Below are 56,792 nucleotides of genomic sequence, written 5' to 3' on the forward strand. Positions count from 1 at the left end.
TCCCCATGTGAGAGTAGGTCATCGTCAAGATTAAATTCCGAAACCCCTGATTGCTAACGCAATCAGGGGTTTTGTTTTGGGCGGTCGAAAACAACAACTCACTTCGCGTGCAGCCTCTGACGGGGCGCCGTATCAAGAACCGTCTGGTTGCTCCAAATCAACAGTGTTGCGGTTAATCCGGACATAGTAATCAGCCTGAGCTGTCGCGAACGCTTTTGTGCGACCAGCAGTGCTAAATCCCGTCCTTTCTATGCAATGACCTTGCGCATGGCTATCATGCGTGCCTCATTGTGAGGCGATGCTTGCATGCTGACGTTGTTAACACTTCTCAAAGATGGTCGATTCCACTCCGGAGAGGCGCTGGGTGCTGCCCTGGGTGTCAGCCGCAGTGCTGTTTGGAAGCAGCTCCAGCATCTGGAGTCCGAATTGAACCTGCCCATCCATAAAGTTCGTGGCAGGGGGTATCAGCTGGCATCTCCATTGGTGTTCTTGAATGATGAAGAAATTCAAGGGCATGCTCCGGCTTTGACGTGGCCTGTTTACATCTCAGATTCCATAGACTCCACCAATGCCGAGGCCTTGCGCCTCGTCGACGCCGGTTGCGCGGCGCCATTTCTGGTGCTTGCGGAGCAGCAAACAGCAGGAAGGGGTAGGCGGGGTCGTAAGTGGGTCAGTCCGTTCGCTCAAAACCTGTATTACAGCCTCGTATTGCGCATTGACGGGGGGTTAAGGCAATTGGAGGGGCTTAGTCTTGTCGTGGGATTGGCGGTCATGCAGGCCCTGCGTGAGCTGGGCGTCCAGGCTGCTGCATTGAAATGGCCGAACGACGTTCTGGTTGGGCAGAAAAAAATTGCCGGCATCTTGCTGGAATTGGTTGGGGATCCCGCTGATGTTTGTCACGTTGTCCTCGGTGTAGGGATCAACGTAAATATGCAGAAGACCGCAGAGGTCGATCAGCAGTGGACGTCGGCGCAGTTGGAGACAGGTTCCCCTGTCGACCGTAATCACTTGGTCGCACGGCTTGGGCTGCAACTGCAAAGTCACCTGGAGCGACACAAGGCTTCGGGCTTTGCTGCGCTCCAGGAAGAGTGGGAGCGAAATCATTTGTGGCAGGGTAAGCCAGTATCTCTTATCGCGGGTGTTAACCAGATTGATGGTGTGGTGCTGGGTGTTGATCACCAGGGCGCGCTTCGGCTGAGTGTCGAGGGTGTCGAGAAAATATATAGCGGCGGTGAGCTAAGCCTGAGGTTGCGTGATGATTCTTGAGCTCGACTGTGGGAATAGCTTTATCAAGTGGCGTGTGCTCGATTCGCCTATGGCCAGGGCGTCCGCTGAGGGTGTTGTCGGCTCGGACCTTGAATTGATCGAGGGCCTGAAGGCGATCCCGGGGCTGTCATTGACGCGTTGCCGCCTGGTAAGTGTTCGGGCCGCTGAGGAGACCGGGCAACTGGTTGAGGCTTTGCAGGGGGCATTTGGGGTTGTTGTGTCTTGTGCTGCTTCGGCGAGAGAGATGGCGGGTGTACGTAATGGTTACGAAGAGTTTGAGCGTCTTGGGCTAGATCGTTGGTTGGCAATGCTCGGTGGTTTCAAGCTGGCATCAGGTGCCTGTCTGGTGCTTGATTTCGGTACCGCCGCCACTGCGGACTTTATTGCTGCCGATGGTGAGCACCTTGGCGGTTTCATTTGCCCGGGAATGCCCCTTATGCGCAGCCAGTTGCGAACGCACACACGCAAGATCCGCTACGACGATATTGCGGCGGAGCAGGCCCTGGCGCGCCTCTCGCCAGGGCGCACGACTGTTGAGGCCGTTGAGCGGGGTTGTACGCTGATGCTCAGGGGGTTTGTTTTGACCCAGCTTGAGTTGGCTCGAAGCTATTGGGGGGATGACTTCACGGTTTTTCTGACTGGCGGGGGTGCTGACCTGGTCTCCGATGCCGTGCCTCACGCTCGTTTTGTTCCTGATCTGGTTTTTGTTGGTCTGGCGATGGCGTGTCCTTTGTCCTGAGGTATTTATGCGTTGGCTGTTTTTGCTTTTGCTCGTTCTCAATGCCTTCTATTACATCTGGCATCAACAGGAAGCCCCGTTGCGCGCTAAGGATGTAACGCCTCTGAGCCTCTATAAGGGCTCTCAGCAGGATATTCGCCTATTGAGTGAATCCTCTGACCCCATGGTTCGGCGCGACCGAGTAAAAGCGCCTGACGCACAAAATACCTGTCTATACATTGGTGGCTTTGCTGATCAGCGTCAGGCTCAGTCGGTCGAGCAGCGCCTCATAAGCCTGGATATAAAGGTCAAAGTGCTTCTCCTCAATACGCCTGACGCCTCCGGTTATTGGCTGCGTGTGGCCCCTGAAAGCAGGAGGCTGGCTGACGATCTGCCGTTTGAAAACCTTGCTAAGGAATTCAATGAGTTAAAACATAAAATAATGTTGTGCGAAGGCGTTGCAACTGTCGAATAGTTTGCATAGAATGGCGCCCGCTTCGCAGTGAAGACCTTTACGGTCTACAGGGTGAAACGAAGGTCAACGCAGCTAACCTCATATTTTTAATGAGAAAATGCTTGACAGAAGGCCGGCGTGATGTAGAATGCCGGCTCGCTTAGGAGGGGTTCCCGAGCGGCCAAAGGGATCAGACTGTAAATCTGACGTCTACGACTTCGAAGGTTCGAATCCTTCCCCCTCCACCATTTTTAGCGTGAGCTGCAAGCTCCGCGGGTATAGTTTAGTGGTAGAACCTCAGCCTTCCAAGCTGATGATGCGGGTTCGATTCCCGCTACCCGCTCCAAGTTTGCAGGTTGTGCGATGTGTTTTGCTCTTGTAGCTCAGTTGGTAGAGCACACCCTTGGTAAGGGTGAGGTCAGCGGTTCAAATCCGCTCAAGAGCTCCATATAACAAGGCAGATATGAAAATATCTGCCTTTGTTTTAACAGCTGCCTCGGCTTGTTGGTGTCGCATTTGGCTTTATGGTCAAGTGATTTCAGGTCTAGTGGGGTTGGTTGTTGTAAAGTCTTTTTCAGGCCTGCATAATGGTCGGCCTGATTTTGTTTTAGGTCAGTAGCTCAATTGGCAGAGCGACGGTCTCCAAAACCGTAGGTTGGGGGTTCGATTCCCTCCTGACCTGCCAGATTCACGTGGTGTGTCTGGCTTTCTTTTCACAGGATCTTCATAGATGACTCCTAAGGCTGAAGCTCAAAGCTCTCGTTTCGATCTGGTCAAGTGGCTCGTAGTAGTCGCATTGGTGGTCGTAGGCGTTGTTGGCAATCAGTACTACTCTGCTTCGCCGATCCTGTACCGTGTACTCGCTTTGCTCGCTCTTGCTGCTGTAGCTGCCTTTGTAGGCCTGCAGACTGCCAAAGGCAAGTCTTTCGCGGTCCTGGTAAAGGAAGCTCGCACCGAAATTCGTAAAGTCGTTTGGCCGACTCGCCAAGAAACCACGCAGACCACGTTGATTGTTGTGGCTGTTGTTCTGGTTATGGCGTTGCTGTTGTGGGGGCTTGATTCCCTGCTCGGCTGGCTTGTTTCCTTGATTGTTGGCTAAGGGTGTCCCGTGGCTAAGCGTTGGTACGTTGTGCATGCTTACTCGGGTTACGAGAAGCATGTTATGCGCTCTTTGCTAGAGCGCGTAAAGCTCGCAGGCATGGAAGATGGCTTCGGCGAAATTCTGGTTCCCACTGAAGAAGTGGTTGAAATGCGCAATGGCCAGAAGCGCAAAAGCGAACGCAAGTTCTTCCCTGGCTACGTGCTGGTTCAGATGGACATGAATGAAGGTACTTGGCACTTGGTCAAGGACACTCCTCGTGTCATGGGTTTTATCGGCGGTACCGCTGATAAGCCTGCTCCGATCACTGACAAAGAGGCGGAAGCAATTCTGCGTCGCGTTGCTGACGGTAGCGACAAGCCTAAGCCGAAGACGTTGTTCGAGCCGGGTGAGGTTGTTCGTGTCACAGATGGTCCGTTTGCTGATTTCAACGGCACCGTCGAAGAAGTTAACTACGAAAAGAGCCGGATCCAGGTGGCAGTGCTCATTTTCGGTCGCTCTACTCCGGTAGAGTTGGAGTTCAGCCAGGTCGAGAAGGTCTAGCTGAGCAAGCATCCCAACCCCGCAGCCTTAGGCTGTGGGGTTTTGTCGTCACTGGGATAAACGCGCAAGTAACCGGGGAGCCTTTCGAGGCGTTTGAACCCGTAATTGGAGTGCCTCATGGCCAAGAAGATTACCGCTTACATCAAGCTGCAAGTGAAGGCCGCTCAGGCCAACCCAAGTCCACCTGTCGGCCCGGCTCTGGGTCAGCACGGCGTGAACATCATGGAATTCTGCAAGGCCTTCAACGCCCGTACTCAGGGTCTTGAGCCAGGTCTGCCGACTCCAGTGATCATCACTGTATACAGCGACCGTAGCTTCACTTTTGAAACCAAGTCGACCCCGGCTTCGGTTCTGCTGAAGAAAGCTGCCGGTCTGACTAGCGGTTCCGCTCGTCCTAACACCGTTAAGGTTGGCACCGTAACTCGTGCTCAGCTGGAAGAAATCGCGAAAACCAAAAACGCGGATCTGACTGCAGCTGATATGGATGCAGCCGTGCGTACCATCGCCGGTTCTGCTCGTAGCATGGGCCTTAACGTGGAGGGTGTGTAATGGCTAAGCTGACCAAGCGCCAAAAGGCTATCGCCGGCAAAATCGAAGCAGGCAAGGCCTACAGCTTTGTAGACGCCGCTGCCCTGCTGACCGAGCTGTCGACTGTCAAGTTCAGCGAGTCCGTTGACGTTGCTGTAAACCTGGGCGTTGACCCACGTAAATCCGACCAGGTCGTTCGTAGCGCTACTGTGCTGCCACACGGTACTGGCAAGACTGTACGTGTTGCTGTCTTCACCCAAGGCCCGGCAGCTGAAGCTGCTCTGGCCGCCGGCGCTGATCGCGTTGGCATGGACGACCTGGCTGCCGAAATGAAAGGCGGCGACCTGAACTACGACGTAGTCATTGCTTCCCCGGATGCAATGCGCGTTGTAGGTCAGTTGGGTCAGATCCTCGGTCCACGTGGTCTGATGCCTAACCCTAAAGTCGGCACCGTAACTCCAGACGTAGCTACCGCGGTTAAAAACGCCAAGGCTGGTCAGGTTCGTTATCGCACCGACAAAAACGGCATCATTCACACCTCCGTTGGCAAAGTCGGCTTCGATGCCGTCAAGCTGAAGGAAAACGTTGAAGCCCTGATCGCTGATCTGAAGCGTATCAAGCCAGCTTCTTCGAAAGGTATCTACGTCAAGCGCGTTACCCTGAGCACCACTATGGGCCCAGGTCTGGTCATCGACCAAGGTTCGCTGGACGTATAAGAGACACATTGGCGCGAGAGATCGCGTCAATTGAAAAAATTGGGGTCCCTGCCTGGCGGGGGCTATCCAAGACCGTAGGCGGCGCAAGCCTTAAACCTCAAGCCTACGCAGATGGTGCTCCCGGTTCCTTACCGAATCAGACACCAAAACGACATCCGGCTTCGGCCAGATGAAACGGTAACAAGCAGGAGTTAAACCCGTGGCAATTAATCTCGAAGACAAGAAGGCCATCGTCGCTGAAGTCAACGAGGCTGCCAAAGCTGCTCTGTCCGCTGTCGTGGCTGATGCCCGTGGTGTGACAGTAAGCGCTATGACCGGACTCCGTAAAGAGGCTCGTGAAGCTGGCGTATACGTACGTGTTGTACGTAACACCCTGCTCAAGCGCGCTGTTGCTGACACTGAATACAGTGTCCTCAACGACGTGTTCACCGGCCCGACTCTGATCGCGTTCTCCAAAGATCACCCGGGCGCTGCTGCCCGTTTGTTCAAGGAATTCGCCAAGAGTCAGGATAAGTTCGAGATCAAGGCAGCTGCGTTCGAGGGCAAGTTCCTCGCAGCTAACCAAATCGACGTACTGGCAACACTGCCGACCCGTAACGAAGCTATTTCTCAGCTGATGAGCGTGATTCAAGGCGCTACCAGCAAGTTGGCTCGTACTCTGGCCGCAGTTCGCGAGCAAAAAGAAGCTGCCGCAGCCTAAGGCTGAGCATCTCCTTTCGCGTATTTTTGTTTATTTCGATGGCCGCGTAGGCCGTCCCCCAATTCAGGAAATACAGTAATGTCTATCTCCCAAGAAGATATCCTCAACGCCGTAGCTGAAATGTCGGTTCTGCAGGTTGTTGAGCTGATCAAAGCTTTCGAAGAAAAATTCGGCGTTTCCGCTGCCGCTGCTTCCGCTGGCCCAGCTGTTGCTGCTGTTGCTGCTGAAGAGCAAACCGAATTCAACGTCATGCTGCTGGAAGCTGGCGAGAAGAAAGTAAACGTGATCAAGGCAGTTCGTGAACTGACCGGTCTGGGCCTGAAAGAAGCCAAGGCTGTAGTTGACGGCGCTCCTGCCCAGGTTCTGGAAGCAGTGTCGAAAGACGCCGCTGACAAAGCTAAAGCAGTGCTGGAAGAAGCAGGCGCTAAAGTCGAGCTGAAGTAAGCATCGACCTTGCGTCTCCAGCCCAAGCGTTAAGCTGAAGGCTGATGGCTGGTGGCTCTTGCCACCGGCCTTTTTCCGTTCTTGGCTGTCGACTCGGTCGCCGCCAATTACGCGCTGTAACCACCCGATGCGGTGGTGCAAACCATGGGGTTTGCAAGATTTTCTGGCTGCTCCCGTCGGAGGGGCCAAACAAGCAGGTGACCAAGCTGGGGAACGCTGATGGCTTACTCATATACTGAGAAAAAACGTATCCGCAAGGACTTTAGCAAGTTGCCGGACGTCATGGATGTCCCGTACCTTCTGGCTATCCAGCTGGATTCGTATCGTGAATTCTTGCAGGCGGGAGCGACCAAAGATCAGTTCCGCGACGTGGGCCTGCATGCGGCCTTCAAATCCGTTTTCCCGATCATCAGCTACTCCGGCAATGCTGCGCTGGAGTACGTGGGTTATCGCCTGGGCGAACCGGCATTTGATGTCAAAGAATGCGTGTTGCGCGGTGTTACGTACGCCGTACCTTTGCGGGTAAAAGTCCGCCTGATCATTTTCGACAAAGAATCGTCGAACAAAGCGATCAAGGACATCAAAGAGCAAGAAGTCTACATGGGCGAAATCCCACTGATGACTGAAAACGGTACCTTCGTAATCAACGGTACCGAGCGTGTTATTGTTTCCCAGCTGCACCGTTCCCCGGGCGTGTTCTTCGACCACGACCGCGGCAAGACGCACAGCTCCGGTAAACTCCTGTACTCCGCGCGGATCATTCCGTACCGCGGTTCGTGGTTGGACTTCGAGTTCGACCCGAAAGACTGCGTGTTCGTGCGTATCGACCGTCGTCGCAAGCTGCCGGCCTCGGTACTGCTGCGCGCGCTCGGTTACACCACTGAGCAGGTGCTGGACGCTTTCTACACCACCAACGTATTCAGCCTGAAGGATGAAACCCTCAGCCTGGAGCTGATTGCTTCGCGTCTGCGTGGTGAAATTGCCGTTCTGGATATTCAGGACGAAAACGGCAAAGTGATCGTTGAAGCGGGTCGTCGTATTACTGCGCGCCACATCAACCAGATCGAAAAAGCCGGCATCAAGTCGCTGGAAGTGCCTCTGGACTACGTCCTGGGTCGCACCACCGCCAAGGTTATCGTTCACCCGGCTACAGGCGAAATCCTGGCTGAGTGCAACACCGAGCTGAACACCGAAATCCTGGCAAAAATCGCCAAGGCCCAGGTTGTTCGCATCGAGACCCTGTACACCAACGACATCGACTGCGGTCCGTTCATCTCCGACACACTGAAGATCGACTCCACCAGCAACCAATTGGAAGCGCTGGTCGAGATCTATCGCATGATGCGTCCTGGTGAGCCGCCAACCAAAGACGCTGCCGAGACCCTGTTCAACAACCTGTTCTTCAGCCCTGAGCGTTATGACCTGTCTGCGGTCGGCCGGATGAAGTTCAACCGTCGTATCGGTCGTACCGAGATCGAAGGTTCGGGCGTGCTGTGCAAGGAAGACATAGTCGCGGTACTGAAGACTCTGGTCGACATCCGTAACGGTAAAGGCATCGTCGATGACATCGACCACCTGGGTAACCGTCGTGTTCGCTGCGTAGGCGAAATGGCCGAAAACCAGTTCCGCGTTGGCCTTGTGCGTGTTGAGCGTGCGGTCAAAGAGCGTCTGTCGATGGCTGAAAGCGAAGGCCTGATGCCGCAAGACCTGATCAACGCCAAGCCAGTGGCTGCGGCGGTGAAAGAGTTCTTCGGTTCCAGCCAGCTTTCCCAGTTCATGGACCAGAACAACCCGCTCTCCGAGATCACCCACAAGCGCCGTGTTTCCGCACTGGGCCCGGGCGGTCTGACCCGTGAGCGTGCAGGCTTCGAAGTTCGTGACGTACACCCGACGCACTACGGTCGTGTTTGCCCGATCGAAACGCCGGAAGGTCCGAACATCGGTCTGATCAACTCCCTGGCCGCTTATGCGCGCACCAACCAGTACGGCTTCCTCGAGAGCCCGTACCGCGTGGTGAAAGACGCTCTGGTCACCGACGAGATCGTATTCCTGTCCGCCATCGAAGAAGCTGATCACGTGATCGCTCAGGCTTCGGCCACGATGAACGACAAGAAAGTCCTGATCGACGAGCTAGTAGCTGTTCGTCACTTGAACGAGTTCACCGTCAAGGCGCCGGAAGACGTCACCTTGATGGACGTTTCGCCGAAGCAGGTAGTTTCGGTTGCAGCGTCGCTGATCCCGTTCCTGGAACACGATGACGCCAACCGTGCGTTGATGGGTTCCAACATGCAGCGTCAAGCTGTACCAACCCTGCGCGCTGACAAGCCGCTGGTAGGTACCGGCATGGAGCGTAACGTAGCCCGTGACTCCGGCGTTTGCGTCGTGGCTCGTCGTGGCGGCGTGATCGACTCCGTTGATGCCAGCCGTATCGTGGTTCGTGTTGCCGATGATGAAGTTGAAACTGGCGAAGCCGGTGTCGACATCTACAACCTGACCAAATACACCCGCTCGAACCAGAACACCTGCATCAACCAGCGTCCGCTGGTGAGCAAGGGTGATCGCGTTCAGCGTAGCGACATCATGGCCGACGGCCCGTCCACCGACATGGGTGAACTGGCACTGGGTCAGAACATGCGCATCGCGTTCATGGCATGGAACGGCTTCAACTTCGAAGACTCCATCTGCCTGTCCGAGCGTGTTGTTCAAGAAGACCGTTTCACCACGATCCACATTCAGGAACTGACCTGTGTGGCACGTGATACCAAGCTTGGGCCAGAGGAAATCACTGCAGACATCCCGAACGTGGGTGAAGCTGCACTGAACAAGCTGGACGAAGCCGGTATCGTTTACGTAGGTGCTGAAGTTGGCGCAGGCGACATCCTGGTAGGTAAGGTCACTCCGAAAGGCGAGACCCAACTGACTCCGGAAGAGAAGCTGCTGCGTGCCATCTTCGGTGAAAAAGCCAGCGACGTTAAAGACACCTCCCTGCGTGTACCTACCGGTACCAAGGGTACTGTCATCGACGTACAGGTCTTCACTCGTGACGGCGTTGAGCGTGATGCTCGTGCACTGTCCATCGAGAAGACTCAACTCGACGAGATCCGCAAGGACCTGAACGAAGAGTTCCGTATCGTTGAAGGCGCGACCTTCGAACGTCTGCGTTCCGCTCTGGTAGGCCATAAGGCTGAAGGCGGCGCAGGTCTGAAGAAAGGTCAGGACATCACCGACGAAGTACTCGACGGTCTTGAGCATGGTCAGTGGTTCAAACTGCGCATGGCTGAAGATGCTCTGAACGAGCAGCTCGAGAAGGCTCAGGCCTATATCGTTGATCGCCGCCGTCTGCTGGACGACAAGTTCGAAGACAAGAAGCGCAAACTGCAGCAGGGCGATGACCTGGCTCCAGGCGTGCTGAAAATCGTCAAGGTTTACCTGGCAATCCGTCGCCGCATCCAGCCGGGCGACAAGATGGCCGGTCGTCACGGTAACAAAGGTGTGGTCTCCGTGATCATGCCGGTTGAAGACATGCCGCACGATGCCAATGGCACCCCGGTCGACGTCGTCCTCAACCCGTTGGGCGTACCTTCGCGTATGAACGTTGGTCAGATCCTCGAAACCCACCTGGGCCTCGCGGCCAAAGGTCTGGGAGAGAAGATCAACCGTATGATCGAAGAGCAGCGCAAGGTTGCTGACCTGCGCAAGTTCCTGCACGAGATCTACAACGAGATCGGCGGTCGCAACGAAGAGCTGGACACCTTCTCCGACCAGGAAATCCTGGATCTGGCGAAGAACCTGCGCGGCGGCGTTCCAATGGCTACCCCGGTATTCGACGGTGCCAAGGAAAGCGAAATCAAGGCCATGCTGAAACTGGCAGACCTGCCGGAAAGCGGCCAGATGCAGCTGTTCGACGGCCGTACCGGCAACAAGTTTGAGCGCCCGGTTACTGTTGGCTACATGTACATGCTGAAGCTGAACCACTTGGTAGACGACAAGATGCACGCTCGTTCTACCGGTTCGTACAGCCTGGTTACCCAGCAGCCGCTGGGTGGTAAGGCTCAGTTCGGTGGTCAGCGTTTCGGGGAGATGGAGGTCTGGGCACTGGAAGCATACGGTGCTGCATACACTCTGCAAGAAATGCTCACAGTGAAGTCGGACGATGTGAACGGTCGGACCAAGATGTACAAAAACATCGTGGACGGCGATCACCGTATGGAGCCGGGCATGCCCGAGTCTTTCAACGTGTTGATCAAAGAAATTCGTTCCCTCGGCATCGATATCGATCTGGAAACCGAATAACACGTGACGCGAATCGAGAGCGGGGCTGTTTAGCCCGCTCTCTGCTCCGCCAGGAGGAAAGGCCTTGAAAGACCTACTGAATTTGCTGAAAAACCAGGGTCAAGTCGAAGAGTTCGACGCCATCCGTATTGGGTTGGCATCGCCTGAGATGATCCGTTCGTGGTCGTTCGGTGAAGTTAAAAAGCCGGAAACCATTAACTACCGTACGTTCAAACCTGAGCGTGACGGCCTGTTCTGCGCCAAGATCTTTGGCCCGGTAAAGGATTACGAGTGCCTGTGCGGTAAGTACAAGCGCTTGAAGCACCGTGGTGTGATCTGCGAGAAGTGCGGCGTTGAAGTTGCGCTGGCTAAAGTTCGTCGTGAGCGCATGGCGCACATCGAACTGGCTTCGCCGGTTGCCCATATCTGGTTCCTGAAATCGCTGCCGTCCCGTATCGGCTTGCTGATGGACATGACCCTGCGTGACATCGAACGTGTTCTCTACTTCGAGAGCTATGTCGTTATCGATCCAGGCATGACCACCCTTGAAAAAGGTCAGTTGCTGAACGACGAGCAGTACTTCGAAGCGCTGGAAGAGTTCGGCGACGACTTTGATGCCCGTATGGGTGCCGAAGCTGTCCGCGAACTGCTGCACGCTATCGACCTGGAGCACGAGATTGGCCGTCTGCGCGAAGAAATTCCGCAAACCAACTCGGAAACCAAGATCAAGAAGCTGTCCAAGCGTCTGAAGTTGATGGAAGCCTTCCAGGGTTCCGGTAACTTGCCAGAGTGGATGGTGCTGACCGTTCTGCCGGTTCTGCCGCCAGACCTGCGTCCGCTGGTACCGTTGGACGGTGGTCGTTTCGCAACGTCCGACCTCAACGACCTGTACCGCCGCGTGATCAACCGTAACAACCGCTTGAAGCGCCTGCTTGATCTGTCCGCTCCGGACATCATCGTGCGCAACGAAAAGCGTATGTTGCAAGAAGCTGTCGATGCCTTGCTCGACAACGGCCGTCGTGGCCGCGCTATCACCGGTTCCAACAAGCGTCCTCTGAAATCCTTGGCTGACATGATCAAGGGTAAACAAGGCCGTTTCCGTCAGAACTTGCTCGGTAAGCGTGTTGACTACTCGGGTCGTTCGGTAATTACCGTAGGCCCGACCCTGCGTCTGCACCAGTGCGGTCTGCCCAAGAAGATGGCGCTTGAGCTGTTCAAGCCATTCATCTTCGGCAAGCTGGAAATGCGCGGTCTCGCTACCACCATCAAAGCGGCCAAGAAAATGGTCGAGCGCGAACTGCCAGAGGTTTGGGACGTTCTCGCTGAAGTGATTCGCGAACACCCGGTTCTCCTCAACCGTGCACCGACCCTTCACCGTCTGGGTATCCAGGCGTTTGAACCGGTACTGATCGAAGGTAAGGCTATCCAGCTGCACCCTCTGGTCTGTGCTGCGTACAACGCCGACTTCGACGGCGACCAAATGGCCGTGCACGTACCGCTGACACTGGAAGCCCAGTTGGAAGCGCGTGCGTTGATGATGTCGACCAACAACATTCTGTCGCCAGCCAACGGTGAGCCAATCATCGTTCCGTCGCAGGACGTTGTATTGGGTCTGTACTACATGACTCGTGAAGCGATCAACGCCAAAGGCGAAGGTCGTGTGTTCGCTGATCTGCAAGAAGTTGACCGTGTGTTCCGTGCCGGCGAAGCCGCACTGCACGCCAAGGTCAAAGTGCGGATCAACGAAACCGTCAACGACCGTGATGGCGGCAGCGTGAGCGGCACCCGTATTGTCGACACTACTGTCGGCCGTGCGCTGCTGTATCAAGTTGTGCCAAAAGGTCTGTCGTACGACGTCGTCAACTTGCCGATGAAGAAAAAGGCGATCTCCAAGCTGATCAACCAGTGCTACCGCGTGGTTGGTTTGAAAGAGACCGTGATCTTCGCTGACCAGTTGATGTACACCGGCTTTGCTTATTCGACCATTTCCGGCGTTTCCATCGGTGTTAACGACTTCGTTATCCCGGATGAAAAAGCCCAGATCATCAATGCTGCAACTGATGAAGTGAAAGAAATCGAAAGCCAGTACGCCTCCGGCCTGGTAACCCAGGGCGAGAAGTACAACAAAGTGATCGACCTTTGGTCCAAGGCCAACGACGAAGTGTCGAAGGCGATGATGGCGAACCTCTCGAAAGAGAAGGTTATCGACCGTCATGGCGTAGAAGTCGATCAAGAGTCGTTCAACTCGATGTACATGATGGCCGACTCGGGCGCACGGGGTTCTGCTGCGCAGATCCGTCAGCTCGCCGGTATGCGTGGCCTGATGGCCAAGCCGGACGGATCCATCATCGAAACGCCGATTACTGCGAACTTCCGTGAAGGTTTGAGCGTACTTCAGTACTTCATCTCCACTCACGGTGCTCGTAAGGGTCTTGCGGATACCGCGTTGAAAACGGCTAACTCCGGTTACCTGACTCGTCGTCTGGTAGACGTTGCACAAGACTTGGTCGTGACTGAAGTCGACTGCGGCACCGAACACGGTCTGCTGATGACTCCGCACATCGAAGGCGGCGACGTTGTAGAGCCGTTGGGTGAGCGCGTACTGGGTCGAGTAATCGCCCGTGACGTATTCAAGCCAGGCACCGAGGAAGTTATCGTTCCTGCCGGCACCCTGGTAGATGAAAAGTGGGTCGAGTTCATCGAACTCAACAGCATCGACGAAGTGATTGTTCGCTCGCCGATCAGCTGCGAAACCCGCTACGGCATTTGTGCCAAGTGCTACGGCCGTGACTTGGCTCGTGGTCACCAGGTGAACATCGGTGAAGCGGTTGGCGTAATCGCTGCCCAGTCCATCGGTGAGCCGGGTACCCAGCTGACCATGCGTACGTTCCACATCGGTGGTGCGGCAAGCCGGACCTCCGCAGCCGACAGCGTTCAGGTGAAGAACGGCGGTACCGTCCGTCTGCACAACCTGAAACACGTTGAGCGAGTGGATGGTTGCCTGGTTGCTGTGTCCCGTTCCGGTGAGCTGGCAATCGCTGATGACTACGGTCGTGAGCGTGAGCGTTATAAGCTGCCGTACGGTGCTGTGATCTCGGTTAAAGAAGGTGACAAGGTCGACGCTGGCGCAATCGTGGCCAAGTGGGATCCGCACACTCACCCAATCGTTACCGAAATGAAAGGTACCGTGACCTACGTGGGCATGGAAGAAGGCATCACGATCAAGCGTCAGACTGACGAATTGACCGGTATGACCAACATTGAAGTACTCGACGCGAAAGATCGTCCAGCTGCCGGTAAAGACATCCGTCCTGCCGTTAAGATGGTCGACGACAACGGCAAGGACTTGTTGCTGCCAGGCACTGACGTAATCGCTCAGTACTTCCTGCCAGCCAACGCCCTGGTCGGTGTAGCGGATGGTGCGAAGATCGCGATCGGTGATGTTATCGCGCGTATCCCGCAAGAAACTTCGAAGACCCGCGACATCACCGGTGGTCTGCCGCGTGTTGCCGACTTGTTCGAAGCTCGTCGTCCGAAAGAAGCGTCGATTCTGGCTGAAGTCAGCGGCACCATCGCGTTCGGTAAAGAGACCAAAGGCAAGCGCCGTCTGGTCATTACCCCGAACGATGGTACTGATCCGTACGAAGAGCTGATTCCGAAGTGGCGTCACCTGAACGTCTTCGAAGGCGAACAGGTAAACCGCGGCGAAGTTATCTCCGACGGCCCGAGCGATCCACACGACATCCTGCGTCTGCTGGGTGTGAGTGCGCTGGCCAAGTACATCGTTAACGAGATCCAGGACGTTTACCGTCTGCAAGGCGTGAAGATCAACGATAAGCACATCGAGACCATCCTGCGTCAGATGCTGCGTAAAGTTGAAATCGCTGAATCCGGCGATTCCAGTTTCATCAAGGGCGACCAGATGGAACTGACTCACGTACTGGTAGAGAACGAACGTCTGGGCGCGGAAGACAAATTTGTCTCCAAGTTCACTCGTGTGTTGCTGGGTATCACCAAGGCGTCGCTGTCCACTGAGTCGTTCATCTCGGCGGCCTCCTTCCAGGAGACCACTCGCGTACTGACCGAAGCAGCGGTAACCGGCAAGCGCGATTACCTGCGCGGCCTGAAAGAAAACGTAGTCGTGGGTCGTCTGATCCCGGCAGGTACCGGTTTGGCTTACCACAGCGAGCGCAAGCGCCGCCGTGATGCTGACAAACCGCTGCGCGTAAGCGCCAGTGAAGTGGAAGCTGCACTGACCGAAGCGCTGAACTCAAGCGGTAACTGAGTTCTGCGATAAATAAGTCTGGGCCCTGGCAGCCCCCATTCGTCGGATCGAGGCATTTTTGTCCCGGTTCGATGAGAGGGGAGGTCGGGGCCTTGCCTTGACTGGGGGCAAGATCCTCTTTAGACTCTTGTACCCCTAAATTTGGCGGGAATTCGTTCCTGCCATTTTGCTTTTCTTGCAAGACAATAGCGTCGCAAGACAACAGTGGAGCTAGTAGATGGCAACTATCAACCAGCTGGTACGTCAGCCGCGTAAGCGTATCGTCGAGAAATCCGACGTACCTGCGCTGCAGAACTGCCCGCAACGTCGTGGCGTATGCACTCGTGTGTATACCACCACGCCGAAAAAACCTAACTCGGCACTGCGTAAAGTATGCCGTGTGCGTCTGACCAACGGTTTCGAGGTTTCCTCGTACATCGGCGGTGAAGGCCACAACCTGCAAGAGCACAGCGTGGTACTGATCCGCGGCGGTCGTGTAAAAGACTTGCCAGGTGTTCGTTACCACACCGTACGCGGCTCCTTGGATACTTCCGGCGTTAAAGGTCGTAACCAGGGTCGTTCGAAGTACGGTACCAAGAAGCCTAAGTAGTAGCGGCTTTTTGTAAAACTGAATCATCTTATTTTCTGAGTCGATAAGAGTAAGGTCGGAGGCGTCCCGAAAGGGCACCGATTCCGAACGAACCTGAAGACCGTTTGAGGGCTTATCCATGCCAAGAAGACGCGTAGCAGCCAAGCGCGAAGTGCTTGACGATCCAAAATACGGAAGCCAAATTCTGGCCAAGTTCATGAACCACGTGATGGAAAGCGGCAAGAAAGCCGTTGCCGAGCGTATCGTTTATGGCGCGCTGGAAAAGGTTAAAGAACGCAAGAACAGCGACCCCCTGGAAATCTTCGAGAAAGCTCTCGACGCCATCGCTCCGCTGGTCGAAGTGAAGTCGCGCCGTGTAGGCGGTGCTACTTACCAGGTTCCGGTCGAAGTTCGTCCGTCCCGTCGTAACGCTCTGGCAATGCGCTGGTTGGTAGACTTCGCCCGTAAGCGCGGCGAGAAGTCTATGGCTCTGCGTTTGGCCGGCGAGCTGTTGGACGCTGCTGAAGGTAAAGGTGCTGCTGTTAAGAAGCGTGAAGACGTGCACCGTATGGCTGAAGCTAACAAAGCTTTCTCGCACTACCGCTTCTAATCTTAGCTTCACTAATTTTGCGAGGGCTTTATGGCTCGTACTACTCCGATTAGCCGCTACCGTAACATCGGTATCGTTGCTCACGTGGATGCTGGTAAAACCACCACCACCGAGCGCGTACTGTTTTACACCGGCAAAAGTCACAAGATGGGCGAGGTGCATGACGGCGCCGCGACCACAGACTGGATGGTTCAGGAGCAGGAGCGTGGTATTACCATTACTTCTGCTGCTATTACCGCCTTCTGGAAAGGTTCCGAGAAGCAGTACAAAGATGAGCACCGCTTCAACGTAATCGATACCCCGGGCCACGTAGACTTCACCATTGAAGTTGAGCGTTCCCTGCGCGTACTCGACGGCGCTGTCGTTGTGTTCTGCGGTACCTCGGGTGTTGAGCCGCAGTCGGAAACCGTATGGCGTCAAGCCAACAAATACGGTGTTCCACGTCTTGTTTACGTAAACAAGATGGACCGTGCTGGTGCCAACTTCCTGCGCGTGATCGGTCAGATCAAGCAGCGCCTGGGTCACACCCCGGTGCCAATCCAGTTGGCTATCGGTTCCGAAGACAACTTCCAGGGTCAGATCGATCTGCTGACCATGGAAGCTGTTTACTGGAACGATGCTGACAAAGGTATGGTTCCTGTTCGCAAGCCTATCCCTGCTGAACTGCAGGAACTGGCTGACGAATGGCGCAACAACATGGTTGAAGCTGCGGCCGAAGCCAACGAAGAGCTGATGAACAAGTACCTCGAAGGTGAAGAACTCACCAACGTGGAAATCAAGGCAGCTCTGCGTCAGCGTACTATCGCTGGTGAGATCGTCTTGGCTGTTTGCGGTTCCTCGTTCAAGAACAAGGGTGTTCCCCTGGTTCTCGATGCTGTGATCGACTACCTGCCGGCACCAGTGGATATTCCTGCCATCAAGGGTACTGACCCGGATGACGAGACTATCGAACTGGAGCGTCATGCAGACGACGCAGAACCGTTCTCCGCTCTGGCATTTAAAATTGCCACCGACCCATTCGTGGGTACCTTGACCTTCGTCCGCGTTTACTCGGGCGTGTTGAACTCCGGCGACGGCGTGATCAACTCGGTTAAAGGCAAGAAAGAGCGCGTGGGTCGTATGGTGCAAATGCACGCAAACGCCCGCGAAGAGATCAAGGAAGTACGCGCTGGTGACATCGCGGCCTTGATCGGCATGAAGGACGTCACCACTGGTGAAACCTTGTGCAACGCTGACAAGCCAATCATCCTGGTTCGTATGGACTTCCCGGAGCCGGTTATTTCGGTTGCCGTAGAGCCTAAGACCAAGGATGACCAGGAAAAAATGGGTATTGCTCTGGGCAAACTTGCTCAGGAAGATCCATCTTTCCGCGTCAAGACTGATGAAGAGACTGGTCAAACGATCATCTCCGGCATGGGCGAGCTGCACCTGGACATCCTGGTCGACCGGATGCGCCGTGAGTTCAACGTCGAAGCCAACATCGGTAAGCCTCAGGTTTCCTATCGTGAGCGCATCACGAAGAACTGTGAAATCGAAGGCAAGTTCGTTCGTCAGTCCGGCGGTCGTGGTCAGTTCGGTCACTGCTGGATCCGTTTTGCTCCTGCTGACGAAGGTCAGGAAGGTCTGCAATTCGTGAACGAAGTAGTTGGTGGTGTTGTTCCTAAGGAATACATCCCGGCTATCCAGAAGGGTATCGAAGAGCAGATGAAGAACGGTGTTGTTGCCGGCTATCCGCTGATCGGCCTGAAAGCAACCGTTTTTGACGGTTCTTACCACGACGTCGACTCCAACGAGATGGCGTTTAAGGTGGCTGCTTCCATGGCAACCAAGCAACTGGCCCAGAAGGGCGGTGGTGAGTTGCTTGAGCCAATCATGGCGGTAGAAGTTGTTACACCTGAAGACTATATGGGTGATGTCATGGGCGACCTTAACCGTCGTCGCGGCATGATCTTGGGTATGGAAGACACGGTTTCCGGCAAAGTGATTCGCGCCGAGGTTCCGTTGGGTGAGATGTTCGGTTATGCGACCGACGTTCGCTCCATGTCTCAGGGTCGCGCAAGCTACTCTATGGAATTCAAAAAATACAACACAGCTCCGGCGCACATCGCTGAAACTGTATCCAAAAAACAAGGCTGATTCAGTCCTTTAGGCAAGGAGTTAATTGTCGTGGCTAAAGAAAAATTTGATCGTTCCCTACCGCACGTCAACGTTGGCACCATCGGTCACGTTGACCACGGTAAAACCACTCTGACTGCTGCTCTGACTCGCGTTTGCTCCGAAGTATTCGGTTCCGCAATCGTTGATTTCGATAAGATCGACAGCGCACCAGAAGAAAAAGCTCGTGGTATCACCATCAACACCGCGCACGTTGAATACAACTCGCTGATCCGTCACTACGCTCACGTTGACTGCCCAGGTCACGCTGACTATGTGAAGAACATGATCACCGGTGCTGCCCAGATGGACGGCGCGATCCTGGTTTGCTCGGCCGCTGATGGTCCGATGCCGCAAACCCGTGAGCACATCCTGCTGTCCCGCCAGGTTGGCGTTCCGTACATCGTGGTTTACCTGAACAAGGCTGACCTGGTAGACGACGCTGAGCTGCTGGAACTGGTTGAGATGGAAGTGCGCGATCTGCTGAGCACTTACGACTTCCCAGGCGACGACACTCCGATCATCATCGGTTCTGCTCGTATGGCTCTGGAAGGCAAAGACGATAACGAAATGGGCACCACGTCCGTTCGTAAACTGGTTGAGACTCTGGACAGCTACATCCCAGATCCAGTTCGTGTTATCGACAAGCCGTTCCTGATGCCAATCGAAGACGTATTCTCGATCTCCGGTCGCGGTACTGTTGTAACTGGTCGTATCGAGCGCGGTATCGTCAAGGTTCAAGATCCACTGGAAATCGTTGGTCTGCGTGACACTACCGTCACCACCTGCACCGGTGTTGAAATGTTCCGTAAGCTGCTCGACGAAGGTCGTGCTGGCGAGAACTGCGGCGTTCTGCTGCGTGGTACCAAGCGTGACGACGTTGAGCGTGGCCAGGTTCTGGTTAAGCCAGGTTCGGTTAAGCCGCACACCAAGTTCGAAGCTGAAGTGTACGTGCTGAGCAAAGAAGAAGGCGGCCGTCACACTCCGTTCTTCAAAGGCTACCGTCCACAGTTCTACTTCCGTACTACCGACGTAACCGGTAACTGCGAACTGCCGGAAGGCGTAGAAATGGTAATGCCAGGCGACAACATCAAAATGGTTGTCACCCTGATCAAAACCATCGCTATGGAAGACGGTCTGCGTTTCGCAATCCGTGAAGGCGGCCGTACCGTTGGTGCTGGCGTTGTAGCTAAAATCATCGAGTAATTATCTCTTCTGAGATAGCTCTGATGTTTTGAAAAGGCCCCCGCTCAGCGGGGGCCTTTTTTATTGGGTTGACACCTATCAGGGCCGTCTATAGAATTGCGCCTCCTTTTAACGGGCGTATTGCGCTCGCTGGGAATAGCAGCCGGAGTCTGAAATCCAATGCAAAATCAGCAAATCCGTATCAGGTTGAAGGCTTTTGACCATCGCCTGATCGACCAATCCACCCAGGAAATCGTGGAAACCGCGAAACGTACTGGTGCTCAAGTGCGTGGTCCAATTCCACTGCCTACCCGTAAAGAGCGGTTCACCGTTCTGGTCTCCCCGCACGTCAACAAAGACGCGCGTGACCAGTACGAGATCCGTACTCATAAGCGCGTACTGGACATCGTCCAGCCAACGGATAAAACCGTTGATGCACTTATGAAGCTTGATCTGGCGGCCGGTGTGGAAGTACAGATCAGCCTCGGCTAAGACTTGGGTCTTAGTCGTGTAACGCTCTGAAATGGGCGGCCATAGCGGGTGAAAGCCCCGTACACTCATGAGGTTTACAACATGACTATTGGTGTAGTCGGTCGTAAATGCGGTATGACCCGTATTTTCACCGAAGAAGGTGTCTCCATTCCGGTCACGGTCATTGAGATCGAGCCGAATCGCGTCACCCAGTTCAAAACTGAAGAAACCGATGGCTATCGTGCAGTGCAAGTCACTGTCGGCGAGCGTCGTGCTTCGCGCGTGACTGCTGCTCAAGCAGGTCACTTCGCTAAAGCAAACGTTGCAGCTGGTCGCACTGTTATGGAGTTCCGTCTCGAAGACGGCGACTACCAGGCTGGCGATCTGATCAACGCTGAAATCTTCGCCGCTGGTCAACTGGTTGATGTAACCGGTCAGTCCAAGGGTAAAGGCTTCCAGGGTACGATCAAGCGTTGGAATTTCCGTGGCCAAGACAACACTCACGGTAACTCCGTTTCCCACCGCGTCCCGGGCTCTATTGGCCAGTGCCAGACTCCTGGTCGTGTATTCAAGGGCAAAAAAATGTCCGGTCATATGGGCGCTGAGCGCGTGACCGTGCAGTCCCTCGAAGTAGTGCGCGTCGACGCTGAACGCAATCTGTTGTTGGTCAAGGGTGCTGTTCCTGGCGCTACTGGCGGCAACCTGGTTGTACGTCCAGCGGCCAAGGCTCGCGGTTAAGGGGAAGCTGACATGCAATTAAATGTAAATGACGCTCAAGCGATCGAAGTTTCCGAACTGACATTTGGCGGCGAATTCAACGAGACGCTGGTTCACCAAGCAGTCGTGGCCTACATGGCCGGCGGCCGTCAAGGTAGCAAGCAGCAAAAGACCCGTTCCGACGTACGTGGTGGCGGTAAGCGCCCTTGGCGTCAGAAAGGTACTGGCCGTGCTCGTGCCGGTACTATCCGTAGCCCAATCTGGCGTGGCGGCGGTACCACTTTCGCAGCTCGTCCACAGGATCACACTCAGAAGCTCAACAAGAAGATGTATCGCGCAGCACTGCGCTCCATCCTTGCTGAACTCGTGCGTACTGATCGTCTGGTCGTGGTTCAAGACTTCGCTGTTGAAAGTCCAAAAACCAAAGATCTGCTGGGCAAACTGAACAACATGAGCCTGACCGACGTTTTGATCGTGTCGGAAGCTGTTGATCAGAACCTGTACCTGGCTGCTCGCAACCTGCCACACGTTGATGTACGTGACGTGCAAGGTTCCGATCCAGTTAGTCTGATCGCATACGACAAGGTGTTGATCACCGTGTCGGCCGTGAAGAAATTCGAGGAGCTGCTGGGATGAACCAGGAACGCGTATTTAAAGTTCTGCTTGGCCCGCACGTTTCCGAAAAGGCTACGGTTCTGGCTGACAAGAAAGGCCAGTTCGTTTTCAAGGTTGCAACTGATGCAACCAAGCTGGAAATCAAGAAGGCCGTCGAAAGCCTGTTCAGCGTGAAAGTAGAGCGTGTTACTACCCTGAATGTTCTGGGTAAGAGCAAGCGCACTGCTCGCGGTCTGGGCAAGCGTAATGACTGGAAGAAGGCAGTTATCTCCCTTCAGCCAGGCCAAGATCTCGATTTCAGCAGCAGTGCTGAGTAAGGAAGGGGTGCATCATGGCAATCGTTAAATGCAAACCGACTTCCCCTGGCCGCCGTTTTGTGGTCAAGGTGGTCAACCAGGAGCTGCATAAAGGCGCTCCTCACGCACCGCTGCTCGAGAAAAAATCGAAGACTGGTGGTCGTAACAACAATGGTCGTATTACCACTCGTCACATCGGTGGTGGCCATAAGCAGCATTATCGTCTGGTCGATTTCCGTCGCAACGATAAAGATGGCATCTCTGCCACTGTCGAGCGTATCGAATACGATCCAAACCGTACTGCTCACATCGCTCTGCTGCTGTACGCAGATGGCGAGCGTCGCTACATCATCGCCCCTAAAGGCGTGAGTGCTGGTGACCAGCTGATCGCAGGTGCTTTGGCACCGATCAAGCCGGGCAACGCTCTGCAACTGCGTAACATTCCAGTTGGTAGCACCGTACACGGCATCGAATTGAAGCCAGGTAAAGGCGCGCAAATCGCTCGTTCCGCTGGTGCTTCGGCTCAGCTGATCGCTCGTGAAGGTGTCTACGTGACCCTGCGTCTGCGTTCTGGTGAGATGCGTAAAGTGCTGGCTGAATGCCGCGCGACCCTGGGTGAAGTCTCGAACTCCGAGCACAGCCTGCGTTCGCTGGGTAAAGCTGGTGCCAAACGCTGGCGTGGCGTTCGCCCAACCGTTCGTGGTGTTGCCATGAACCCGGTTGACCACCCACACGGTGGTGGTGAAGGTCGTACCTCTGGTGGTCGTCATCCGGTATCGCCATGGGGCTTCCCGACTAAGGGCGCGAAGACTCGTGGTAATAAGCGTACCGACAAAATGATCGTCCGTCGTCGCAAGTAAATAGAGGGATACGACAGTGCCACGTTCTCTGAAAAAAGGTCCTTTTATTGATCTTCACCTACTGAAGAAGATCGAAGTGGCGGCGGAAAAGAACGATCGCAAACCAGTTAAGACCTGGTCGCGTCGTTCGATGATCCTGCCACAAATGGTCGGTCTGACCATCGCAGTACACAACGGTCGTCAACACGTCCCAGTTCTCGTTAACGAAGACATGGTCGGCCACAAACTGGGCGAGTTTGCCGGTACCCGCACTTATCGTGGGCACGTGGCAGACAAGAAAGCCAAGCGTTAAGGGGTTAGGAAATGGAAGTAGCCGCTAAGTTGTCGGGCGCTCGAATCTCCGCCCAGAAAGCCCGCTTGGTCGCCGACCAGATCCGCGGGAAGAAGGTGGGCGAAGCGCTCAACCTGTTGGCTTTCAGCAGTAAGAAAGCCGCCGAGATCATGAAGAAAGTGCTGGAGTCGGCCGTAGCCAACGCCGAGCATAACGAAGGCGCAGACGTTGATGACCTGAAGGTCAGCACCGTTTTCGTCAACGAAGGGCGTTCGCTGAAGCGCATCATGCCACGTGCCAAAGGCCGTGCTGATCGCATCGTCAAGCGGTCTTGCCATATCACTGTCAAGGTTGCTGACAAGTAACGGAGTCGAAGAGATGGGTCAGAAAGTACATCCCATTGGCATTCGCCTGGGAATCGTCAAGGAGCACACCTCCGTCTGGTACGCAGACGGTCGGACTTATGCGGACTATTTGTTCGCTGATCTGAAGGTGCGTGAGTATCTCCAAGACAAACTAAAAAGCGCGTCCGTAAGCCGTATCGATATCCATCGTCCGGCACAAACTGCACGTATCACCATCCACACCGCTCGTCCAGGTATCGTTATCGGGAAGAAAGGTGAAGATGTTGAGAAACTGCGTCAGGACCTGACCAAGCAAATGGGTGTGCCTGTGCACATCAATATCGAAGAGATCCGTAAGCCGGAGCTCGACGGTATGCTGGTTGCGCAGAGCGTAGCTCAGCAGCTGGAGCGTCGTGTAATGTTCCGTCGCGCTATGAAGCGCGCTGTACAGAACGCCATGCGCATTGGTGCCAAAGGCATCAAAATCCAAGTGAGCGGTCGTCTCGGCGGTGCTGAAATCGCACGTACTGAATGGTATCGCGAAGGTCGTGTGCCACTGCACACCCTGCGTGCCGACATCGACTATGCCAACTACGAAGCTCACACCACTTACGGTGTGATCGGTGTAAAGGTTTGGATCTTCAAGGGCGAAGTAATTGGTGGTCGCCAAGAAGAACTGAAACCACAAGCACCAGCGCCTCGTAAAAAAGCTGCTAAGTAAGGGGTACGCCAAATGTTGCAACCTAAGCGTACGAAGTTCCGCAAGCAGATGACAGGCCACAACCGTGGTCTGGCTCAGCGCGGTAGCAAAGTCAGCTTCGGCGAGTTCGCGCTGAAGTCTGTAGCTCGTGGTCGTCTCACCGCTCGTCAGATCGAGTCAGCGCGTCGTGCACTGACCCGTCACGTTAAACGTGGCGGCAAGATCTGGATCCGTGTATTCCCGGACAAGCCGATCTCCAAAAAACCTCTCGAGGTTCGGATGGGTAAAGGTAAGGGTAACGTGGAATACTGGGTAGCCCAGATTCAGCCAGGCAAAGTCCTGTATGAAATCGAGGGTGTAACTGAAGAGCTGGCGCGTGAGGCTTTTGCCCTGGCTGCTGCAAAGCTGCCGCTCGCCACCGCCTTTGTTAAACGGACGGTGATGTGATGAAAGCGAATGAACTTCGTGAAAAATCCGCACAGCAGCTGAACGAGCAACTGCTCGGCCTGCTGCGCGACCAGTTCAATCTGCGTATGCAGAAAGCAACTGGCCAGTTGGGGCAGTCTCATCTGCTCTCGCAAGTTAAGCGTGACATCGCTCGCGTGAAGACTGTGCTCAACCAGCAGGCAGGTAAGTGATCATGGCTGAAGCCGAAAAGACTGTCCGTACGCTGACTGGCCGTGTTGTCAGCGACAAGATGGACAAAACCATCACCGTACTGATCGAGCGTCGCGTTAAGCACCCGATCTACGGTAAATATGTTAAGCGTTCGACTAAGCTGCACGCGCACGACGAAACCAACCAGTGCCACATCGGCGACAAAGTCACTATTCGTGAAACTCGTCCGCTGGCCAAGACCAAGTCTTGGGCACTGGTTGATGTTCTCGAACGCGCTGTGGAAGTCTAAGGACTAGGGGTCGGAGAAATTATATGATTCAGACTCAATCCATGCTCGATGTGGCCGATAACAGCGGCGCTCGCCGTGTTATGTGCATCAAGGTGCTGGGTGGCTCCCATCGTCGTTACGCTGGTATCGGTGACATCATCAAAGTTACCGTGAAGGAAGCAATTCCTCGCGGTAAAGTGAAAAAAGGCCAAGTGATGACTGCTGTTGTAGTCCGCACTCGTCACGGCGTACGCCGTGCTGATGGCTCTATTATCCGCTTTGATGGCAACGCTGCTGTTCTTCTGAACAACAAGCAAGAGCCGATCGGCACCCGTATCTTTGGGCCAGTGACCCGTGAGCTTCGTACTGAGAAGTTCATGAAGATCGTCTCGCTCGCCCCAGAAGTGCTGTAAGGAGATCCGACATGCAAAAGATTCGTCGTGACGACGAGATCATCGTGATCGCCGGCAAAGACAAAGGTAAGCGCGGTAAGGTGCTTAAGGTTCTCGCTAATAACCGTCTGGTTATCGGCGGTCTGAACCTGGTTAAGCGTCATACCAAGCCTAACCCGATGTCGGGCGTACAAGGCGGTATCGTCGAAAAAGAAGCTCCACTGGACGCTTCTAACGTCGCCATTTTCAACGGCGAAACCAACAAGGCTGACCGCGTTGGTTTCAAAGTAGAAGACGGCAAGAAAATTCGTGTCTTCAAGTCGACCCAAAAAGCGGTTGATGCTTGAACACTGCTAGGTAGAAGACCATGGCACGACTAAAAGAGATTTACTGGAAAGAAATCGCACCGAAGCTTAAGGAAGAACTTAAGCTTTCGAACGTGATGGAAGTTCCACGCGTTACCAAAATCACCCTGAACATGGGTCTGGGCGAAGCGGTCGGTGACAAAAAAGTCATCGAGCACGCTGTTGCTGACCTGGAAAAGATCACCGGTCAAAAAGTCGTTGTGACTTACGCTCGGAAATCCATCGCTGGCTTTAAAGTCCGTGAAGGTTGGCCGATCGGCGTCAAAGTGACTCTGCGCCGTGAGCGTATGTATGAATTCCTGGATCGTCTGCTGTCGATCTCCCTGCCTCGGGTTCGCGACTTCCGCGGCCTGAATGCCAAGTCCTTCGATGGTCGTGGTAACTACAGCATGGGCGTGAAAGAGCAGATCATCTTCCCGGAAATCGACTACGACAAGATCGATGCTCTCCGCGGTCTGGACATCACCCTGACCACCACTGCCAAGAACGATGATGAAGGTCGCGCCCTGTTGCGTGCTTTCAAATTCCCGTTCCGCAACTGATTGGAGTAGGACCATGGCCAAGATGAGCATGAAAAACCGCGAGCTGAAGCGTCAGCTCACGGTTGCCAAGTACGCCAAGAAGCGTGCAGCACTGAAAGCAATCATCGTTGATCTGAACGCAAGTCCAGAAGCACGTTGGGAAGCGACAGTTGCTCTGCAGAAGCAGCCACGTGACGCAAGCGCTTCGCGCATGCGTAACCGCTGCCGCCTGACCGGTCGTCCACACGGCGTTTACCGCAAGTTCGGCCTCGGCCGTAACAAACTGCGTGAAGCGGCAATGCGTGGTGACGTACCAGGTCTGGTTAAAGCCAGCTGGTAAGTACTTTCAACGTCCTGGCGGGCAGAATCGCAAGATACTGACCGCCGGTGACCTTGAATCTGGATCAAGCCCCTTTTGGGGCTTGTTTCATTTCCGGAGTGTGTCTAAAATACGCGGCTCGCCTGAGCCCGTGTTTTTTATGGCCGGAGATTCTCGGCGACATATGTAGCCGCAAGGCTAATTTTTTTGTATTAGGAGCGTCTAGCCCATGAGTATGCAGGACCCGTTAGCGGACATGCTAACTCGTATCCGTAATGCCCAGATGGCTGAAAAGTCCGTCGTAAGCATGCCATCTTCCAAGTTGAAGGTAGCTGTTGCCAAAGTCCTGAAAGACGAAGGCTACATTGCGGGTTATCAGATCAGCAGCGAAACCAAGCCACTGCTGTCCATCGAGCTGAAGTACTTCGAAGGCCGTTCGGTCATTGAAGAAGTGAAGCGCGTTAGCCGTCCAGGCCTGCGTCAGTACAAGTCCGCTGAAGATCTGCCGAAAGTTCGTGGCGGTCTGGGCGTGTCTATCGTCTCCACCAACAAAGGTGTGATGACGGATCGTGCTGCGCGCGCTGCCGGTGTCGGCGGCGAAGTTCTTTGCACTGTGTTCTAAGGGGGGATAAGCATGTCTCGCGTCGCTAAGAACCCCGTTAAGCTGCCAGCCGGTGTCGAAGTAAAATTCGCAGGCCAACAGCTTTCGGTGAAGGGTGCCAAGGGCACTCTTGAACTGAACATCCATTCGTCCGTTGAGATCGTTGAAGAAGCTGGTGAGCTGCGTTTCGCTGCTCGCAATGGCGATCAACAAACTCGCGCAATGGCCGGTACCACGCGTGCGTTGGTAAACAACATGGTCCAAGGCGTAAGCCAAGGCTTCGAGCGTAAGCTCCAGCTGGTCGGTGTTGGTTACAAAGCGCAAGCAAAAGGCACGGTTTTGAACCTGGCCCTTGGCTTCTCGCACCCAGTGGATTACGAACTGCCGGAAGGCATCACCGCTGAGACCCCTAGCCAAACCGATATCCTGATCAAGGGTATTGATAAGCAGCTGGTAGGTCAGGTGGCCGCTGAGATCCGCGACTTCCGTCCACCAGAGCCGTACAAAGGCAAAGGTGTGCGCTACGCGGACGAAGTCGTCCGTCGTAAAGAAGCCAAGAAGAAGTAGGGCATAGCAAATGACCGACAAAAAAGTTACTCGACTGCGTCGCGCTCGCAAAGCACGCCTGAAAATGCACGAACTCGAAGTCGTGCGTCTCTGCGTGTACCGCTCGTCGCAGCACATCTACGCCCAGGTCATCTCGGCCGACGGCAACAAAGTCCTGGCCAGCGCCTCGACTTTGGATAAAGAACTGCGTGATGGTGCCACCGGCAACATCGACGCGGCCACAAAGGTTGGCCAGCTGGTCGCTACACGTGCTAAGGCCGTGGGCGTCTCGCAAGTGGCTTTCGACCGCTCTGGCTTCAAGTACCACGGTCGCGTGAAAGCGCTGGCTGATGCTGCTCGTGAAGCTGGGCTGGAGTTCTAAGTTATGTCAAATAACGACCAAAAGCGCGACGAAGGCTACATTGAGAAGCTGGTTCAAGTTAACCGCGTAGCCAAAACCGTTAAAGGCGGCCGTATCTTCACTTTCACCGCGTTAACCGTGGTGGGTGATGGTAAAGGGCGTGTTGGCTTCGGCCGTGGCAAGTCACGTGAAGTGCCTGCTGCGATCCAGAAGGCAATGGAAGCTGCTCGTCGCAACATGATCCAAGTTGATCTGAACGGCACCACGCTGCAGTACGCAATGAAGTCCGCTCACGGCGCTTCGAAGGTGTACATGCAGCCTGCTTCTGAAGGTACCGGTATCATCGCTGGCGGCGCTATGCGTGCTGTCCTCGAAGTTGCTGGCGTCCAGAACGTTCTGGCCAAGTGCTACGGCTCGACTAACCCGGTAAACGTGGTTCACGCCACTTTCAAGGGTTTGAAAGCTATGCAATCTCCTGAGTCCATCGCTGCCAAGCGTGGTCTGACTGTCAAGGAGATCTTCTGATCATGGCTACCGTTAAAGTAACGCTGATCAAAAGCATGACCGGCCGCATTCCTAACCACAAACTGTGCGTTAAAGGTTTGGGTCTGCGTCGCATCGGTCACACTGTAGAAGTCCAGGATACTCCCGAGAATCGCGGGATGATCAACAAGGCTTACTACATGCTGCGTGTAGAGGGTTAATCGATGAAACTCAATGATCTGAGTCCAGCGCCGGGTTCCCGTCGCGAAAAGCATCGTCCGGGCCGTGGTATCGGTAGCGGTTTGGGTAAGACTGGTGGCCGTGGCCACAAAGGTCAAACCTCCCGCTCCGGTGGCACCATTGCTCCTGGCTTTGAAGGCGGTCAACAGCCGCTGCATCGTCGCCTGCCTAAGTTCGGTTTCGTATCCCTGAAAGCCATGGATCGCGCAGAAGTGCGTCTGTCCGAGCTGGCTAAAGTGGAAGGCGATATCGTTACTGTGCAGACCCTGAAAGATGCCAACGTGATCAACGTCAACGTACAGCGTGTGAAAATCATGCTGTCCGGTGAAGTGACTCGCGCTGTCACTATCGGCAAGGGAATCGGCGCCACCAAAGGTGCGCGTTCGGCTATCGAAGCAGCTGGCGGCAAGTTCGAGGAATAAATGGCTAAGCAAGGTGCTCTCTCAGCGCTCGGCAAAGGCGGTATGTCTGAACTTTGGGCTCGTCTGCGTTTTCTGTTCCTGGCGATTATCGTCTACCGAATAGGCGCACACATCCCGGTTCCAGGTATCAACCCGGACCGACTCGCAGACCTGTTTCGACAGAATGAGGGGACCATTCTTAGCTTGTTCAACATGTTTTCCGGCGGCGCGCTGGAACGGATGAGCATCTTTGCACTGGGGATCATGCCGTACATTTCGGCATCGATCATCATGCAGTTGATGACCGCTGTGAGCCCGCAGCTGGAGCAGTTGAAGAAGGAAGGTGAAGCTGGCCGTCGCAAGATTAGCCAGTACACCCGCTACGGCACTGTCGTTCTCGCCCTGGTTCAAGCTATCGGCATGTCCGTTGGCCTGGCGGGGCAGGGCGTTGCGTTCACTGGTGACTTTGGCTTCTATTTCGTCGCGGTATCCACGTTTGTGGCTGGTGCGATGTTCATGATGTGGCTGGGTGAGCAGATTACTGAGCGTGGTGTTGGTAACGGTATCTCGATGTTGATTTTCGCAGGTATCGTCGCCGGTCTTCCGAGAGCAATTGGGCAGTCTTTCGAGTCTGCACGTCAGGGTGATATCAATATCTTCGCCTTGGTTGCCATCGGTTTGCTGGCAGTAGCGATTATCGGTTTTGTGGTGTTCATTGAGCGTGGCCAGCGTCGTATTGCTGTTCACTACGCCAAGCGTCAGCAGGGCCGCAAGGTCTTTGCTGCGCAGACCAGCCACTTGCCGCTGAAAGTGAATATGGCCGGTGTTATTCCGGCAATTTTCGCGAGCAGCATTTTGCTGTTTCCGGCTTCGTTGGGTACCTGGTTTGGTCAGTCTGAAAATATGGGCTGGCTGCAGGACCTCTCTCAGTCGATCGCTCCTGGTCAGCCGTTGAATATTCTGCTGTTTAGTGCAGGGATTATTTTCTTCTGCTTCTTCTATACGGCGTTGATGTTCAATCCGAAAGACGTAGCGGAAAACCTGAAGAAGTCCGGTGCCTTTATTCCGGGTATCCGTCCAGGTGAGCAGTCGGCACGCTACATTGATGGCGTTCTGACTCGTTTGACCCTGTTCGGTGCTCTATATATGACGGCCGTGTGCTTGCTTCCCCAGTTCCTGGTGGTTGCAGCAAACGTTCCGTTCTACCTTGGCGGGACCTCGTTGCTGATCGTGGTCGTGGTTGTGATGGACTTCATGTCCCAAGTACAATCGCACCTCGTTTCGCACCAGTACGAATCCCTGATGAAGAAAGCCAACCTGAAGGGCTACGGCAGCGGCATGTTGCGCTGAGTACCCCATAAGGTTCGAGGAGTTGGTGATGAAAGTTCGTGCATCGGTGAAAAAGCTGTGCCGTAACTGCAAGATTATTCGCCGCGAAGGTGTTGTTCGAGTAATTTGCAGCGCGGAACCGCGTCACAAACAGCGCCAAGGCTGAGTGTGATCCGCTTGAAGCCCGGCAGCTAGTGCGCTGCCGGGTTGATTATTTGTTATTACAGCGATATTATCTCGCGCCCTATTTCTTGGCTTCCGGGGCGTAGGTAGCTGTCAATTGGAGTCCCACTGAATGGCCCGTATTGCAGGCGTTAACATTCCAGATAACAAGCACACTGTTATCTCGCTGACCTACATCTATGGTGTTGGTCGCACTACTGCGCAGAAAATTTGCGCAGACACTGGGGTAAACCCAGCCGCAAAGATCAAGGATCTGAGCGACGAGCAGATTGAGCTGTTGCGTGGCGAAGTGGCGAAGTTCACCACTGAAGGTGACCTGCGTCGCGAAATCAACATGAAAATCAAGCGTTTGATGGACCTCGGTTGCTACCGTGGTCTGCGTCATCGTCGTGGTCTTCCAGTACGCGGTCAGCGTACCAAGACTAACGCGCGTACCCGTAAAGGTCCGCGTAAGCCGATCCGCAAGTAATCGCCCACGCGAATCGACAGGAAAATTATCATGGCAAAACCTGCTGCTCGTCCTCGTAAAAAAGTTAAAAAGACAGTGGTTGATGGCATCGCCCACATCCATGCTTCTTTTAACAACACCATCGTGACCATCACCGACCGTCAAGGTAACGCGCTGTCTTGGGCTACCTCTGGTGGTTCGGGTTTCCGCGGTTCCCGCAAGTCCACTCCGTTTGCTGCTCAAGTAGCTGCTGAACGTGCTGGTCAAGCTGCGCTGGAATACGGCCTGAAAAACCTCGACGTTAACGTCAAAGGTCCAGGTCCAGGTCGTGAGTCTGCTGTCCGTGCTTTGAACGGCTGTGGCTATAAGATCGCCAGCATCACCGACGTGACGCCAATCCCGCACAACGGGTGCCGTCCGCCGAAGAAGCGCCGCGTGTAATCCAGGAGATTGTAAAGAATGGCTCGTTACATTGGTCCAAAATGCAAACTCGCTCGTCGCGAAGGCACCGATCTCTTCTTGAAGAGCGGCGTGCGCGCGATCGAATCGAAGTGCAACATTGAAGCAGCACCTGGTATCCACGGCCAACGCCGCGGTCGCCAGTCCGATTACGGCACCCAACTGCGTGAAAAGCAGAAGGTCCGTCGTATCTACGGCGTTCTCGAGCGTCAGTTCAGCGGCTACTACAAAGAAGCTGCTGGCAAGAAAGGTGCAACCGGTGAAAACCTGCTGCAACTGCTCGAATGCCGTTTGGACAACGTTGTATACCGTATGGGCTTTGGTTCGACTCGTGCCGAATCCCGTCAGCTGGTATCGCACAAATCCGTCAGCGTAAACGGCCAAACCGTTAACGTTCCGTCCTACCAGGTTCGTGCTGGTGACGTGGTCGCGATTCGCGAGAAAGCAAAAAACCAACTTCGCATTGTCCAAGCTCTCGATCTGTGTGCCCAACGTGGCCGCGTAGAATGGGTAGAAGTAGACACTGAGAAGAAGTCGGGCGTTTTCAAGAACGTTCCTGCTCGCAGTGATCTGTCCGCCGACATCAACGAAAGCCTGATTGTCGAGCTCTACTCCAAGTAAGGGCTAGAAAATAGGTGCATCCATGCAGATTTCGGTAAATGAGTTCCTGACACCCCGCCACATTGATGTGCAGGTTGTCAGTCCAACCCGCGCCAAGATCACTCTCGAGCCTCTCGAGCGTGGTTTTGGCCACACCCTGGGCAACGCGCTGCGCCGCATCCTGTTGTCCTCAATGCCCGGCTGTGCAGTAGTCGAGGCCGAGATTGACGGTGTGCTCCACGAGTACAGCGCCATCGAAGGTGTACAGGAAGACGTAATTGAAATCCTGTTGAACCTTAAAGGTCTGGCTATCAAGCTGCACGGCCGTGACGAAGTTACGCTGACCTTGTCGAAGAAGGGTTCGGGGGTGGTTACCGCTGCCGATATTCAGCTGGATCATGATGTCGAGATCGTTAATCCCGATCACGTAATCGCTAACCTGGCGTCTAACGGCGCCCTGAACATGAAGCTCACCGTAGCTCGTGGTCGTGGTTATGAACCGGCCGACTCGCGTCAGAGCGATGAAGACGAAAGCCGCAGCATTGGTCGCTTGCAGCTTGACTCTTCGTTCAGCCCGGTTCGCCGTATCGCATACGTGGTGGAAAACGCCCGTGTCGAGCAGCGTACTAACCTGGACAAGCTGGTTATTGATCTGGAAACCAACGGTACTCTGGATCCTGAAGAGGCTATCCGCCGCGCTGCAACCATTCTGCAACAGCAGTTGGCTGCGTTCGTCGACCTCAAAGGTGACAGCGAACCAGTGGTAATCGAGCAGGAAGACGAGATCGATCCGATCCTGCTTCGCCCGGTTGACGATCTGGAACTGACTGTACGTTCGGCTAACTGCCTTAAGGCGGAAAACATTTACTACATCGGCGACCTGATTCAGCGTACCGAAGTAGAACTGTTGAAGACTCCGAACCTGGGCAAGAAATCCTTGACTGAAATCAAGGACGTTCTGGCCTCCCGCGGTCTGTCCCTCGGCATGCGCCTCGACAACTGGCCGCCTGCAAGTCTTAAGAAGGACGACAAGGCGACTGCCTGATCGTCGTAATCACCGAACGTGAGTTTGGTAAGGAATGAACCATGCGTCATCGTAAAAGTGGTCGTCACCTGAGCCGTACCAGCTCGCACCGCAAGGCCATGTTTCAAAACATGGCGGTGTCGCTGTTCGAGCACGAGCTGATCAAAACTACACTGCCGAAAGCTAAAGAACTGCGTCGCGTTGCTGAGCCGCTGATCACTTTGGCCAAGACAGACAGCCTGGCTAACCGCCGTTTGGTTTTCGACCGTACTCGTTCGAAAGCTATCGTTGGTAAGCTCTTCAACGACCTGGGCAAGCGTTACGCTACCCGTGAGGGTGGCTACCTGCGCATCCTCAAGTGCGGCTTCCGCACTGGCGACAACGCGCCAATGGCGTACGTCGAGTTGGTTGATCGTGCTACTGCCGGCGAAGCTGTAAGCGCCGAGTAAGACGACACGCTGTAACGAAGAACCGGGCCTAGTGCCCGGTTTTTTGTGGGCGATAGAAAAGCCGTCTATATTTCTCAAGTCACTGTCGGTTCTCTTCTTAAACAAACTCTACTCGCCCTGATGGGTGTTAGTTATTTTCTATCAAAGTCCATGATTTAATGCATTTGATGGTGTCATCTTGATGGTCAATACTCCCTCCAAGCCGATTAGCCGGCAGTTCTAAGCCTGACCTGAGGAAGATTGAGCATGAGTACAATTCTGACTACCGCCAGCGGCGCTCCCGTCGCTGATAACCAGAACTCCCGCACGGCGGGCCCGCGTGGCCCATTGCTGCTCGATGACTTCCACCTCATCGAAAAACTGGCGCACTTCAACCGTGAGAACATTCCTGAGCGTCGTGTGCACGCCAAGGGTTCAGGCGCCTACGGCACTTTTACGGTCACCCGCGATATCACCCAATACACACGCGCGAAACTGTTTGAAGCCGTCGGAAAGCAGACGCCGACTTTCCTGCGGTTCTCCACCGTTGGGGGCGAGCGTGGTTCGGCGGATACGGCTCGCGATCCGCGTGGTTTTGCGCTGAAGCACTATACCGAAGAGGGTAACTGGGACATTGTTGGCAACAACACGCCGGTATTTTTCATTCGTGACCCACTGAAGTTCCCTGACTTCATCCATACCCAAAAGCGTTTGCCGCAAACGAACTTGAAGAGCGGGCAGATGGTCTGGGACTTTTGGTCATGGTCCCCAGAGGCATTGCACCAGATCACAATTTTGTTTTCGGACCGTGGCACCCCTGATGGGTACCGCCATATGCATGGCTTCGGTAGTCATACCTACAGCTTGGTCAATGCCAAAGGCGAGCGCCATTGGGTCAAGTGGCACTACAAAACCCAGCAAGGTATCAAGAACCTGACACCTGAGGAGGCAACGCGCATTGCCGGTACGGATCCTGATTACGCTCAGCGCGACCTGTTTGGGGCAATTGAACGGGGTGACTTCCCTAAATGGGACGTGTGCATCCAGGTCATGACAGAGGCTCAGGCCGCTGCTCACTACGAAAACCCTTTCGATGTGACTAAAACCTGGTCGCAGCAGGAGTTTCCGTTGATCAAGGTGGCTGAGTTGGAGCTGAACCGTAATCCAGAGAATTACTTTGCTGAAGTCGAGCAGGCATGCTTCGGTCCAAGCAATATGGTTCCGGGTGTTGGTCTGTCGCCAGATCGCATGCTTCAAGGCCGGGTGTTTGCCTACGCCGATGCTCATCGCTATCGTGTTGGCACCAACCACCAGCAATTGCCGGTCAACGCGCCAATAATTCCAGTCAATAACAATCAGCGCGACGGTTCCATGTCCGTTGGTTTTGGTGGTGCGTCTCCAAACTATGAACCAAACAGCTATGCCGATGCACCCAAACAAGCACCGCAATATGCCGAGCCGTCATTGGCGCTGAGCGGCGCTGCCGATCGTTATGACCACCGTGAAGACACTGACTACACCAGCCACGCCGGTGCGTTGTTCCGTCTGATGAGCGACGCTCAGAAGGCCTTGCTGATCAACAACATTGCCGGTTCAATGGCAGGTGTTAGCAGCGACGTGATTCGGCGCGTACTTCCGTACTTTTTCGAAGCGGACCCTGCTTATGGCCAGGGCATTTCAACCGCAGTGGGCGTAACGCTTAGCTGACTCTAAACGAGAAGCAGAACCGCCCTCATTTGGGCGGTTTTTGCGTTATTTCCGCCACTTTTCTCGGAATATCTTCGCTTTTCTGCCGTTTGTCCCGTGACCTTCGAGTCAGCATGGTTCAAACTACAGACTTTCAAGCAGGGAGATGTAGGGCGATGCAAGGTCACCCCGACGTAATCGATTACCTCAACACGTTGCTGACGGGCGAACTGGCAGCTCGTGACCAATATTTCATCCATTCGCGTATGTACGAAGACTGGGGCTTTACCGAGCTTTACGAGCGTATCAACCACGAAATGGAAGAAGAGGCACAGCACGCCGATGCGCTGATGCGCCGTATCCTGATGCTCGAGGGCACGCCGCGCATGCGTCCCGACGACCTGGACGTGGGCACCACGGTGCCTGATATGCTCGCTGCCGACCTTCGTCTCGAGTACAAGGTGCGTGCCGCGCTCTGCAAGGGCATCGAGCTCTGCGAGCAGCACAACGACTATGTCACTCGCGAGATCTTGCGCGTGCAGTTGAATGACACCGAAGAAGATCACACCTACTGGCTTGAAAAGCAGTTGGGGTTGATCAAGTTGATTGGTCTGGAGAATTACCTGCAATCGCAGTTCTGATTCCAGCTACAAAAAAGCCCCTGTCACCGCAAAGTGACAGGGGCTTTTTCATGAGCGCGATAAATCAGGCTTTGTCGCGCGCCAACAGTGGCTTCAAGTAGTAACCAGTATGCGACTGCGGCATCTCGGAGACCTGCTCCGGCGTGCCCACCGCAATGATCTGGCCACCCTTGGAGCCGCCTTCCGGCCCCAGGTCTACCAGCCAGTCGGCGGTCTTGATCACGTCGAGGTTGTGCTCGATCACCACGACTGTATTGCCGTGGTCACGCAAGCGGTGCAATACGTCGAGCAATTGCTGAATATCCGCAAAGTGCAGGCCTGTGGTCGGCTCATCAAGGATATACAGGGTCTTGCCCGTATCGCGCTTGGACAACTCACGGGACAACTTCACCCGCTGCGCCTCACCGCCCGACAACGTAGTCGCCGACTGCCCCAGCTTGATGTACGACAGGCCCACATCCATCAACGTCTGCAGCTTGCGCGCCAATGCCGGAACCGCGTCGAAGAACTCCCGCGCTTCCTCGATGGTCATCTCCAGGGTTTCGTGGATGTTCTTGCCCTTGTACTTGATCTCCAGGGTCTCGCGGTTGTAGCGCTTGCTCTTGCACACATCGCACGGCACGTAGATGTCCGGCAGGAAGTGCATCTCCACTTTGATCAGGCCATCGCCCTGGCATGCTTCGCAGCGGCCACCCTTGACGTTGAACGAGAACCGGCCAGGCCCATAGCCCCGTGAGCGAGACTCTGGCACGCCGGCAAACAGTTCGCGTATCGGCGTGAACAACCCGGTATAGGTTGCGGGGTTCGAGCGGGGTGTGCGGCCAATCGGGCTTTGGTCGATATCGACCACCTTGTCCAGGTGCTCCAGGCCCTTGATGCTGTCGTGTGCAGCCGCTTCCAGGGTGGTCGCGCCGTTCAGGGCGGTGGCACTCAGGGGGAACAGCGTGTTGTTGATCAGCGTCGATTTGCCCGAGCCGGAAACACCGGTCACGCAGGTCAGCAGGCCCAGCGGAATCTCCAGGTCGACATTGCGCAGGTTGTTGCCGCGCGCGCCCTTGAGGTGCAACGCCATTTTTTTGTTACGTGGCGTGCGCTTGGCTGGCACTGCGATTTTCACGCGACCGGACAGGTATTTGCCGGTCAACGAGTCCGGGTGAGCCATCACTTCGGCAGGCGTGCCCTCAGCCACAATATGCCCGCCATGCACACCCGCACCTGGGCCGATGTCGACCACGTAATCGGCCAGGCGAATCGCGTCTTCATCGTGCTCAACCACGATCACCGTGTTGCCGATATCGCGCAGGTGTTTGAGCGTACCCAGCAGGCGATCATTGTCACGTTGGTGCAGGCCGATCGACGGCTCGTCGAGGATGTACAGAACGCCCACCAGGCCGGCACCGATCTGGCTGGCCAAGCGAATCCGCTGGGCCTCACCACCGGACAAGGTATCCGCGCTGCGATCCAGCGACAGGTAGTCCAGGCCGACGTTGACCAGGAACTGCAAGCGCTCACGAATTTCCTTGAGAATCTTGTCGGCAATTTCCCCACGGCGACCGGTCAGCTTGAGCACACCGAAGTATTCACAGGCATCGCCGATCGGCAGGTTGGTGACCGCCGGCAATGTTTTCTCACCGACCCACACATGCCGCGCCTCGCGACGCAGGCGCGTGCCGCGGCAGTCCGGGCAAGGTTGGGTGCTGAGGAATTTCGCCAGCTCTTCGCGCACGCTGGCCGACTCGGTCTCGCGGTAGCGACGTTCCAGGTTCGGCACAATGCCTTCGAACGGGTGGGAGCGCTTGACGATATCGCCACGGTCGTTCAGGTACTTGAAGTCGACGTTCTGCGAACCACTGCCGTGCAGGATGACTTTCTGCTGCTCGGCCGGCAGTTGGTTGAACGGCACTTCCAGGCTGAATTTGTAGTGCGACGCCAACGACCCCAGCATCTGGAAGTAATAGACGTTGCGCCTGTCCCAGCCGCGTATTGCGCCCTCCGCCAACGTCAGGTCACCATTGACCAGGCGCTTGATGTCGAAGAACTGCTTCACCCCAAGGCCATCGCACGTCGGGCAGGCACCGGCCGGGTTGTTGAAGGAAAACAGCTTGGGTTCCAATTCGCTGATCGCATGGCCGCAGATCGGGCAGGCAAAACGTGCGGAGAAGATGATCTCTTCGCCGGGCTCCTCATCCATTGGTGCGACCAGGGCAATGCCATCGGCCAGCTTCAGCGCGGTCTCGAACGATTCCGCCAAACGCTGCTGCAAATCGGCACGTACTTTAAAGCGGTCGACCACCACATCAATCGAATGCTTCTTTTGCTTGTCGAGTTTCGGCGCTTCATCCAGCTCATACAGCTTGCCGTTGATGCGCGCCCGCACAAAGCCCTGGGCACGCAGCTCTTCGAAGACCGACAGGTGCTCACCCTTGCGCTCACGGATCACTGGCGCCAGCAGCATCAGCTTGGCGCCTTCCGGCTGGGCCAGTACCAGGTCGACCATCTGGCTGACGGTCTGGGCTTCCAGCGGAATATCGTGGTCCGGGCAACGGGGAATACCTACGCGGGCATACAGCAGACGCAGGTAGTCGTAGATCTCGGTGATGGTGCCCACGGTGGAGCGCGGGTTGTGGGAGGTCGACTTCTGTTCGATGGAAATCGCCGGCGACAGGCCTTCGATGGTGTCGACGTCGGGTTTTTCCATCATCGACAGGAACTGCCGGGCATAGGCCGACAGCGATTCAACATAGCGGCGCTGGCCCTCGGCATACAGCGTGTCGAACGCCAGGGACGATTTGCCCGAGCCGGACAAGCCGGTGATGACGATCAGTTTGTCCCGGGGCAGGGTCAGGTCGATGTTCTTCAGGTTGTGGGTTCTAGCCCCACGAATCAGGATCTTGTCCAAGATGGCCTCGCACGGCGGGCGTAAATAATGCCGGAGTATACGGCTAAAGACTGGATGAATATACACTGTCAAAGTGCCGGGTGCAGCCTTAGATGAAAGCTGCGCGGCAAAGCGCCGCATATACCCTCTCAATCGATGGGACTGGTAGAATCGCCGCCGGTTCACACGAGGTTTTTCCATGCACGATCCCCACAGCGAACGCACGAGTAGCGGCGAGACCCGAGCAGCAAGCGGTCTGGCCCTGGTGTTCGCGTTCCGTATGCTAGGCATGTTTATGGTGTTGCCGGTGCTGGCGACCTATGGAATGGATCTCGCAGGAGCGACCCCCGCACTGATCGGCTTGGCGATTGGCGCCTATGGCCTGACCCAGGCGCTTTTTCAGATTCCGTTCGGGATCATTTCCGACCGTATCGGCCGGCGTCCCGTCATCTATCTGGGGCTGATCGTGTTCGCCCTCGGGAGTGTGCTCGCGGCGCAATCCGATTCGATCTGGGGGGTGATTGCCGGGCGCGTCCTACAGGGCGCCGGGGCGATTTCCGCGGCAGTGATGGCGCTGCTCTCGGACCTGACCCGTGAACAACACCGTACCAAGGCCATGGCCATGATCGGCATGACCATCGGCCTGTCCTTCGCCGTTGCGATGGTGGTCGGCCCCTTGCTGACCCGCGCCTTCGGTTTGCACGGGCTGTTCCTCGCCACCGGCGGCATGGCGTTGTTCGGCATCGTGATCGTGGCCTTCATGGTGCCGCGCTCTACCGGCACGCTGGCGCACCGTGAGTCGGGCGTTGCACGCAAGGCGTTACTGCCGACGCTCAAGCACCCGGACCTGCTGCGCCTGGATTTAGGTATCTTCGTGTTGCACGCAATGCTGATGTGCAGCTTCGTCGCGTTGCCCCTGGCACTGGTGCAAAAAGCCGGTTTGCCCAAGGAGCAGCACTGGTGGGTGTACCTCACCGCCTTGCTGATTTCGTTCTTCGCCATGATCCCGTTCATCATCTACGGCGAGAAGAAACGCAAAATGAAACGAGTTTTGCTCGGCGCCGTCGCGACGCTGATGCTCACTGAGCTATTCTTCTGGCAGTTCGGCGACAGCCTGCGGGCACTGGTCATTGGTACGGTGGTGTTTTTCACCGCATTCAACCTGCTGGAGGCATCATTGCCTTCGTTGATCAGCAAAGTTTCACCGGCCGGCGGTAAGGGCACGGCGATGGGGGTGTATTCCACCAGCCAGTTCCTCGGTTCGGCGCTGGGCGGCATCATGGGTGGCTGGATGTTCCAGCATGGCGGTTTGTCGGTTGTGTTCCTGGGATGCGCCGGGCTGGCTGCACTTTGGCTGGCCTTTGCTGTTACCATGCGCGAACCTCCGTACGTCACAAGTCTGCGCCTGCCGTTGTCGCCCGAAGCAATTCGTGAAGCTGGCCTGGTAGAGCGCTTGAAGGCCGTCGTCGGAGTAACAGATGCAGTGGTGGTCGCTGAAGAGGCGGCCATTTACATCAAATTGGACACCGAATTATTGGATCGCGCGACGCTCGAGCAACTGGTCAACCCAGTGCCGACAGCGCGCCCAGCTTAGGAGAACGTTATGGCCCGTGGGGTTAACAAAGTCATATTGGTCGGTACATGCGGCCAGGATCCCGAAGTTCGCTACTTGCCTAACGGTAACGCCGTGACCAACCTGAGTCTGGCAACCAGCGAACAGTGGACCGACAAGCAGACCGGCCAGAAGGTCGAGAAAACCGAATGGCACCGCGTGTCGATGTTCGGCAAGGTTGCAGAGATCGCCGGTGAGTACTTGCGCAAAGGTTCGCAGGTCTACATCGAAGGCAAGCTGCAAACCCGCGAGTGGGAAAAAGACGGCATCAAGCGTTACACCACTGAAATCGTGGTCGACATGCAAGGCACCATGCAACTGCTGGGCGGCCGTCCACAGCAGGGCGATCAACAAGGTGGGGGCAATAACTACCAGCAATCCGCTCCGGCCCCCCGCCAGCAGGCTCCGCGCCCGCAGCAGTCGGCCCCGCAACAGTCGCGCCAGGCACCGCCTCCACAGCAGGCCGCGCCACAGCCGGCTCCGGATTTCGACAGCTTTGATGACGATATCCCGTTCTAGGACTTACCTGAGACTTTATTGTAAAGTTTAGGACTGAAGCCCCCGCAATGCGGGGGCTTCTTCGTTTTTGAGTGTAAAATTATTCATTGACGTTTTTTTGGTAGTCTGCAACCATGCGAAACGTAAAGTTTTTGGTGTGGATATATGGACGTCTTTCTACGCAGGTTCAGGGGGTCAGATGGCGAGCGATTCTCCGTCCTGGTTGACGAGGAGGGCATGCCTCTTTTCTATCCCACCTTGTTCATCACCTGGACATTGAGGGCGAGCTCTCATGCCGCTAACAGCATCACCAATGCTCTGAACGCATTGAAAGCTCTCTGCGCCTGGGAGTCACGTCTGGGCATAGACCTAGTGTCGACATTCACGCAAGGCGTGCTACTTGATCACAATCAGGTCAGAGACCTGTGCGATTTCCTTCAACGCTCTCTTGAGAGCGAGCGGCCCACCAAGGTTACTTCGATTCTTCAGAAGCCCAAAGTGGTAGGTGCCAACGTGCACTACTTCCGTATCAGCATCGCCGCGCAATACCTTCAGTTCTTGGCCCATCGGGTCGCCCCCCAACTTGCTGATGACGTAGTCAAAAGGATGGTTGAGACGATCAAGGCGCATCGGCCAAGCAGGCCCAATAAATCCAGCATTGATAGAGATGAGATTTATATCAGCGAAGAGGTGATTGAGACTATTGAGGCGGCGCTGAAGCCGGGATCGCCCGACAATCCAGCCCTTGATGGCGACGTGCAGCTTCGCAATGCCTTGATGTTCTTTCTTCTTAAACTCACGGGCATACGGCGCGGCGAGCTGCTCAACCTCAGGGTTGGGGATATCAACTTCGGCGACAATACGATGGCTGTGGTGCGCCGGCCTGACTCAGGTCTCGATACGCGAAAGCATCAACCTACGGCTAAGACACGACCCCGTCGCATACGCATCGCGCCTGCCCTGGTTGAGAAAATTGGTGATTACGTGATGGATGCTCGTAAGAAAGTGCCGGGCGCAAGGAGGCATGACTATCTGTTTGTTACTCACAAGGCAGGCCCAACGCAAGGCGCGCCACTGTCCATTGGAGCTTTCAGCAAATGGATGGGACAAATCTCGGACATCGTCGAGAACGCTGGATTTCATGCTCACGCCCTTCGGCACAACTGGAATTACCAGTTTTCTCGTCTAGCGGAAGAAAAAGGGATGAGTCCCGAGGAAGAGGAGAAGACCCGGTCTTACTGGATGGGCTGGAGTGAAACTTCCGGCACTGCGCGCACCTACAACCGTAGGCATACAAAAGAAAAAGCTCAGCAAGCAGGCCTTGAGCTGCAAGAGCGCTACACCAAATCGAATCGGAAGAGTGAATGACAATGGGTGAGACTGTGGATGCATTGACGCCGGTTGGATTGGATGGCCTCCAACAACTGGGCAGCGAGCAGTTTTACTCTCGTGACGGCTATGTAGTCGATCTTCTCGACGAGCGCTGGAAGCTGAGCAAAGATATCGATTTGCCTATTGGTGAGTTTAGTAGGATTTTCCCAGGCGATAGCTATACGCTTCGTCAAGTGCTTGCTTTCTACGCAAGGCATAGCTCCCCATCTCATGTCCAAAATTTGATGGTAAGACTCGCGCATTATGTGAAGACACTTAAAGGTGCTGAGCTCTTTTCTGTCGAGTCCTTTATATCTTATAACGCCAGTTTGGATAAGCCGCGAGCTTGGTATCTATCGACAGTACGTGTACTTGTTCGACAGTGGGCCCGACTGGGTTATCCAGGGATACCGGCTGAGACCCTTACCCTGCTCGATAGTCTTCGTATCAAAGGTAATGAAAAAGGCCGTGCTGTTCAGTCGCAATGCCCGGAAGAGGGGCCTTTGACTGATGTCGAAATGCAGGGGGTTGTGGAGTCAACAACTCACTGTTTTGCTACCAGAGTTTTAGGCTTGACCGAAACTGCGTTGACTATGACGTTTGCGATGACCGGACGTCGACCGGGTCAGGTTTCTGCTCTGAAACTTAAAGATCTGATTCAGGTTGGAAGTAAGTATTTCATTAATTTTCCTCGTGCCAAGCAGCGCAATATGGGGTGGCGCTCTTCATTCAAGAAGTTTGCAATCATTGAAGACCTCTGGATGCTGCTGAATGGGCAGGCAAACTATGTCAGGGTTTTGTTCGCCAAGAGTCTTGATACTAAGCTCATTCCCGCGCATATGGATGGTGAGCTTCCATTGTTCCCTAATATGAATGAGGAGCTTTCAATAGCGGTAGAACTGGAGGTGTTGAAGTCTGACCGCCTCCATATCCCTTCGATTGAAATCTCCCACACATTGGTGGACGCTGGTGAAAAGATGAACGTGATCAGTGAACGGTCTGGTCAGCCTCTTCATCTCAACCCCAATCGGTTCCGATATACGCTGGGCACCAACTTGGCGCGTGAGGGAAAAGGAGAATACGTAATTGCCGAGGCTCTTGATCACTCCGACACCCAAAATGTGGGCGTTTACGTCAAGAATTTACCTGACATCGTAGAGCGGATCGACAAAGCAGTTGCTATGCAGTTGGCTCCCTTCGCCCAGATTTTTAGAGGTGTTGTGATTCCATCTGAAAGGCAGGCACTTCGTGGTGACGACCCGTCGAGCCGAATTTCGAATGGCAGAGGGAATGTTGGTAGTTGCGGCAGTCACGGCTTCTGCGGTGCCCTTGCCCCGGTCGCATGTTATACCTGCACTTACTTCCAGCCTTGGCTGGACGGGCCGCACGAAGAAGTCTTGGACGGTCTAATTCAAGAGCGTGAGCGTGTAAAAGATCTGACGGGTGATCTCAAAATTGCATCGGCAAATGATCGATTGATCTATGCAGTAAGCGACGTGATCCATCGTTGCCGGGTTGCCAAAGGTGTGGGCAAATAATGGCTGAGACTCTGCTGTTTATCCCCAAGTCAGAGCGAGATGCTAGAAGCAATCTTGAAGAATTCATTGAGATGTGCCGGGACAGGCTTACGGTATTTGGTGAATGTCTCAATTGGAGCTCCAACGCCTGGCCAAAGGTTGGAAACTTTACCGTCAAGGGCGCTCCGGCGAGGGGGTACACTGAAGAGCAGTACCTGAACTCGGACATCTTGCCGTTCGCTAAAGCATATGTCCGTTATCAACAAGGGCTTAAACCATCCAAGCTGATTAACGAATTCAAGGCTATTCGCTGCATAGAGCCGGCGCTCCTTACGGTAAAAGGAAAGGCAGACATTACTTTGGTCGACACCACCGTAATGGATATTGCTGCGCAATTTGCTAGGGAGTATGGCGCCACTGCCTACCAAGCAGGCTCTGCATTGGCGAAGCTCGTCAAGTTCCTGAACGATAGCAAGATCGCGGCTAAGCGAATTGAATGGCGAAATCCCATTTCAAAGCCGAAAGAGATCAATCGCACTGATAAGGAGACTCAAGACAAGCGCGCCAATAAGCTGCCAGATGACCTGCAACTCGAGGGAATGGCCGAGATGTTTGCGAATGACTCGCAGCATCCTCGTGACCGTTTCACAACGTCAATCTTTGCATTGCTGATGTGCGCGCCGTCAAGGATCAGTGAAGTTCAGCAGCTTCCTTTGAGTGTCTTGCATCATGACAAGGACACGAAAGGCATCGACCGGCTTGGCCTTCGCTTCTTTGGAGGTAAAGGCGCCGGCTGGGACATTAAGTATGTGACGACATGCTTTGTGGAGATCGCTGAAGAGGCTGTCCGCCGACTGTCCGAATTGTCTGCAGAGGGGCGGAGACTGGCTAAGTGGTACGAGGAGAATCCATCGAAGTTCTACCGCCATGATGAGTGTCCAAGCGTTAAAGAGCATGCCCCCCTGTCGGACGAGCACGTTTGCTTGGCACTGGGGCTGGCTTGGGCGGGAGACAAAGGGGTGATTCATCAGTTCTTTAAAGGCTACGCACCCTATGTAGAGTACCGAAAATCCACTAAACCGCTGACTTTGTCTTTCCTGAACGACTACTGCCACTCGGTGCTTCCTGAAGGCTTTCCCTACCTTGATGACGAGCGGAAGCTCAAATATTCGGAGGCTCTTTGCTGCTATCGAGCGCATGAGTTTCGCCTTGATCTCAGCACAAGCCGCATCAAACTGTGGGTTCCAGGTAAGAGCCTGTTCACCACTGACCTCAATTACATCGACGGTCAAGAGCGAAGCATCTGGACGCGCCATGGCTACAAAAACCCAGATGGGACGGAAGTCACCATGACTTCGCATCAAGTACGCCACCTGCTAAATACGGCAGCGCAACGGGGGAACTTAGGGCAGCTCGACATTGCGAAATGGTCTGCTCGAGCGAATATTCACCAAAATGCTACGTACAATCATATGTCCGAGGATGAGTACGTGAAGCTCTCCGAGAATGCTCTGCCCAAAGGGGTTTTGGACAAGGTGAAGCAAAACGCTCCGGTCACCCTCGAAGACCTGGATCAGGTGGGTGATGCAATTGCGCACGTCACGATCTTTGGGTTCTGTGTCCATGACTACTCGATGCTCCCATGCCAGAAGCATAGGGACTGTTTGAATTGCACAGAGCATGCATGCATTAAGGGCGATGTTGAAAAGCTAGAGCGTCTAAAGGTGCAACGTCGCCTTACTCAGGTTCAGCTTGATAAGGCTAGGTTGGCTGATGAGTCTGGCTATTTTGGCGCTGATCCTTGGAGTCAGCATCAGCTCAAAACTTTGGAGCGCCTAGATCAACTAATTGGAATCATGGGGAGTTCAGAGATTTGCGATGGAAGCGTCATCATGCTCAACAATGACCAAGAGTACAGCGCGCTGAAACGGGAGCTTGCTGCTCGCCAAGGTACGCACCGTCTACCGGAGCCAGTCCCTGAGATTCCGCTCTTGGATTTTATGATGGATGCCTTCTGATGGCGCGCAGACACCTAACCGATCACGACATTCAGGTACTGGTTGACCTCGTTGATGCCTGGGAAGCACGGCTCACTTGGGACGGCCTGTGTGACAGAGCAGAAGAGGTGTTTGGCTTTCGTCCGACAAGACAAACCCTCAATGCACATCTGGCTGTGAAGTCGGCATTCGATGCGAAGAAGAACTACGTAAAAACGGGGCCAACACCGTCTCGGCGTCCGTCCAGTCTCTCCTATGCCGAGCAGAAAATCCGCAAGCTCGAAAGCGAAGTGGAACGCCATAAATACGAAAACGAGCGATTGATCGAGCAGTTTATCCGTTGGCAATACAACGCCCAGAAGCGAGGAATCACCAAGGCGATGCTGGATGAGCATCTTCCCGTAATCGACCGCGACTCCTCGGAGAAGAAACGCTGATGGCCAATGGGCAACAGATGGCTGGGGCAAACCTTGCGGCCTTCAGGGCATGGGCCCAATCTAAATCAGATTATGATTTCAGGGAGTACGTTCATCGCGGGCAACTTAAGCGAGCTGACATATCCGCCGAATGCGGTTTCGGGAAAAGTGCGCTTGTACAGAACCCCGCTATTAAAGCCGAGCTAGAGGAGTTGGAGGAGGCCTTGCGCAAGCGGGGTGTGCTTCCAGTTGGCAGCCTAGTAACAGGAACAAGCAAGCCTGTGATCAGGGATGCCCAAGCAAAACAGAATAGGCTGGACGCTCAGCGTCTAGATAGGCTTGAGCAAGAAAACGCTTCACTGCGAGCAGAGCTTGGCAAGGCTAAGTCGATGTTAGAGCGCTTTCAACTGATGGCTGCATTTCTGGATGAGACAGGGCGAATGCCAAGATGATTGCTCAGCAACCGTTGGTGCTCACGGTTACAGTGCGCGTGACCCGTATTCGATCTGCTAATCACAAGGGTTGCGTTGCCTTCGGACATCGGGTGGATGTCGAGTTGGGACTCAACGATAGGTCGACAGCCATTGTAATCGTAGTTCCTACCATCACGGCGCCAAGCTCGATGGTAGAGGTCGGGGGCATCTACGAGGTCTACGGCGAAAGCAGCGTGATACATCGTGATCACGGCGGCTATAAAGTTTCTGAAATCCAAGTCGACGCCCAATATATCCGTCTTGTTCGTCCGAGCGGTAGCCAGCTCATTCAATGGCTGGCAGACAACGTCCCTGGAGTAGGGGAGGTAAAGGCGACCAAGCTTTGGGACGCTTTTCAAGGTTCACTTTACGATATCCTCGATTGCTCGAACCATCATTCAATCAGCAAGATCGTGCCTTCCAAAAACGTTCGTTTAGGCTTGTTCTCCGCTTGGCTCGAAAACGGCGATGCGAAGACTCTGCGTTTCGTTCAGGACAAGGTTATTCCCCTTAATCTGGCGCGTAAGGCGATTAAGTTTCACAAGAGCAACACGATCCATGCGCTGCAAGAGGATCCATATCGACTGCTGAGTTTCTGTGGTAGCTGGGATGAAGTAGACAAGATAGCTTGTGAGCGTTTTTCGATTGGCCTTGATGACTCCAGAAGGCTGGGAGCTGCCTTAGAGGAGGCCCTATACCGCGCCGCCGAGAAAGGTCATACGTGTGCAACAATTTCGGATCTCTTACAGACTTTCAGCAAACTACTGGCTCCTCACTCTGCGCCTACTTCTGCGTTGGCAAAGGCGCTAGTGCAAGGTAAAGCTACTGGGCAGTTCATCGTCCGCGAAACCCTTGGCGGTGATGTCATGCTCCACACTCCAGGCACATACCTTATGGAGCGGAGCTGTGCTGAGTTCGTTATGTCACTTCTTCGCGCGCCTGAGGGGCAGCAACCGCTGTTTTCTATAGATGTAGGCCGCGTGATAGCTGACTTTGAACGGCTAGAGCGTGATCATCTGCACTTGGACAATTTTGCGCTGAACGAAGCCCAGCATGCAGCCGTGAAGACGTCCTTGAAAAGTCGCATCAGTATTATCACCGGGGGGGCCGGTGTTGGGAAAACCACCGTCCTAAAGGCCCTATATAAAGCCTTGGATACGACAGGTCGACCTAGGTTTCAAATGGCGCTCTCAGGCCGGGCAACGGCTCGAATGATTGAAGCCACGGGCGAGGAGGCACGGACTATCGCTGGCTTCCTGCGCAAAGTAGGCGACAAAGAAATGGGTCGTTCACCAATCATTGTCATTGACGAAGCTTCGATGCTTGACCTCGTGACGTTCTACCGGCTGGTTCAAAAGTTGCCATCTGAGTCTCAAATAATCCTGGTAGGTGACCCTTATCAACTGCCACCAATTGGCGCCGGCCTGATCTTGCATGTGCTGTGCGGTATGGCGGCGGTGCCAACTACGGAGCTGGTTGAGGTCAAACGCCAAGCCGAAGATTCATCAATCCCCTTGGCATCCCGGCAGATTCGAGATGGCCAGTGCCCAATATTTAGCTCGGATGAGCGTGATGATGTCGTGTTCTTGCCTTGCTCTCATGATCAGATTATTCCGACCGTCCTCAGGCTGTATGAGCGAGACTCTGAAAACACCCAGATCTTGTCAGCGACAAGATCGTGCCGATTTGCGGGCGTTGACGCTTTAAACCGTATCTGTCACGTCCAATACGGGGATCACACCAGGCAGTTGTTGGTCGAGAACCAAGAGACGGGTGAGATTGAAGCGACGGGTTTATCCGTTGGAGATCTCTTGATGTACACGGCAAACGACTGGGCTCGTAACCTGCAAAACGGTTCTCTTGGCAAGCTTGATGAGGTTTTCGACAAGCCACGCTCAGTGGATCTCGGCACTGAAGACAAACCTTATTTTTGTACGGCCCTTGGAATGGCTACATTTGAGGGGGTACAGCACTACATTCTGAACACTGATATTGACTCGCTGGAGTTGGCCTACTCAATCACAGTCCATAAGGCCCAGGGTTCGCAGTTCAGGCGTGTGATCATCCCAGTACGCAAGTCACGCATTCTTGACCGTACCTTCGTGTACACCGCTGCAACCCGAGCCCAAGCGCAGGTGGTGTTTGTCGGTGACTTGGATGCCGTGAAGGAGGCTATTGCATTGCCCCCAAAAGCTTTTTCACGGCAAGTTGGTCTGCGTGCGTTGTTAGAAACAGTCTAGAACTTTATAGTGGGTTAAGTTTGCATAAGTCACTAAATTGTTAGTTGTCCGTGGGCGTAATCAGTCACGTCAATATCAGATGGGGTAGGGGGATTCCTCCGCCTAGTTAGCACCGGTAATTATCAGTGTAAGATGGGTGTTGTAATGCTGTCTTTGATAGTCGTAATGTTTTTTGCTGGGCTTGTTAGTTCTATTTGTATTATAGTGCTGGGAATTGCAGTATTAAAATATTTTTCTTGTTTGCTCTTGAAGTTGTATTTTTAAATGGTACAACTTATATAACACTCAAATAAATTAACAAGGAGTGTATGGAGCGCTACGAAATGAAAAACAATAAAATACTGATGGTTGCTGTGTGCGTGATTTTGGCCGTATGGCCAGGGAGGGTAGGGGAGGACTTTGTCTCTGCCCCCTTTGAAGTAGAGCGTACATGGGGTGGTGAGGCGAAATAGAGTGCTATAGAACTACGACCGTCAGGTCGTTTTTTTTGTCGGTGTTTAATACTATAATATATATTGAAGCTATTTGACTTATATCCAAATAAGGTTGAAGCGCTTTTGATTCAGTATTCAATACGGCTCCAGTCGCATTGCTTTTCCGTTTTTTCTGCCTCCGACACAGCAGCTAAGGCTAATTCTCGCAAAGTTAGGGGTGCCAATAAGGCAGCTTCGAGTCACCGGGCTTATCAAGGATAATGGCCACGCTTTGCTTTGCCCTAGTCACGGCTACGTAAAAAGATGCCGCTGAGGTTGCTTCCAATTGAATTCCTTTTTTGAGGAAGCTTTCTATATTCACCGTAGGTAGGATGAGGACACGCTCATAGGTCGCACCTTTCGAAACCTTGAAGTTTAGGAAATCCAGCGAATACTCCTTGCCGGAACTGATGGAGTGCCTCAGACATTGGGGTTGAAACCTCGCAACGTAATCGTCGACATATTTCCTGCTAACGAGGAAAACACCATCATGCCCCGTGCATACAGTGTTCTCAGACGTGGTTTCCGGAAATCCCCACGTGGCATCAAATATTGTGTCTGAAAAGCTTGCGATTTCGGCTCGGCATCTGTGCGTGACCGACGAGTAGTTGATGCGCAATAACCCCGTGGTTTCGCGATCACGGAACCATTCAACTGCACCGGCGTACGCATATTTTTTATTCTTCTGACCACGAGGGTTGGTGGACAAAACAGACTGCCGGACGTCACCCACCATTCGAACATCGATTTTGGACAAAAGTAGCTGATGAACTATTTCCCAGTCGTAGCCACTTAGATCCTGCACTTCGTCAAAGAGAATCTCCTCATAGAGACACTCGAGTCGGTGCTTGAGCACACCACCGCTGGACTGCATTGCTTCGAAAGCAAGCCTTCCCAACTCAGAGGCGTAGACCTCGTTGTTTCGATTCATATACCTGGCCTTGCCGACCGCTTTGAAGTATGGCCTTCCTTCAAAGTCGAATCCACCAACCCTTTCGCTAGGTAAAATGAATGGTAGGAACGGCTTGGCGAAATGGCGAAGTAGGAATGTGTACCACCCCATCACCTCTAAGTTTTGCAAGTCGCCGGCTTGGGAGGCGAGTCGGTGGCGGAGCTCTAGCTGGTTGCTTTGCGTGAAGGTGACGACTAACACTCGACGGTCAATTGGCAGAGACTTGCAGTGTTCCACCAGCCCCTGAGTTTTCCTTCCTCCGGCAACGGCTAAGGTCAGATGGTTAGCCATGGATAAACTTCGCGGCGGCTGCCATATACGCTGGAGGGATCAGTGCATCAGTGGACTCAGCGATTCTCAAAGCCCCCTCGGTCTTCTCTCGTATCATCCAAGTCTCAAGGTCGGCTGCAACAGTAATACCCAAAATCGTTCGCAACCCTTTTTCACCATTATGATGAATCAGCTGAGGCTCGAGCGTCTTACCGTCACTAACATCGCCGATAAATAACTCTCGCCGAGTGCCATCGAGCCATTTCTCCACTGGCTCTCTCAGCTTAACTGGCTCTACTCCGTCGTTGTCGCGCATCACAGCGACCTGTTTGTTGATAGCGGCACAAAGCTCCAAACATCGAGCCAGTGCGAGTCCTCGCATGCTGATGACGTCAATGCCAAACGCCATTGGTGTAAGCAGATATTTATCCTTAAAAACTCGCTCGAAAATGATCTCGTCGGACGGCCCCTCTACCAGCACAACTTTCTTGGCTAGAACCATCCTTAGCGTGTCGTAACCTGGTAATCGCTGAAAGTACCTAACGGTGTCAGGTGTCAGTTCAGTTATTTTAGAGGCCGTGTTGCGGTTCAAAAGAAGCAACGAATTAAGCCCAAGCCTGTTCAGCACGTAGGTACTGTGAGTTGAGATGAAAAGCTGTTGCTGGTCTGTTGCCAATGCTTCAATGCGAGACAACAGCGTAGCTAGGCTTGTATGAGAGAGGTGATTTTCCGGCTCCTCAATCATTACTATGCTTGCATTCGCTGAGTGGCGTTTCATCGCAAGCGATATTTTGATTGCTGCCTGCTGACCCTGCCCAGCCATCGAAAATGGGACATCATCTACATGGGGGGTCACGGAACCTTCCCACGACGATCTGGAGCTTTGATCCATGGCCAGTGCCATAGGCTCATTCTCAAGAGAGGCTTCAAGCAATGCGAGGCGCGTGTTGACTTCTGAAAGAGCGCTCTCAGTCATGGATGCTTTGACCTCACGGTAGCTCAGCGAAATTGACGCCTTTTCGCTTGGTTCCAGATGATCACTGAGGATCTGGCGAAGATGGTAGTCAACTCCATTTGTGGATCTCACTGTGCGGGAGTCAATGACAGCGACCGAGAGAGCTCGGGGACGTTTGGTAAGCTCCTGGTCAGCGAAGCTGCGCCACTCATAGGTGTAATATTCGACGGGCAGCAGGGCAGTCGGCGACTTGAGCCACTCGTCGAGCATGTCTCGATACTCTTCGTTTGGGAAGATTCTCAGGGAGACTCCGGGACAGGCGTTAGTCGGAACGTCGGTGTTGATTGCTCCGCAGAGCCCTTGGAGATCGTCTCGCTTATCCAAATAGAGCTCGATCAAAATCTCAGGAAGGGCAACTTTCTTGCCCGCCTTCCTTAGGTTCACGAACTCTTCAACCATGTCGGTGTTGAACCAGTAAGGGTTCAACTCCTCTAGCACGCCTCGTCCGCCGATTCGACCGTTGAGTGCTAGGGCGATAGCTTCTATCAGGGTTGATTTTCCCGCGTCATTACCACCGACGAGAATGTTGAGTCGAGCGTTAGGCCTAAGGGTGAAATCTCGATAGATACGGTAACCACGAATCTTGATCTGGGTTATCAAGGCCATCATCCTTTCGGCAGTGGTGTCGGCGACGCTCGAAAGCGAGAGAAGAAGATCGAACAAGCTTTGAGTAGACACCATGGATGCACTGGGCTCAAGTGCCCAGCAGTACGGGCAGAAAAAGAATCGAGGCCCATAATCCGCAAGCCTGCGGTTGCAGCTAAACCGAGTTTGCGTAGACTGGATTTATCTATAGGAAAGGAGTCTGTATGGGCATCAAGATGGGCAGTGCTCTGGATCGCACAGGCAGTGAATGGCAAGCCGATACGTATCAAAAAGGTATGGGAGCAGAGCCGCTCAAATGTCGGTTTTGCAGTATCGGTGTTACCCACAATCCGTCTTACACACGAGAGCTACACGACAAGTCGGTGTTTGTCTCTGCGTACTTCAGGCTTCTGCCTGGTGGCGAGCATGCAGCCAACTGCAAATACGGAGTGCAGGAGGAAATCTCGGAAATTGCCAAAGAGTCGCAAGGCCTTCTCGAGAGTGTCAAAGGTAATCAGTACCGCATGCGCCTGGTAATGATCAAAGAGGCCCTGGAGGGTGGTGCAGCACCTACAAACCAAAATGGCGACGGCTCCAACGCCAGATCCAGCAAAACCTATGTCTCTACTCCTGGCAAACTGCCTGCATATATCAACTCTTCCAAACGAGCCCTCAAACTACGGGCATTGTGCGCCAGTGATAGCGACGTTGAGCAGCACCTAGAGCTCGTGTTTGAAGGCAATACGGTTGTCAATTGGCACCAGTTCTATTTCGAAACGGAACGGCACATGGAAGCGTTCCATGCCGTATCCCAAAACACCACCCAGCATCCCATTGCCATCCATGGGTACGTCAAAAGTGTTCGGCGCTGTGTGGGCGACGATAAAAACAAAAATGTCTTGAATCTCAGGATGAACAAGTATGGTGCGGACTCCGAAAATCCCGAAAACGGAGTAGGTCTAGAGGTCAGTATTTGGTCTCGTCAGACCGCCTGGCTCAAGGGGATAGAGCATGACGATGAGGTTGTTGTATTGGGAATGTGGAAGGCTTCGACCACGCCGCCTACGACGGCGCCAAACGAAGGACGCTACAAGACTTTTACCAAGAATCGACTCACCTTAAGCCTGGTCTTGATGGCACAAATCACCAAGGTATGAGCGCGTCATTGTCGGTAGTGAGCAACGAATTTTAGCTTCGCTCAGCAGCGGCGTTATGGATTTTCGGAGTGCGCGCGAAATGTTCATGGCTGAGCCATTTTCAAAATCACGTACTTTGCGCACAAGGATGACAGCATGACCGACAGACGACCTTTGAATCCAAACGTAACTGTTCCCAAACCGGGAGGTGGCGTTCAACCTCGCTCTCGGAATCAAGATGGCCAAGTCCGCGATAAGCGTGATGACGCGGGAAAGCCTAAAAAGAAATAATCAAACGCGATGAATCGGAGGTTACTCACGAAAAGGGAGTGACCTGTTTCTGCCCGCCAGGTGATCCAATCATGCATGGGGCGACGACACCTGACTCTTCCGCTCGGCTATGGGTGATTTCCCACGACGATTACACAGCTTCTGGCTGCTGCATCCGTCAGCGGCATGCGTCGTAGCATTAGCGGATTTGATATAGGTAGTGGCATAATGCCTCCTTGGCGAACTGCGAACTCAGCACCCCAACGTGATGAATAAAGTAGCTCAGTCAATCAGCCACAGATCAGGTAAGTGTCCTCAAGGAAGATTAATGCGAACCCATTCGATACCGAACTTTGTTTTTTTCGCTGTTATATTGCTATCGCTAGCTGCTTCCACTGCCTACTTCTCCGACATAGGATTGAGAGAAGCCTGGGTTGAGCTAAATGAGAATCAGATCATGTATCTGTATTCGACATCGGCACAAGTCTTAGCGGCTGTTTACGGTCTTACGCTTGCTGGATACATATTCTTTCGTGGTGAACTTAACCGCGAAGCGCAGGATGACGAGACTCGCATCGAGTCAATCGAAAGACTAGAAATCAGATATTTTCAGCAGCTATCCATGATCACTGCTCTCGTAATGAGCACAATCCTTATCACCAACCTAGTCATTGCTTACGAGAATACCCAGGATTCTAGGCTTTTAACAATTCTCATGAATTTGGGGCAGTCTCTTTTCGCAATTGCATTCGTGGCCATCGCCTTTTTTATTGTCGATATTGTGCTGCCAGGGAATATTAAGGCGGCAAGTAGAACCCTTCAGAATAAGATTGACCCTAACCATAACGTGGAGGAGGGGCAGGGTAGTCTTAAGGAGTTCATAAGTGTTTACAATACCGTCCAGAACGAATTGACCGCTGCTTTGAAGAAGCAAGAGGTTTTGTCTGACTCGGAAATGTCAAGAAATGCAAAGCGTATAACGAGCACTAGAATGGCAGAGTTTCTCTACCGGAGAGGAGTAATCACTCGCGAACTTTGCAAGAAACTGCAAAATCTGTTCGCCCTCCGACACGCAATTATCCATGGGGCCGATCCTACCGTGAGTCAAGTGATGGTAAATCAATCCCAGGTGATTCTTGATGAATTGAGAAACTCGCTTGTTGACGCGGTTGCTTAGGGCAAGCACGAAACCAGTAAGCATCACTCGACGCCTATTGCATCCCACCAGGTCACAAAAGGAAATCAACGTGGAAAAGTCATTCAGCGATCATATAGTTGAAATACTGGAAGTTACGGAAGATAATCCCGCACTCAAAGATCTGTTGCTGAACATGTTCTTTAGTAACCTACCGGGCAGCGTTTCACGCAACATAAAAAAAATTTTGGATACCTATCAGCTAAAGCCGCGCGCAAAATCAGGATGGAGTTGCCAACATAAAGGCTGCGAGAAAAAATCCTGCGCATCTCATGAAGTTTCCGAAAATGCAGTTCTAAAAAATATCTGCTCACTTGACTCAAGTGTCGTAATTTTAAAAAAAGACATAAAGGACAACCCGATTTTTTTCGTCGAAGGGAGACAACACAAAAGAAATGCAACAAATTTCCCTGGGTATTGCTCCGAGCACGACGCAGCACTGTTTTCCGACATTGACTCAAGCGACACACCTTTCGATATTCACTATGTAAACAAACAGTGCTTGCGGACAACAAGAGCTCAAATTTTTGAGATGGATTTGCAAATTAAGGCTTCAGAAATATTCATCAGCGACGTGCCTGAGAATATTCGAAATGATGGAGAAGTCATAGAAGTAATTCGTCATTTTAACGACAAAAAAACCGGACTTGAATTGAAGAGGCAGCGCTTATGGGACGTTTACAATAAAATTTTCGACGGAATTGAATCGAAAAACTACGTTCTTAAATTCGAAAGTTTTCCAACAGGTGCTGCGGGGTTTTGCTTCACTGCATGTGTCGATCTCACGAAAGACGAAGAAGAAGATCCTTGCATCATCTACGCCTGCAAATTAGACCTGAAATCGTCAAGTGAAACTTTTGTTGCTTATCTGGATAATGCGATCTCAAAAAAAATGTTCGACGACTTTACGAGATGTCACCAAATTAGTTTTGGCCTTTTAATGTACACACTGAAAAGCAAGCTGATATTTTCAGAAAATTTTGCTTCCTACATTTCTGCAGACGTGAAGGAAGTTCTTTATAAAGACGAAGAATTGTATCCAGTAGGCCCCATTCAACATTATTTCATCTCCACAGCGTTTTTTAGCAATCCCACTGAGCCCTAAACGGCTGCCGATGCATTACAGAATACTGGTGTGGAGGTTCTGCCAAGCCTGGATGAGTTCGACTCGTTCTCCTAACCTCCGAAGAGACAATGTTGTGCAGGATCTCCCTGGCGCACGCCCGACTATAGCTGCTCAGGCCTCCCTCGTCCGTCATATTGGGTTTTCAGGATTTGCGAAAACCATGCAACCCCTCCCGATGACACAGCTAAACGCTGGTGAAAATAGCGCCTGCAATTGGTCGTGACAGCGCGATCAAGAGATCACACTGCGAGCGAGGCCGCGATGGCGAAGCAAAAAAATGGCAAACAACCCTGGTCGGGGAAAAAACTGCCGTTATACCGACTGTTGCCCTCGAAAAAGAAGGTGGGCAACTGATGACTAAAAAAGATCTGAAAAAAACGCTACTGAACCTGGCCATAGGGATTTTGAGTGGTTACATCGTCATGTGGCTCCCGCAGCCGAGCAACATGCCGAGAGCCGAGCCTCAGTTGCACACGCAGCTGATGTACGTTCAGCACCAGGCGCCGGCAAATGCCCGCGACCAAATCTCGGAGACAATGCGGTGGTAGTCAGTGACAGAAATTCCGATTGGTTACGGAACGAGTTCAGGCGGATCCATCTTTGTGAGGTATCCACTTTAGCTTCGCTACTCGCGCACCGAAAACGAACCGACCTATTGAGAGTGTCTTGGCGCCAAGTTCCAGTGAGGAGTGGTCGAACACCGGCGACAGCGCACTATGCGCCTGGATCATTTCTTCCTGTCCTGGTTGTTGGGCAATTACAGCGCCATAGCCGAAGCGACAGGTCTGTGTGTTTACAGAACGTACCCATTCAACGTCCGGTATCTCGCCATGCAAGAGCCCTTCCGCGCAGTAGCGCTCTCGGTATTCCTTAGCTCCAAACAACATCATCTGGGGGCTTATGGGAAACTGGATCGCTATCGGCCCGTCGGGGGAAATGGCATAGGGATTCTGACTTTCGATTGGGATCGACGGGTCGTACCAAGCGACTGGATTGTCGCTTGTCAGAAACGGCATATTAGACGTGTTGTGAATAATGG

The 56,792-nt window shown here is 53.9% G+C and carries 61 protein-coding genes and 4 tRNA genes (1 of these 65 running past the window's edge); 61 read left to right on the forward strand and 4 right to left on the reverse strand.

The features are described from left to right. Positions 1–306 precede the first annotated feature (306 nt). The 49 genes from birA to bfr all read left to right on the forward strand — a co-directional run bounded on the left by birA (position 307) and on the right by bfr (position 35,729). Positions 307–1,266 carry a bifunctional biotin--[acetyl-CoA-carboxylase] ligase/biotin operon repressor BirA gene (birA, locus tag AOA59_RS20595; protein WP_099488897.1) on the forward strand — a complete coding sequence of 320 codons (960 nt, stop codon included), beginning with the start codon at positions 307–309 and terminating at the stop codon, positions 1,264–1,266. Then, positions 1,256–2,005 (forward strand): pantothenate kinase, encoded by a 750-nt coding sequence (locus AOA59_RS20600; protein ID WP_099488898.1) that lies wholly within the window; start codon positions 1,256–1,258, stop codon positions 2,003–2,005. Before birA ends, AOA59_RS20600 begins: the two co-directional genes overlap by 11 nt. Before the next feature lie 7 nt (positions 2,006–2,012). After that, entirely contained in the window at positions 2,013–2,459 is a 447-nt protein-coding gene (locus tag AOA59_RS20605; RefSeq protein ID WP_099488899.1) for a hypothetical protein, read from the forward strand. A gap of 142 nt (positions 2,460–2,601) precedes the next feature. Further along, positions 2,602–2,686: transfer RNA gene (locus tag AOA59_RS20610), tRNA-Tyr, on the forward strand. Positions 2,687–2,710: 24 nt separating this feature from the next. Then, positions 2,711–2,784: transfer RNA gene (locus tag AOA59_RS20615), tRNA-Gly, on the forward strand. A gap of 26 nt (positions 2,785–2,810) precedes the next feature. Beyond that, a tRNA-Thr gene (locus AOA59_RS20620) sits at positions 2,811–2,886 on the forward strand. 161 nt (positions 2,887–3,047) lie between these two features. Beyond that, positions 3,048–3,123 (forward strand) — tRNA-Trp (locus AOA59_RS20625). Positions 3,124–3,168: 45 nt separating this feature from the next. Beyond that, positions 3,169–3,537, forward strand: coding sequence for a preprotein translocase subunit SecE (gene secE, locus AOA59_RS20630; protein WP_003232399.1), 369 nt, complete (start codon positions 3,169–3,171; stop codon positions 3,535–3,537). A 9-nt stretch (positions 3,538–3,546) separates the two neighbouring features. Beyond that, positions 3,547–4,080, forward strand: a complete 534-nt coding sequence (nusG, locus tag AOA59_RS20635; protein ID WP_003176436.1) for a transcription termination/antitermination protein NusG — start codon at positions 3,547–3,549, stop codon at positions 4,078–4,080. Between the two features lie 117 nt (positions 4,081–4,197). After that, entirely contained in the window at positions 4,198–4,629 is a 432-nt protein-coding gene (rplK, locus tag AOA59_RS20640; RefSeq protein ID WP_003176435.1) for a 50S ribosomal protein L11, read from the forward strand. Continuing rightward, entirely contained in the window at positions 4,629–5,324 is a 696-nt protein-coding gene (gene rplA / locus AOA59_RS20645) for a 50S ribosomal protein L1 (RefSeq protein ID WP_032884532.1), read from the forward strand. Before rplK ends, rplA begins: the two co-directional genes overlap by 1 nt. A 199-nt stretch (positions 5,325–5,523) precedes the next feature. Continuing rightward, positions 5,524–6,024 (forward strand): 50S ribosomal protein L10, encoded by a 501-nt coding sequence (gene rplJ, locus AOA59_RS20650; RefSeq protein ID WP_056861893.1) that lies wholly within the window; start codon positions 5,524–5,526, stop codon positions 6,022–6,024. A 78-nt stretch (positions 6,025–6,102) separates the two neighbouring features. Further along, a complete protein-coding gene (gene rplL, locus AOA59_RS20655) occupies positions 6,103–6,468 on the forward strand; it encodes a 50S ribosomal protein L7/L12 (protein ID WP_010566858.1) in 366 nt (121 codons plus the stop codon). 219 nt (positions 6,469–6,687) lie between these two features. Continuing rightward, complete coding sequence (gene rpoB / locus AOA59_RS20660) at positions 6,688–10,761, forward strand: DNA-directed RNA polymerase subunit beta (RefSeq protein ID WP_017135961.1); 4,074 nt, start codon at positions 6,688–6,690, stop codon at positions 10,759–10,761. Positions 10,762–10,825: 64 nt separating this feature from the next. Beyond that, entirely contained in the window at positions 10,826–15,025 is a 4,200-nt protein-coding gene (gene rpoC, locus AOA59_RS20665) for a DNA-directed RNA polymerase subunit beta' (protein ID WP_017135962.1), read from the forward strand. Positions 15,026–15,242: 217 nt separating this feature from the next. After that, positions 15,243–15,614, forward strand: coding sequence for a 30S ribosomal protein S12 (rpsL, locus tag AOA59_RS20670; RefSeq protein WP_002555494.1), 372 nt, complete (start codon positions 15,243–15,245; stop codon positions 15,612–15,614). A gap of 118 nt (positions 15,615–15,732) precedes the next feature. Beyond that, positions 15,733–16,203 carry a 30S ribosomal protein S7 gene (rpsG, locus tag AOA59_RS20675; RefSeq protein WP_002555493.1) on the forward strand — a complete coding sequence of 157 codons (471 nt, stop codon included), beginning with the start codon at positions 15,733–15,735 and terminating at the stop codon, positions 16,201–16,203. A 30-nt stretch (positions 16,204–16,233) separates the two neighbouring features. Further along, positions 16,234–18,339: an elongation factor G gene (fusA, locus tag AOA59_RS20680; protein WP_015886136.1), complete on the forward strand. Its 2,106-nt coding sequence runs from the start codon at positions 16,234–16,236 to the stop codon at positions 18,337–18,339. Positions 18,340–18,369: 30 nt separating this feature from the next. Further along, entirely contained in the window at positions 18,370–19,563 is a 1,194-nt protein-coding gene (gene tuf, locus AOA59_RS20685) for an elongation factor Tu (protein ID WP_003176426.1), read from the forward strand. 159 nt (positions 19,564–19,722) lie between these two features. Beyond that, positions 19,723–20,034 carry a 30S ribosomal protein S10 gene (gene rpsJ / locus AOA59_RS20690; protein ID WP_003186070.1) on the forward strand — a complete coding sequence of 104 codons (312 nt, stop codon included), beginning with the start codon at positions 19,723–19,725 and terminating at the stop codon, positions 20,032–20,034. A gap of 81 nt (positions 20,035–20,115) precedes the next feature. Continuing rightward, positions 20,116–20,751 carry a 50S ribosomal protein L3 gene (gene rplC, locus AOA59_RS20695; protein ID WP_003194649.1) on the forward strand — a complete coding sequence of 212 codons (636 nt, stop codon included), beginning with the start codon at positions 20,116–20,118 and terminating at the stop codon, positions 20,749–20,751. Between the two features lie 12 nt (positions 20,752–20,763). Next, complete coding sequence (rplD, locus tag AOA59_RS20700; RefSeq protein ID WP_017135963.1) at positions 20,764–21,366, forward strand: 50S ribosomal protein L4; 603 nt, start codon at positions 20,764–20,766, stop codon at positions 21,364–21,366. Next, positions 21,363–21,662, forward strand: coding sequence for a 50S ribosomal protein L23 (gene rplW, locus AOA59_RS20705; protein WP_002555488.1), 300 nt, complete (start codon positions 21,363–21,365; stop codon positions 21,660–21,662). Before rplD ends, rplW begins: the two co-directional genes overlap by 4 nt. Positions 21,663–21,676: 14 nt before the next feature. Beyond that, a complete protein-coding gene (gene rplB, locus AOA59_RS20710) occupies positions 21,677–22,501 on the forward strand; it encodes a 50S ribosomal protein L2 (RefSeq protein WP_003176423.1) in 825 nt (274 codons plus the stop codon). Positions 22,502–22,517: 16 nt separating this feature from the next. After that, positions 22,518–22,793, forward strand: coding sequence for a 30S ribosomal protein S19 (gene rpsS, locus AOA59_RS20715; RefSeq protein ID WP_002555486.1), 276 nt, complete (start codon positions 22,518–22,520; stop codon positions 22,791–22,793). Between the two features lie 11 nt (positions 22,794–22,804). Continuing rightward, positions 22,805–23,137 carry a 50S ribosomal protein L22 gene (gene rplV / locus AOA59_RS20720; RefSeq protein WP_003103908.1) on the forward strand — a complete coding sequence of 111 codons (333 nt, stop codon included), beginning with the start codon at positions 22,805–22,807 and terminating at the stop codon, positions 23,135–23,137. A gap of 13 nt (positions 23,138–23,150) precedes the next feature. Then, positions 23,151–23,837 carry a 30S ribosomal protein S3 gene (gene rpsC / locus AOA59_RS20725; protein WP_003176422.1) on the forward strand — a complete coding sequence of 229 codons (687 nt, stop codon included), beginning with the start codon at positions 23,151–23,153 and terminating at the stop codon, positions 23,835–23,837. 12 nt (positions 23,838–23,849) lie between these two features. Beyond that, the gene (gene rplP, locus AOA59_RS20730) at positions 23,850–24,263 is read left to right on the forward strand and encodes a 50S ribosomal protein L16 (protein ID WP_003232424.1); all 414 of its coding nucleotides are present in this window, start codon (positions 23,850–23,852) and stop codon (positions 24,261–24,263) included. After that, a complete protein-coding gene (rpmC, locus tag AOA59_RS20735; protein WP_002555481.1) occupies positions 24,263–24,454 on the forward strand; it encodes a 50S ribosomal protein L29 in 192 nt (63 codons plus the stop codon). Before rplP ends, rpmC begins: the two co-directional genes overlap by 1 nt. A gap of 2 nt (positions 24,455–24,456) precedes the next feature. Next, complete coding sequence (gene rpsQ, locus AOA59_RS20740) at positions 24,457–24,723, forward strand: 30S ribosomal protein S17 (RefSeq protein WP_003176419.1); 267 nt, start codon at positions 24,457–24,459, stop codon at positions 24,721–24,723. Positions 24,724–24,746: 23 nt separating this feature from the next. After that, complete coding sequence (rplN, locus tag AOA59_RS20745; RefSeq protein ID WP_002555479.1) at positions 24,747–25,115, forward strand: 50S ribosomal protein L14; 369 nt, start codon at positions 24,747–24,749, stop codon at positions 25,113–25,115. 11 nt (positions 25,116–25,126) lie between these two features. Next, positions 25,127–25,441: a 50S ribosomal protein L24 gene (gene rplX / locus AOA59_RS20750; RefSeq protein WP_003176416.1), complete on the forward strand. Its 315-nt coding sequence runs from the start codon at positions 25,127–25,129 to the stop codon at positions 25,439–25,441. A 20-nt stretch (positions 25,442–25,461) separates the two neighbouring features. Further along, positions 25,462–26,001 (forward strand): 50S ribosomal protein L5, encoded by a 540-nt coding sequence (rplE, locus tag AOA59_RS20755; RefSeq protein ID WP_003176415.1) that lies wholly within the window; start codon positions 25,462–25,464, stop codon positions 25,999–26,001. 13 nt (positions 26,002–26,014) lie between these two features. Continuing rightward, positions 26,015–26,320: a 30S ribosomal protein S14 gene (gene rpsN / locus AOA59_RS20760; protein ID WP_003176414.1), complete on the forward strand. Its 306-nt coding sequence runs from the start codon at positions 26,015–26,017 to the stop codon at positions 26,318–26,320. Between the two features lie 208 nt (positions 26,321–26,528). Next, positions 26,529–26,921: a 30S ribosomal protein S8 gene (rpsH, locus tag AOA59_RS20765; protein ID WP_010566853.1), complete on the forward strand. Its 393-nt coding sequence runs from the start codon at positions 26,529–26,531 to the stop codon at positions 26,919–26,921. Between the two features lie 12 nt (positions 26,922–26,933). Further along, positions 26,934–27,467, forward strand: a complete 534-nt coding sequence (rplF, locus tag AOA59_RS20770; protein ID WP_003176412.1) for a 50S ribosomal protein L6 — start codon at positions 26,934–26,936, stop codon at positions 27,465–27,467. Between the two features lie 10 nt (positions 27,468–27,477). Then, complete coding sequence (gene rplR, locus AOA59_RS20775; protein ID WP_017135964.1) at positions 27,478–27,828, forward strand: 50S ribosomal protein L18; 351 nt, start codon at positions 27,478–27,480, stop codon at positions 27,826–27,828. Between the two features lie 3 nt (positions 27,829–27,831). Further along, the gene (gene rpsE / locus AOA59_RS20780; protein WP_003176409.1) at positions 27,832–28,332 is read left to right on the forward strand and encodes a 30S ribosomal protein S5; all 501 of its coding nucleotides are present in this window, start codon (positions 27,832–27,834) and stop codon (positions 28,330–28,332) included. Between the two features lie 2 nt (positions 28,333–28,334). Continuing rightward, complete coding sequence (gene rpmD / locus AOA59_RS20785) at positions 28,335–28,511, forward strand: 50S ribosomal protein L30 (RefSeq protein WP_003176408.1); 177 nt, start codon at positions 28,335–28,337, stop codon at positions 28,509–28,511. 3 nt (positions 28,512–28,514) lie between these two features. Next, positions 28,515–28,952 (forward strand): 50S ribosomal protein L15, encoded by a 438-nt coding sequence (rplO, locus tag AOA59_RS20790; protein WP_003176407.1) that lies wholly within the window; start codon positions 28,515–28,517, stop codon positions 28,950–28,952. Continuing rightward, positions 28,953–30,281 (forward strand): preprotein translocase subunit SecY, encoded by a 1,329-nt coding sequence (gene secY, locus AOA59_RS20795; protein WP_016969470.1) that lies wholly within the window; start codon positions 28,953–28,955, stop codon positions 30,279–30,281. A gap of 28 nt (positions 30,282–30,309) precedes the next feature. Then, a complete protein-coding gene (gene rpmJ, locus AOA59_RS20800; RefSeq protein WP_002555468.1) occupies positions 30,310–30,426 on the forward strand; it encodes a 50S ribosomal protein L36 in 117 nt (38 codons plus the stop codon). Between the two features lie 129 nt (positions 30,427–30,555). Further along, on the forward strand, positions 30,556–30,912 hold the full coding sequence (rpsM, locus tag AOA59_RS20805) for a 30S ribosomal protein S13 (RefSeq protein ID WP_003210063.1): 357 nt from the start codon (positions 30,556–30,558) through the stop codon (positions 30,910–30,912). A 30-nt stretch (positions 30,913–30,942) separates the two neighbouring features. Continuing rightward, complete coding sequence (rpsK, locus tag AOA59_RS20810; protein WP_002555466.1) at positions 30,943–31,332, forward strand: 30S ribosomal protein S11; 390 nt, start codon at positions 30,943–30,945, stop codon at positions 31,330–31,332. An 18-nt stretch (positions 31,333–31,350) separates the two neighbouring features. Then, positions 31,351–31,971: a 30S ribosomal protein S4 gene (gene rpsD / locus AOA59_RS20815; RefSeq protein ID WP_003210056.1), complete on the forward strand. Its 621-nt coding sequence runs from the start codon at positions 31,351–31,353 to the stop codon at positions 31,969–31,971. A gap of 22 nt (positions 31,972–31,993) precedes the next feature. Beyond that, positions 31,994–32,995: a DNA-directed RNA polymerase subunit alpha gene (gene rpoA / locus AOA59_RS20820; RefSeq protein WP_003176403.1), complete on the forward strand. Its 1,002-nt coding sequence runs from the start codon at positions 31,994–31,996 to the stop codon at positions 32,993–32,995. Positions 32,996–33,036: 41 nt separating this feature from the next. Continuing rightward, positions 33,037–33,423, forward strand: coding sequence for a 50S ribosomal protein L17 (rplQ, locus tag AOA59_RS20825; RefSeq protein ID WP_017135967.1), 387 nt, complete (start codon positions 33,037–33,039; stop codon positions 33,421–33,423). Positions 33,424–33,669: 246 nt separating this feature from the next. Then, positions 33,670–35,109 carry a catalase gene (locus tag AOA59_RS20830; protein WP_218212204.1) on the forward strand — a complete coding sequence of 480 codons (1,440 nt, stop codon included), beginning with the start codon at positions 33,670–33,672 and terminating at the stop codon, positions 35,107–35,109. A gap of 155 nt (positions 35,110–35,264) precedes the next feature. Then, the gene (gene bfr / locus AOA59_RS20835; RefSeq protein WP_003176400.1) at positions 35,265–35,729 is read left to right on the forward strand and encodes a bacterioferritin; all 465 of its coding nucleotides are present in this window, start codon (positions 35,265–35,267) and stop codon (positions 35,727–35,729) included. Between the two features lie 64 nt (positions 35,730–35,793). Here the strand turns inward: bfr and uvrA are convergent, their stop codons facing one another. Then, the gene (gene uvrA, locus AOA59_RS20840; protein WP_099488900.1) at positions 35,794–38,628 is read right to left on the reverse strand and encodes an excinuclease ABC subunit UvrA; all 2,835 of its coding nucleotides are present in this window, start codon (positions 38,626–38,628) and stop codon (positions 35,794–35,796) included. A gap of 178 nt (positions 38,629–38,806) precedes the next feature. Here uvrA and AOA59_RS20845 point away from each other — a divergent pair, with 178 nt between their 5' ends. From AOA59_RS20845 to AOA59_RS20880, 8 genes are all read left to right on the forward strand, one after another. Then, positions 38,807–40,201 (forward strand): MFS transporter, encoded by a 1,395-nt coding sequence (locus AOA59_RS20845; RefSeq protein WP_099488901.1) that lies wholly within the window; start codon positions 38,807–38,809, stop codon positions 40,199–40,201. A gap of 9 nt (positions 40,202–40,210) precedes the next feature. Further along, a complete protein-coding gene (locus AOA59_RS20850) occupies positions 40,211–40,738 on the forward strand; it encodes a single-stranded DNA-binding protein (RefSeq protein WP_010467282.1) in 528 nt (175 codons plus the stop codon). Between the two features lie 216 nt (positions 40,739–40,954). Beyond that, the gene (locus tag AOA59_RS20855) at positions 40,955–42,085 is read left to right on the forward strand and encodes a site-specific integrase (protein WP_256593076.1); all 1,131 of its coding nucleotides are present in this window, start codon (positions 40,955–40,957) and stop codon (positions 42,083–42,085) included. 2 nt (positions 42,086–42,087) lie between these two features. Then, positions 42,088–43,626, forward strand: coding sequence for a site-specific integrase (locus AOA59_RS20860; protein ID WP_099488903.1), 1,539 nt, complete (start codon positions 42,088–42,090; stop codon positions 43,624–43,626). Continuing rightward, the gene (locus AOA59_RS20865; protein WP_099488904.1) at positions 43,626–45,623 is read left to right on the forward strand and encodes an integrase; all 1,998 of its coding nucleotides are present in this window, start codon (positions 43,626–43,628) and stop codon (positions 45,621–45,623) included. The genes AOA59_RS20860 and AOA59_RS20865 overlap by 1 nt, the downstream gene beginning before the upstream one ends. After that, positions 45,623–46,039: a hypothetical protein gene (locus tag AOA59_RS20870; protein ID WP_099488905.1), complete on the forward strand. Its 417-nt coding sequence runs from the start codon at positions 45,623–45,625 to the stop codon at positions 46,037–46,039. Before AOA59_RS20865 ends, AOA59_RS20870 begins: the two co-directional genes overlap by 1 nt. Next, positions 46,039–46,470 (forward strand): VPA1267 family protein, encoded by a 432-nt coding sequence (locus AOA59_RS20875; protein ID WP_099488906.1) that lies wholly within the window; start codon positions 46,039–46,041, stop codon positions 46,468–46,470. Before AOA59_RS20870 ends, AOA59_RS20875 begins: the two co-directional genes overlap by 1 nt. Beyond that, positions 46,467–48,731 carry an AAA family ATPase gene (locus tag AOA59_RS20880; RefSeq protein ID WP_099488907.1) on the forward strand — a complete coding sequence of 755 codons (2,265 nt, stop codon included), beginning with the start codon at positions 46,467–46,469 and terminating at the stop codon, positions 48,729–48,731. The genes AOA59_RS20875 and AOA59_RS20880 overlap by 4 nt, the downstream gene beginning before the upstream one ends. Positions 48,732–49,376: 645 nt before the next feature. On the opposite strand, the gene AOA59_RS20885 is transcribed toward AOA59_RS20880, so the two are convergent. After that, positions 49,377–50,447 carry a UvrD-helicase domain-containing protein gene (locus AOA59_RS20885; protein ID WP_099488908.1) on the reverse strand — a complete coding sequence of 357 codons (1,071 nt, stop codon included), beginning with the start codon at positions 50,445–50,447 and terminating at the stop codon, positions 49,377–49,379. Continuing rightward, positions 50,440–52,104, reverse strand: coding sequence for an ATP-dependent endonuclease (locus AOA59_RS20890; protein ID WP_256593077.1), 1,665 nt, complete (start codon positions 52,102–52,104; stop codon positions 50,440–50,442). The genes AOA59_RS20885 and AOA59_RS20890 overlap by 8 nt, the downstream gene beginning before the upstream one ends. Before the next feature lie 146 nt (positions 52,105–52,250). Here AOA59_RS20890 and AOA59_RS20895 point away from each other — a divergent pair, with 146 nt between their 5' ends. The 4 genes from AOA59_RS20895 (at position 52,251) to AOA59_RS32085 (ending at position 56,301) form a co-directional block, all read left to right on the forward strand. Beyond that, positions 52,251–53,183: a hypothetical protein gene (locus tag AOA59_RS20895; RefSeq protein WP_099488909.1), complete on the forward strand. Its 933-nt coding sequence runs from the start codon at positions 52,251–52,253 to the stop codon at positions 53,181–53,183. A 577-nt stretch (positions 53,184–53,760) separates the two neighbouring features. After that, positions 53,761–54,609: a hypothetical protein gene (locus tag AOA59_RS20900; RefSeq protein WP_099488910.1), complete on the forward strand. Its 849-nt coding sequence runs from the start codon at positions 53,761–53,763 to the stop codon at positions 54,607–54,609. Between the two features lie 70 nt (positions 54,610–54,679). Then, entirely contained in the window at positions 54,680–55,732 is a 1,053-nt protein-coding gene (locus AOA59_RS20905; RefSeq protein ID WP_099488911.1) for a hypothetical protein, read from the forward strand. Between the two features lie 215 nt (positions 55,733–55,947). Next, positions 55,948–56,301: a hypothetical protein gene (locus AOA59_RS32085; RefSeq protein WP_143522797.1), complete on the forward strand. Its 354-nt coding sequence runs from the start codon at positions 55,948–55,950 to the stop codon at positions 56,299–56,301. A gap of 36 nt (positions 56,302–56,337) precedes the next feature. Here the strand turns inward: AOA59_RS32085 and AOA59_RS20915 are convergent, their stop codons facing one another. Beyond that, positions 56,338–56,792: the 3' portion of a DUF4238 domain-containing protein gene (locus tag AOA59_RS20915; RefSeq protein ID WP_218212205.1), read on the reverse strand. It continues 544 nt past the right edge of the window; 455 of the gene's 999 nt are visible here — the last part of the coding sequence; its start codon lies beyond the right edge, outside the window — the gene reads right to left on this strand; it ends in the stop codon at positions 56,338–56,340.

Source organism: Pseudomonas sp. 2822-15 (genome assembly GCF_002742515.1).
Lineage (GTDB): Bacteria > Pseudomonadota > Gammaproteobacteria > Pseudomonadales > Pseudomonadaceae > Aquipseudomonas > Aquipseudomonas salomonii.

Coding starts and splice junctions, on each gene's coding strand:
- birA (WP_099488897.1), top strand. CDS start 307: ATGCTGACGTTGTTAACACTTCTCAAAGATGGTCGATTCCACTCCGGA.
- AOA59_RS20600 (WP_099488898.1), top strand. CDS start 1,256: ATGATTCTTGAGCTCGACTGTGGGAATAGCTTTATCAAGTGGCGTGTG.
- AOA59_RS20605 (WP_099488899.1), top strand. CDS start 2,013: ATGCGTTGGCTGTTTTTGCTTTTGCTCGTTCTCAATGCCTTCTATTAC.
- secE (WP_003232399.1), top strand. CDS start 3,169: ATGACTCCTAAGGCTGAAGCTCAAAGCTCTCGTTTCGATCTGGTCAAG.
- rplK (WP_003176435.1), top strand. CDS start 4,198: ATGGCCAAGAAGATTACCGCTTACATCAAGCTGCAAGTGAAGGCCGCT.
- rplA (WP_032884532.1), top strand. CDS start 4,629: ATGGCTAAGCTGACCAAGCGCCAAAAGGCTATCGCCGGCAAAATCGAA.
- rplL (WP_010566858.1), top strand. CDS start 6,103: ATGTCTATCTCCCAAGAAGATATCCTCAACGCCGTAGCTGAAATGTCG.
- rpoB (WP_017135961.1), top strand. CDS start 6,688: ATGGCTTACTCATATACTGAGAAAAAACGTATCCGCAAGGACTTTAGC.
- rpsL (WP_002555494.1), top strand. CDS start 15,243: ATGGCAACTATCAACCAGCTGGTACGTCAGCCGCGTAAGCGTATCGTC.
- rpsG (WP_002555493.1), top strand. CDS start 15,733: ATGCCAAGAAGACGCGTAGCAGCCAAGCGCGAAGTGCTTGACGATCCA.
- fusA (WP_015886136.1), top strand. CDS start 16,234: ATGGCTCGTACTACTCCGATTAGCCGCTACCGTAACATCGGTATCGTT.
- rpsJ (WP_003186070.1), top strand. CDS start 19,723: ATGCAAAATCAGCAAATCCGTATCAGGTTGAAGGCTTTTGACCATCGC.
- rplC (WP_003194649.1), top strand. CDS start 20,116: ATGACTATTGGTGTAGTCGGTCGTAAATGCGGTATGACCCGTATTTTC.
- rplD (WP_017135963.1), top strand. CDS start 20,764: ATGCAATTAAATGTAAATGACGCTCAAGCGATCGAAGTTTCCGAACTG.
- rplW (WP_002555488.1), top strand. CDS start 21,363: ATGAACCAGGAACGCGTATTTAAAGTTCTGCTTGGCCCGCACGTTTCC.
- rplB (WP_003176423.1), top strand. CDS start 21,677: ATGGCAATCGTTAAATGCAAACCGACTTCCCCTGGCCGCCGTTTTGTG.
- rplV (WP_003103908.1), top strand. CDS start 22,805: ATGGAAGTAGCCGCTAAGTTGTCGGGCGCTCGAATCTCCGCCCAGAAA.
- rpsC (WP_003176422.1), top strand. CDS start 23,151: ATGGGTCAGAAAGTACATCCCATTGGCATTCGCCTGGGAATCGTCAAG.
- rplP (WP_003232424.1), top strand. CDS start 23,850: ATGTTGCAACCTAAGCGTACGAAGTTCCGCAAGCAGATGACAGGCCAC.
- rpmC (WP_002555481.1), top strand. CDS start 24,263: ATGAAAGCGAATGAACTTCGTGAAAAATCCGCACAGCAGCTGAACGAG.
- rpsQ (WP_003176419.1), top strand. CDS start 24,457: ATGGCTGAAGCCGAAAAGACTGTCCGTACGCTGACTGGCCGTGTTGTC.
- rplN (WP_002555479.1), top strand. CDS start 24,747: ATGATTCAGACTCAATCCATGCTCGATGTGGCCGATAACAGCGGCGCT.
- rplX (WP_003176416.1), top strand. CDS start 25,127: ATGCAAAAGATTCGTCGTGACGACGAGATCATCGTGATCGCCGGCAAA.
- rplE (WP_003176415.1), top strand. CDS start 25,462: ATGGCACGACTAAAAGAGATTTACTGGAAAGAAATCGCACCGAAGCTT.
- rpsN (WP_003176414.1), top strand. CDS start 26,015: ATGGCCAAGATGAGCATGAAAAACCGCGAGCTGAAGCGTCAGCTCACG.
- rpsH (WP_010566853.1), top strand. CDS start 26,529: ATGAGTATGCAGGACCCGTTAGCGGACATGCTAACTCGTATCCGTAAT.
- rplF (WP_003176412.1), top strand. CDS start 26,934: ATGTCTCGCGTCGCTAAGAACCCCGTTAAGCTGCCAGCCGGTGTCGAA.
- rplR (WP_017135964.1), top strand. CDS start 27,478: ATGACCGACAAAAAAGTTACTCGACTGCGTCGCGCTCGCAAAGCACGC.
- rpsE (WP_003176409.1), top strand. CDS start 27,832: ATGTCAAATAACGACCAAAAGCGCGACGAAGGCTACATTGAGAAGCTG.
- rpmD (WP_003176408.1), top strand. CDS start 28,335: ATGGCTACCGTTAAAGTAACGCTGATCAAAAGCATGACCGGCCGCATT.
- rplO (WP_003176407.1), top strand. CDS start 28,515: ATGAAACTCAATGATCTGAGTCCAGCGCCGGGTTCCCGTCGCGAAAAG.
- secY (WP_016969470.1), top strand. CDS start 28,953: ATGGCTAAGCAAGGTGCTCTCTCAGCGCTCGGCAAAGGCGGTATGTCT.
- rpmJ (WP_002555468.1), top strand. CDS start 30,310: ATGAAAGTTCGTGCATCGGTGAAAAAGCTGTGCCGTAACTGCAAGATT.
- rpsM (WP_003210063.1), top strand. CDS start 30,556: ATGGCCCGTATTGCAGGCGTTAACATTCCAGATAACAAGCACACTGTT.
- rpsK (WP_002555466.1), top strand. CDS start 30,943: ATGGCAAAACCTGCTGCTCGTCCTCGTAAAAAAGTTAAAAAGACAGTG.
- rpsD (WP_003210056.1), top strand. CDS start 31,351: ATGGCTCGTTACATTGGTCCAAAATGCAAACTCGCTCGTCGCGAAGGC.
- rpoA (WP_003176403.1), top strand. CDS start 31,994: ATGCAGATTTCGGTAAATGAGTTCCTGACACCCCGCCACATTGATGTG.
- rplQ (WP_017135967.1), top strand. CDS start 33,037: ATGCGTCATCGTAAAAGTGGTCGTCACCTGAGCCGTACCAGCTCGCAC.
- AOA59_RS20830 (WP_218212204.1), top strand. CDS start 33,670: ATGAGTACAATTCTGACTACCGCCAGCGGCGCTCCCGTCGCTGATAAC.
- bfr (WP_003176400.1), top strand. CDS start 35,265: ATGCAAGGTCACCCCGACGTAATCGATTACCTCAACACGTTGCTGACG.
- AOA59_RS20845 (WP_099488901.1), top strand. CDS start 38,807: ATGCACGATCCCCACAGCGAACGCACGAGTAGCGGCGAGACCCGAGCA.
- AOA59_RS20850 (WP_010467282.1), top strand. CDS start 40,211: ATGGCCCGTGGGGTTAACAAAGTCATATTGGTCGGTACATGCGGCCAG.
- AOA59_RS20855 (WP_256593076.1), top strand. CDS start 40,955: ATGCCTCTTTTCTATCCCACCTTGTTCATCACCTGGACATTGAGGGCG.
- AOA59_RS20860 (WP_099488903.1), top strand. CDS start 42,088: ATGGGTGAGACTGTGGATGCATTGACGCCGGTTGGATTGGATGGCCTC.
- AOA59_RS20865 (WP_099488904.1), top strand. CDS start 43,626: ATGGCTGAGACTCTGCTGTTTATCCCCAAGTCAGAGCGAGATGCTAGA.
- AOA59_RS20870 (WP_099488905.1), top strand. CDS start 45,623: ATGGCGCGCAGACACCTAACCGATCACGACATTCAGGTACTGGTTGAC.
- AOA59_RS20875 (WP_099488906.1), top strand. CDS start 46,039: ATGGCCAATGGGCAACAGATGGCTGGGGCAAACCTTGCGGCCTTCAGG.
- AOA59_RS20880 (WP_099488907.1), top strand. CDS start 46,467: ATGATTGCTCAGCAACCGTTGGTGCTCACGGTTACAGTGCGCGTGACC.
- AOA59_RS20885 (WP_099488908.1), bottom strand. CDS start 50,447: ATGGCTAACCATCTGACCTTAGCCGTTGCCGGAGGAAGGAAAACTCAG.
- AOA59_RS20895 (WP_099488909.1), top strand. CDS start 52,251: ATGGGCATCAAGATGGGCAGTGCTCTGGATCGCACAGGCAGTGAATGG.
- AOA59_RS20900 (WP_099488910.1), top strand. CDS start 53,761: ATGCGAACCCATTCGATACCGAACTTTGTTTTTTTCGCTGTTATATTG.